At 68.0% G+C, this 44,126-nt stretch carries 40 protein-coding genes and 1 tRNA gene (1 of these 41 cut by a window edge); 31 read left to right on the top strand and 10 right to left on the bottom strand.

Annotation, left to right across the window (positions count from 1 at the left end; translation table 11 throughout):
• From AC1DBL_RS13345 to AC1DBL_RS13300, 10 genes are all read left to right on the top strand, one after another.
• The coding region (locus AC1DBL_RS13345) for a hypothetical protein (protein WP_476926298.1) at positions 1-1,495 on the top strand (1,495 nt) is incomplete at its 5' end.
• Between the two features lie 6 nt (positions 1,496-1,501).
• On the top strand, positions 1,502-2,494 hold the full coding sequence (locus AC1DBL_RS13340; RefSeq protein ID WP_476926297.1) for an HAD-IIA family hydrolase: 993 nt from the start codon (positions 1,502-1,504) through the stop codon (positions 2,492-2,494).
• 10 nt (positions 2,495-2,504) lie between these two features.
• A complete protein-coding gene (locus AC1DBL_RS13335) occupies positions 2,505-2,753 on the top strand; it encodes a hypothetical protein (protein WP_476926296.1) in 249 nt (82 codons plus the stop codon).
• Complete coding sequence (locus AC1DBL_RS13330; RefSeq protein WP_476926295.1) at positions 2,750-3,574, top strand: TlyA family RNA methyltransferase; 825 nt, start codon at positions 2,750-2,752, stop codon at positions 3,572-3,574. The genes AC1DBL_RS13335 and AC1DBL_RS13330 overlap by 4 nt, the downstream gene beginning before the upstream one ends.
• 13 nt (positions 3,575-3,587) lie before the next feature.
• The gene (locus AC1DBL_RS13325) at positions 3,588-4,625 is read left to right on the top strand and encodes an NAD kinase (RefSeq protein ID WP_441418926.1); all 1,038 of its coding nucleotides are present in this window, start codon (positions 3,588-3,590) and stop codon (positions 4,623-4,625) included.
• Between the two features lie 3 nt (positions 4,626-4,628).
• A complete protein-coding gene (gene recN / locus AC1DBL_RS13320) occupies positions 4,629-6,365 on the top strand; it encodes a DNA repair protein RecN (RefSeq protein WP_441418925.1) in 1,737 nt (578 codons plus the stop codon).
• Between the two features lie 73 nt (positions 6,366-6,438).
• Positions 6,439-8,205, top strand: a complete 1,767-nt coding sequence (locus AC1DBL_RS13315; protein WP_476926294.1) for a CTP synthase — start codon at positions 6,439-6,441, stop codon at positions 8,203-8,205.
• 27 nt (positions 8,206-8,232) lie between these two features.
• Entirely contained in the window at positions 8,233-8,895 is a 663-nt protein-coding gene (locus AC1DBL_RS13310; protein WP_476926293.1) for an NUDIX domain-containing protein, read from the top strand.
• On the top strand, positions 8,895-9,920 hold the full coding sequence (gene xerD / locus AC1DBL_RS13305) for a site-specific tyrosine recombinase XerD (protein WP_476926292.1): 1,026 nt from the start codon (positions 8,895-8,897) through the stop codon (positions 9,918-9,920). The genes AC1DBL_RS13310 and xerD overlap by 1 nt, the downstream gene beginning before the upstream one ends.
• Positions 9,921-10,089: 169 nt before the next feature.
• Positions 10,090-11,727, top strand: a complete 1,638-nt coding sequence (locus AC1DBL_RS13300) for an HNH endonuclease signature motif containing protein (RefSeq protein WP_476926291.1) — start codon at positions 10,090-10,092, stop codon at positions 11,725-11,727.
• Positions 11,728-11,749: 22 nt separating this feature from the next.
• On the opposite strand, the gene AC1DBL_RS13295 is transcribed toward AC1DBL_RS13300, so the two are convergent.
• A complete protein-coding gene (locus AC1DBL_RS13295; protein ID WP_476917787.1) occupies positions 11,750-12,244 on the bottom strand; it encodes an N-acetyltransferase family protein in 495 nt (164 codons plus the stop codon).
• A gap of 118 nt (positions 12,245-12,362) precedes the next feature.
• Between AC1DBL_RS13295 and AC1DBL_RS13290 the strand changes: the two genes are divergently transcribed.
• The 4 genes from AC1DBL_RS13290 (at position 12,363) to AC1DBL_RS13275 (ending at position 15,222) form a co-directional block, all read left to right on the top strand.
• Positions 12,363-12,866: an RNA polymerase sigma factor gene (locus AC1DBL_RS13290; RefSeq protein ID WP_476926290.1), complete on the top strand. Its 504-nt coding sequence runs from the start codon at positions 12,363-12,365 to the stop codon at positions 12,864-12,866.
• A gap of 2 nt (positions 12,867-12,868) precedes the next feature.
• Positions 12,869-13,660, top strand: a complete 792-nt coding sequence (locus AC1DBL_RS13285) for a hypothetical protein (RefSeq protein ID WP_476917786.1) — start codon at positions 12,869-12,871, stop codon at positions 13,658-13,660.
• Between the two features lie 32 nt (positions 13,661-13,692).
• On the top strand, positions 13,693-14,193 hold the full coding sequence (locus AC1DBL_RS13280) for an NUDIX domain-containing protein (protein WP_441418917.1): 501 nt from the start codon (positions 13,693-13,695) through the stop codon (positions 14,191-14,193).
• A gap of 159 nt (positions 14,194-14,352) precedes the next feature.
• Positions 14,353-15,222, top strand: a complete 870-nt coding sequence (locus tag AC1DBL_RS13275) for a hypothetical protein (protein WP_441418916.1) — start codon at positions 14,353-14,355, stop codon at positions 15,220-15,222.
• A gap of 82 nt (positions 15,223-15,304) precedes the next feature.
• On the opposite strand, the gene AC1DBL_RS13270 is transcribed toward AC1DBL_RS13275, so the two are convergent.
• The 4 genes from AC1DBL_RS13270 to AC1DBL_RS13255 all read right to left on the bottom strand — a co-directional run bounded on the left by AC1DBL_RS13270 (position 15,305) and on the right by AC1DBL_RS13255 (position 19,581).
• Positions 15,305-16,444 (bottom strand): bifunctional 2-methylcitrate synthase/citrate synthase, encoded by a 1,140-nt coding sequence (locus tag AC1DBL_RS13270; RefSeq protein ID WP_441418915.1) that lies wholly within the window; start codon positions 16,442-16,444, stop codon positions 15,305-15,307.
• Between the two features lie 62 nt (positions 16,445-16,506).
• Entirely contained in the window at positions 16,507-17,409 is a 903-nt protein-coding gene (prpB, locus tag AC1DBL_RS13265; protein ID WP_441418914.1) for a methylisocitrate lyase, read from the bottom strand.
• Entirely contained in the window at positions 17,409-18,929 is a 1,521-nt protein-coding gene (locus AC1DBL_RS13260) for an MmgE/PrpD family protein (RefSeq protein ID WP_476892770.1), read from the bottom strand. The genes prpB and AC1DBL_RS13260 overlap by 1 nt, the downstream gene beginning before the upstream one ends.
• Positions 18,930-18,939: 10 nt before the next feature.
• On the bottom strand, positions 18,940-19,581 hold the full coding sequence (locus AC1DBL_RS13255; protein ID WP_441418912.1) for a GntR family transcriptional regulator: 642 nt from the start codon (positions 19,579-19,581) through the stop codon (positions 18,940-18,942).
• Positions 19,582-19,764: 183 nt separating this feature from the next.
• On the opposite strand from AC1DBL_RS13255, the gene AC1DBL_RS13250 reads away from it, so the two are divergent.
• Positions 19,765-21,684 (top strand): propionyl-CoA synthetase, encoded by a 1,920-nt coding sequence (locus tag AC1DBL_RS13250; protein ID WP_476926289.1) that lies wholly within the window; start codon positions 19,765-19,767, stop codon positions 21,682-21,684.
• Between the two features lie 56 nt (positions 21,685-21,740).
• On the opposite strand, the gene AC1DBL_RS13245 is transcribed toward AC1DBL_RS13250, so the two are convergent.
• Positions 21,741-22,460, bottom strand: coding sequence for a response regulator (locus AC1DBL_RS13245; RefSeq protein WP_476926288.1), 720 nt, complete (start codon positions 22,458-22,460; stop codon positions 21,741-21,743).
• A complete protein-coding gene (locus AC1DBL_RS13240; RefSeq protein ID WP_476926300.1) occupies positions 22,457-24,178 on the bottom strand; it encodes a sensor histidine kinase in 1,722 nt (573 codons plus the stop codon). Before AC1DBL_RS13240 ends, AC1DBL_RS13245 begins: the two co-directional genes overlap by 4 nt.
• Before the next feature lie 134 nt (positions 24,179-24,312).
• Between AC1DBL_RS13240 and AC1DBL_RS13235 the strand changes: the two genes are divergently transcribed.
• From AC1DBL_RS13235 to AC1DBL_RS13190, 10 genes are all read left to right on the top strand, one after another.
• Positions 24,313-25,680, top strand: a complete 1,368-nt coding sequence (locus AC1DBL_RS13235) for a cation:dicarboxylate symporter family transporter (protein WP_441418908.1) — start codon at positions 24,313-24,315, stop codon at positions 25,678-25,680.
• A 299-nt stretch (positions 25,681-25,979) separates the two neighbouring features.
• Positions 25,980-26,879 (top strand): ParA family protein, encoded by a 900-nt coding sequence (locus AC1DBL_RS13230; RefSeq protein ID WP_441418907.1) that lies wholly within the window; start codon positions 25,980-25,982, stop codon positions 26,877-26,879.
• Positions 26,880-26,893: 14 nt separating this feature from the next.
• Positions 26,894-27,736, top strand: coding sequence for a segregation and condensation protein A (locus AC1DBL_RS13225; protein ID WP_476926287.1), 843 nt, complete (start codon positions 26,894-26,896; stop codon positions 27,734-27,736).
• A gap of 92 nt (positions 27,737-27,828) precedes the next feature.
• Complete coding sequence (scpB, locus tag AC1DBL_RS13220; protein WP_441418937.1) at positions 27,829-28,449, top strand: SMC-Scp complex subunit ScpB; 621 nt, start codon at positions 27,829-27,831, stop codon at positions 28,447-28,449.
• A gap of 109 nt (positions 28,450-28,558) precedes the next feature.
• A complete protein-coding gene (locus AC1DBL_RS13215; protein ID WP_441418905.1) occupies positions 28,559-29,761 on the top strand; it encodes a pseudouridine synthase in 1,203 nt (400 codons plus the stop codon).
• 3 nt (positions 29,762-29,764) lie between these two features.
• Positions 29,765-30,874: a prephenate dehydrogenase gene (locus tag AC1DBL_RS13210; protein WP_441418904.1), complete on the top strand. Its 1,110-nt coding sequence runs from the start codon at positions 29,765-29,767 to the stop codon at positions 30,872-30,874.
• Complete coding sequence (gene cmk, locus AC1DBL_RS13205; RefSeq protein ID WP_476892765.1) at positions 30,874-31,632, top strand: (d)CMP kinase; 759 nt, start codon at positions 30,874-30,876, stop codon at positions 31,630-31,632. Before AC1DBL_RS13210 ends, cmk begins: the two co-directional genes overlap by 1 nt.
• 49 nt (positions 31,633-31,681) lie before the next feature.
• Complete coding sequence (locus tag AC1DBL_RS13200) at positions 31,682-32,380, top strand: lysophospholipid acyltransferase family protein (protein ID WP_476893026.1); 699 nt, start codon at positions 31,682-31,684, stop codon at positions 32,378-32,380.
• On the top strand, positions 32,377-33,927 hold the full coding sequence (gene der, locus AC1DBL_RS13195) for a ribosome biogenesis GTPase Der (RefSeq protein ID WP_476926286.1): 1,551 nt from the start codon (positions 32,377-32,379) through the stop codon (positions 33,925-33,927). Before AC1DBL_RS13200 ends, der begins: the two co-directional genes overlap by 4 nt.
• Before the next feature lie 167 nt (positions 33,928-34,094).
• Positions 34,095-34,171, top strand: a tRNA-Pro gene (locus AC1DBL_RS13190).
• Between the two features lie 91 nt (positions 34,172-34,262).
• Here AC1DBL_RS13190 and AC1DBL_RS13185 read toward each other — a convergent pair.
• Entirely contained in the window at positions 34,263-35,132 is an 870-nt protein-coding gene (locus tag AC1DBL_RS13185; RefSeq protein ID WP_476926285.1) for an Fpg/Nei family DNA glycosylase, read from the bottom strand.
• Positions 35,133-35,285: 153 nt separating this feature from the next.
• Here AC1DBL_RS13185 and gcvH point away from each other — a divergent pair, with 153 nt between their 5' ends.
• From gcvH to AC1DBL_RS13160, 5 genes are all read left to right on the top strand, one after another.
• Entirely contained in the window at positions 35,286-35,672 is a 387-nt protein-coding gene (gene gcvH / locus AC1DBL_RS13180; RefSeq protein WP_138769663.1) for a glycine cleavage system protein GcvH, read from the top strand.
• A 164-nt stretch (positions 35,673-35,836) separates the two neighbouring features.
• The gene (locus AC1DBL_RS13175; protein WP_175321575.1) at positions 35,837-36,310 is read left to right on the top strand and encodes an FHA domain-containing protein; all 474 of its coding nucleotides are present in this window, start codon (positions 35,837-35,839) and stop codon (positions 36,308-36,310) included.
• 23 nt (positions 36,311-36,333) lie between these two features.
• A complete protein-coding gene (gene ftsR / locus AC1DBL_RS13170) occupies positions 36,334-37,050 on the top strand; it encodes a transcriptional regulator FtsR (protein WP_175321576.1) in 717 nt (238 codons plus the stop codon).
• On the top strand, positions 37,050-37,553 hold the full coding sequence (locus tag AC1DBL_RS13165; protein WP_175321577.1) for a bifunctional nuclease family protein: 504 nt from the start codon (positions 37,050-37,052) through the stop codon (positions 37,551-37,553). Before ftsR ends, AC1DBL_RS13165 begins: the two co-directional genes overlap by 1 nt.
• A gap of 264 nt (positions 37,554-37,817) precedes the next feature.
• Positions 37,818-38,426: a MerR family transcriptional regulator gene (locus AC1DBL_RS13160; protein WP_476926284.1), complete on the top strand. Its 609-nt coding sequence runs from the start codon at positions 37,818-37,820 to the stop codon at positions 38,424-38,426.
• On the opposite strand, the gene AC1DBL_RS13155 is transcribed toward AC1DBL_RS13160, so the two are convergent.
• A complete protein-coding gene (locus tag AC1DBL_RS13155) occupies positions 38,349-39,197 on the bottom strand; it encodes a ParA family protein (RefSeq protein ID WP_441418900.1) in 849 nt (282 codons plus the stop codon). The two genes, AC1DBL_RS13160 and AC1DBL_RS13155, sit on opposite strands and share 78 nt — an antisense overlap.
• 320 nt (positions 39,198-39,517) lie before the next feature.
• On the opposite strand from AC1DBL_RS13155, the gene AC1DBL_RS13150 reads away from it, so the two are divergent.
• Positions 39,518-42,913, top strand: coding sequence for a pyruvate carboxylase (locus AC1DBL_RS13150; RefSeq protein WP_476892762.1), 3,396 nt, complete (start codon positions 39,518-39,520; stop codon positions 42,911-42,913).
• Between the two features lie 92 nt (positions 42,914-43,005).
• Here the strand turns inward: AC1DBL_RS13150 and AC1DBL_RS13145 are convergent, their stop codons facing one another.
• A protein-coding gene (locus AC1DBL_RS13145) for an AMP-dependent synthetase/ligase (RefSeq protein WP_476926283.1) crosses the window boundary here: on the bottom strand, positions 43,006-44,126 show its 3' portion. The gene runs 700 nt beyond the window's last position; only the last 1,121 of its 1,821 coding nucleotides appear in the window; its start codon lies beyond the right edge, outside the window; it ends in the stop codon at positions 43,006-43,008.

Raw genomic sequence — 44,126 nt, 5'->3', positions numbered from 1 at the left:
GCCGTTCAGTGGTGGTGGCGATCGTGATCGTAAGCCGTTCAGTGGTGGTGGCGATCGTGATCGTAAGCCGTTCAGTGGTGGTGGCGATCGTGATCGTAAGCCGTTCAGTGGTGGTGGCGATCGTGATCGTAAGCCGTTCGGTGATCGTCCGTCGCGTGAGGGTGGGGAGCGTCGCAGCTTCGGTGGCGACCGGGACCGTAAGCCGTTCACCGGTGCCGGTGCTGATCGTGATCGTAAGCCGTTTGGTGACCGTCCCTCGCGTGAGGGTGGGGAACGTCGCAGCTTCGGCGGCGACCGGGACCGTAAGCCGTTCAGTGGCGGGGATAATCGCAAGCCCTTCGGCAACCGCGAGGACCGTCCGGCTCGCAGCTTTGACCGCGCCGAGTCCGGTCCGCGCCAGTTCGGCCGTGACCGCGCCGAGGACCGCCCCGTGCGCGAGCCGAACGCCCGGGACCTGCGCAGCGCTAACCGCCCGGACCGTGAGCGTTCACCGCAGATCGACGAGGACGTCACCGGCAAAGAACTCGACCGGGCCACGCAGCACCAGATCAAGACCCTTGAAGACAACAGCGCCGAATGGGTGGCACGCCACCTCGTGATGGCCGGCCGCCTTCTTGATGAGGAGCCTGAGCTCGCCTTCCAGCACGCCCTGGCGGCGAGCCGCCGCGGCGGCCGCCTCGCAGCGGTCCGCGAAGCCGTTGGCCTGACTGCGTACGCTGCAGGACACTACGGTGAGGCGCTGCGGGAATTCCGCACCTACCGCCGGATCAGCGGATCCAACATGCACCTGCCGGTGATGGCCGACTGCGAGCGTGGCCTCGGCCGCCCGGATCGTGCCTTGGACATGGCCCGCTCCGAAGAGGCCAAGGACCTCGACGCTCCGGGCAAGGTGGAACTGGCGATCGTCGCGGCCGGCGCCCGTACCGACCTCGGCCAGCTCGACGCTGCGGTCTCCGAGCTCGAAATCGCGCAGCTGGACATCAACCGTGCGTTCTCCTACAGCCCGCGGCTCTTCCGCGCCTACGCCGATGCCTTGACGGCGGCCGGCCGCGACGCCGAAGCGGGGAAGTGGCAGCGCCAGGCCGTCGTCGCCGAGAAGGCCCTGGGCATGGGCGTTGACGAGGAGCCGGACATCATCGACCTCGGTTGGGACGAGGAAGAGGAAGCCCGCGAGGAAAAGGAGCGCCGCCGGATCCTGCAGCAGCAGTCCGAGCAGCAGGCCGCCGCTGCCGCCGGCGAGGCCGCACCCCGTGCCGCCGGTGCCGGAGCGGTGGCCGGCCTCCCGGAGACCGACGCGCCGCACTCTGCTGTTCGCGATCTTGAAGCCGGCTCCGACGACGAAGAGCCCGACTTCTTCGAATCCGACGACGCCGAATCCGACGAGGATTCCGTGGAAGCCGACGAACTGGAAGCCGACGAACTGGAACCTGTGGAGTCGGAGTCCAGTGACGCCGACGCCGGGGAGTCCCACTACTCGGAACGCGTCGAGGACTAGTCCGCAATGGCCGAAGCTGAGCTGATTTCCCGGTTCGACGCGCTCCTCGCCGATTTGGACGGCGTCGTCTATGCGGGCCCGCACGCCATTCCCGGCGCCGTGGAGTCGCTCCGCCGCCTCTCGGAAATCGGCGTCGGGCTGGGTTACGTAACGAACAACGCCTCCCGTTCGCCCGCGGAGGTTGCACAGCACCTGCGCGAGCTCGGCGCCCCTGCGGAGGAGCAGCAGGTGGTGAGTTCGCCACAGGCGGCCGGCGAACTGCTGGCCTCGCTGCTGCCTGCCGGTGCCCGCGTCCTGATCACCGGTGGCGAGGCGCTGGCCCGCGAAATCGAACTCGCAGGGCTGGTGCCGGTCCGCAGTGAGGCCGAGGATCCCGTCGCCGTCGTGCAGGGCTTTCACCCGGATCTGGGCTGGAAGGACCTCGCGGAGGCATCTTACGTCGTTGCGGCCGGCGCCCTTTGGGTGGCCACCAATACGGACATGTCCATTCCGCAGGCCCGCGGTATGGCGCCCGGCAACGGCACACTGGTTGCCGCCGTCGCCGCCGCCACCGGCCGGCAACCGCTCGTCGCGGGCAAGCCCGAAGCGCCGCTGTTCCACGCTGCCGCCAAGCGGCTGGCGGCCGACCGCCCGCTGGTGGTCGGAGACCGGCTGGACACGGACATCCTCGGCGGCAACAACGCCGGCTTCGCGACGGTGGCCGTGCTGACCGGTGTGGACACGAGGGAATCCATCCTCGCCGCGCGCACCATGGAACGCCCCACTTTCGTGATCAATGACCTCACCGACCTCTACCGCCCCTACCCGGCGGTGGAGCGCGACGCCGAGGGACGCTACCGTTGCGGAGCGGCTTCGGCGCTCGTCGAGGGGACCACGGTGCGCGTCAGCGGGGATCCCGCGGACCTCGACTCGTGGCGTGCAGCCTGTGCCGCCTGGTGGGCTGCGAACCCCGAAACTGCAACCGCCCTGGCGCCCGGCCTCGAGTGGCTGGATCACTAGACTGGAGAGCATGACCGAGCAAAGTTCTTCCACCGATGCCGATTTGGAAAGCGCTGACGCCCGGATCGACTGGCCTGCGCCCGCCGACGCCGCTGCTGTAGACGATCCGGCCGTAGATGCCTTGCTGGTGCGCCTGAACGCGCTGCCGGAGCTGCCGGTCGCGGACCACGGCGAGGTCTACGCCGGCCTGCACGACGAGCTGGCGGCAGCCCTCAACGCGGACGTGACCGGACAGCGTGCGGGGGACTCCCCGCAATGACCAGGCTTGATCAGGCCCTCGTCAGCCGCGGGCTGGCAAGGTCCCGCACCCATGCCGCGCGCCTGATCGGCGAGGGCAAGGTCAGCTCTGGAGGCGAAGTGCTCGCCAAGGCCTCCTTCCAGGTCCAGGACGGCATGGCCCTTGATGTCGCCGCCACCAGCGAGGACGACTACGTCAGCCGCGCGGCCCACAAACTGGCCGGCGCCCTGGATGCCTTTCCCGACGTCGAGGTTTCCGGCAAGCGCTGCCTCGACGCCGGAGCCTCCACCGGCGGCTTCACCGAGGTGCTGCTGCGGCGCGGCGCCGCGCATGTCGTCGCCGTCGACGTCGGGCATGACCAGCTGGTACCGCAAATCCGCAACGACGCGCGGGTCTCGGTCCACGAAGGGCTCAACGTCCGCTACATGACCCCGGAAATGATCGGCGGCCCGGCGGCGCTGACCGTGGCGGACCTGTCGTTCATCTCGCTGACCCTCGTGGTGGCGCCCCTCGCGGCGTGCACCGAGCCCGGCGGGGACCTGGTCCTGATGGTCAAGCCGCAATTCGAGATCGGCAAGGACCGGCTGGGCCGCACCGGCGTGGTCACCTCCGTGCGGGAACGCCGCATGGCCGTCGCCAAGGTGGCGTCCGCGGCGATGGACGCAGGCCTGGACCTGGCGGGCCTCGCGCAGAGTCCGCTGCCCGGCCAGGACGGAAACGTGGAGTACTTCCTGTGGATAAAACGCGGGATCCGGACAGACCTGCCTAAGATCGAGGAGCGGGACGCAGCCGTTGCTGCGTTACTCGGATCGATCTGGCCAGAGCAGCACGAGAAGCACTAGAAGGCGGAACCCGATGAGCAGGCGTGTCCTCATCCTTGCCCACACCGGCCGCGAGGAATCCCTCAAGGCCGCTTGGGAAGCGTGCGCCCAGCTGCATGCCTCCGGCCTCGTCGCGGTGATGCAGAAATCCGAGCTCGCCGACATGGTCAGGTTCTTCGGCCGGCTGGACCAGCCCGTCGAGGTCCTGCACGACCACGTCAAACTGCCCGACGTCGAACTCGTCATGGTGCTCGGCGGTGACGGCACTATCCTGCGCGCCGCGGAGCTGGTCCGCGAAGTGGACGTGCCGCTGCTCGGCGTCAACCTCGGCCACGTCGGCTTCCTCGCTGAGAGCGAGCGGGCGGACCTGGCCCAGACCGTGGAGTGGATCGCCAGCCGCCAGTACACGGTGGAGGAGCGGATGACCATCGATGTGCAGGTGTGGGTCCGAGGGCAGAAGATCTGGCACACCTGGGCGCTGAACGAGGCCGCCATCGAAAAAGGCAACCGTGAACGGATGCTCGAGGTGGTCACCGAGGTAGACGAACGCCCGCTCACCTCCTTCGGCTGCGACGGCGTCGTCCTTGCCACCCCCACCGGCTCCACCGCTTACGCGTTCTCCGCCGGCGGCCCCGTGGTGTGGCCCGAGGTCGAGGCGCTGCTGATCGTGCCGATCAGTGCCCACGCCCTCTTCGCCAAGCCGCTCGTGGTCTCGCCCAGGTCCCGGCTGGCCGTCGAAATCCTGAACCGCACCGACGCCCAGGGCGTGCTGTGGTGCGACGGCCGGCGCTCCGTGGACCTGCCGCCGGGAGCCCGCGTGGAAGTGACCCGCTCGGCCACGCCGGTAAGGCTGGCCCGCACCCACCAGACCCCGTTCTCCGGACGCCTGGTCCGCAAGTTCGAGCTCCCCATCCAGGGCTGGCGCGGTCCGGTGCCGCAGACCGACACCATCCACACCGGGCCCCTGCCGGTGGTGCGCACCCCGCGGCCCAGCCGCGCGCTGCCCACGCCCCGTCATGCGGGCCCCGGCGCGGATCCGGAAGCACCAACTGATCCCTCGACTGTGAAGTGACCCATGCTTGAAGAACTGAGAATCCGCGACCTCGGCGTCATCACCGACGCGACGCTGCCGCTGGGCCCCGGCCTGAGCGTGGTGACCGGCGAGACCGGCGCCGGTAAGACGATGGTGGTCACCGCCGTCGGCCTCCTGCTCGGCGCAAGGTCCGACGCCGGCGCCGTCCGCAGCGGGGCGAAAAGCGCCTCCGCGGAAGCCGTGCTGAAGCTCGACGCCGGGCACGCTGCGATCAGCCGGGCACGCGAGGCCGGAGCCGAGGTCGAGGAGTTCGACGGCGGCGCCGAACTGCTGCTCGCCCGAAGCGTGGGTGCCGACGGGCGTAGCCGCGCCTACCTCGGCGGCCGCGCCGCGCCGGTCGGAGTCCTCGCCGAGATCGGCGGGACGCTGGTGGTGGTCCACGGTCAGTCGGACCAGATCAGGCTCAAGAGCCCGGTGGCGCAGCGCGAAGCCCTGGATAAGTTTGCGGGGGAGGGCCTGGCCGGTTCCCTGGCCGCCTACCAGGAGCTGCACGGGCACTGGAAGGCCAGCCAGGCCGAGCTGGACGAACTCCGCAGTGCCGCCCGCGAACGGCTGCGCGAGGCGGAATCCCTCGAGGCAGCCCTTGCCGAGATCGACGCCGTCGACCCGCAGCCCGGCGAGGACGAATCGCTGAAAGCGGAGGCCGTCAAGCTCGCCAACGTCGAAGAGCTCCGAATCGCAGCCAGCACCGCCCATCAGGCCCTCATCTCCGAAGACTTCGGCGAGGACGCCGATGCCACCACGCTGGTGGACGCCGCAAAGCGCACCCTGGAGCACGTCGCGGAACACGACGGCGAACTGGGCTCTGCCGCCGCCCGGCTGGCGGAGGTGGGCTTCCTGCTCAACGACATCGCCGGCGACCTGGCCAGCTACCAGGCCTCCCTCGACACCGAGGGGCCGGAACGCCTGGCCGAGATCGAGGACCGGCGCGCCGCGCTGGCCAAGCTGGTGCGTAAGTACGCCCCCAGCATCGACGAGGTGTTGCTCTGGGCGGAGCAGGCCCGGGCCCGTTTCGAAGAGCTCCAGGACGACTCCACCCGGATCGAGGCGCTGGACGCCGAGGTCGCCCGCTCCGAGGCCGACCTCCGCAAGCAGGCCGCGGCCATCAGCAAGACCCGGAAGAAGGCCGCCAAGGACCTCTCAGCCCGGGTCAGCGCCGAGCTGACCGCGCTGGCCATGGCCGACGCCACCCTGGTCATCAATGTGGACCCCGGTGAGCAGCTGGGCCCGTTCGGCACCGACGAGATTTCCTTCCTGCTGCAGCCCCACTCCGGCGCGCCGGCCCGGCCGCTGGGCAAGGGTGCGTCCGGCGGTGAGCTCTCCCGCGTGATGCTCGCCATCGAAGTGGTGCTGGCCGCCGTCGACCCGGTGCCGACGTTCGTCTTCGACGAGGTCGACGCCGGCGTCGGCGGCCGCGCCGCCGTCGAGATCGGCCGCCGGCTGGCCATGCTCGCCCGGCATGTCCAGGTCCTCGTGGTCACCCACCTGCCGCAGGTGGCGGCGTTCGCCGACCAGCACATCCGGGTCACCAAGACCTCGGTGCGCGGGGCCGACGGCGCGACGGCGACCGGCTTCACCTCCAGCGATGTCCAGTTGCTGGACGAGGCGGAACGGGTCCGCGAGCTGGCCCGCATGCTCGCCGGGCAGGAAGACTCCGAATCGGCCCGGGCACACGCGCAGGAACTGCTGGACGACGCGAAGCTGCTGCCGCAGGCCTGATCGATCTTCCGGCGCGCCGGGACTGGGATGACCATCACAGCGGTGATTTATCGACCCTAGGACGGCCGAATTGATGATAGGCTCAAATTCCGTGGTGCAGCGATCAAATTCCCGTGTAAATTCCCGGTTCTCGGGCTCGTCCAAGACGACCAAACACATCTTCGTAACCGGTGGTGTGGCGTCCTCGCTCGGTAAGGGACTGACGGCTTCGAGCCTCGGTCACCTCCTGCGGGCACGCGGCCTGTCTGTAACAATGCAAAAGCTCGATCCCTATCTGAACGTGGATCCGGGCACGATGAATCCCTTCCAGCACGGCGAGGTCTTCGTGACCGACGACGGCGCCGAGACGGACCTCGACATCGGCCACTACGAGCGCTTCCTCGATGAAAACCTTGAGGGCTCGGCCAACGTCACGACCGGCCAGGTGTACTCCACGGTCATTGCCAAGGAGCGCCGCGGCGAGTACCTCGGCGACACCGTCCAGGTCATCCCGCACATCACCGATGAGATCAAGCGCCGCATGCGGCTCCCCGCCGAGGGCAAGAACGCTCCGGACGTCATCATCACCGAAATCGGCGGCACCGTTGGCGACATCGAATCCCAGCCGTTCCTCGAGTCCGCACGCCAGGTCCGCCAGGACGTCGGCCGGAACAACGTGTTCTTCCTGCACGTCTCCCTCGTGCCCTACATCGGGCCCTCGCAGGAACTGAAGACCAAGCCGACGCAGCACTCCGTCGCTGCGCTGCGCTCCATCGGTATCCAGCCCGAGGCGATCGTGATCCGCTCCGACCGCGAGGTCCCGCAGGCCATGCGCGACAAGATCGGCCGGATGTGCGACGTCGACATCGACGCCGTGATCGGCTGCCCGGACGCACCGAGCATCTACGACATCCCCAAGACCCTGCACTCCCAGGGCCTGGACTCCTACATCGTCCGCGCCCTGGACCTGCCGTTCAAGGACGTCGACTGGACCAGCTGGGACAAGCTCCTCGAAGCCGTCCACAACCCCAAGCATGAGGTTGAGATTGCCCTCGTGGGCAAGTACATCGACCTGCCGGACGCCTACCTGTCCGTGACCGAAGCGCTGCGTGCCGGCGGCTTCGCAAACGACACCAAGGTCAAGATCCGCTGGGTCCCCTCGGACGAGTGCGAAACCCACGACGGTGCCGTCAAGTCCCTGGCCGGCGTGGACGCGATTTGCGTCCCTGGCGGCTTCGGCATCCGCGGCCTTGAGGGCAAGCTCGGCGCCCTGAAGTACGCCCGCGAAACCAAGCTCCCGGTGCTGGGCCTGTGCCTGGGCCTGCAGTGCATGGTGATCGAGTACGCCCGCAACGTGGTCGGCCTGGAGGGCGCCTCCTCGTCCGAGTTCGAACCGGACTCCAAGTACCCGGTCATCGCCACGATGGAAGAGCAGCTCGACATCGTCGACGGCAAGGGCGACCTGGGCGGCACCATGCGCCTGGGCCTGTATGAGGCGAAGCTGGACGAGGGGTCGGTCATCGCCGAGACCTACGGCACCACTACGGTCAGCGAACGCCACCGGCACCGCTACGAGGTCAACAACAAGTACCGCGAGCAGATCGCTGCCCAGGGCCTCGTCTTCTCCGGAACTTCGCCGGACGGCAAGCTGGTCGAGTACGTCGAGCTTCCCCGTGAAGTCCACCCGTACTACGTGGCCACGCAGGCGCACCCCGAGCTGAGCTCGCGGCCCACCCGCCCGCACCCGCTGTTCGCCGGGCTGGTCAAGGCCGCCCTGGACCGCCAGCACGGCGCGGGCCAGCCTGCCGCTGCCACTGGCAAGGCTGCGGCCGCCAAGTCGACTCCGGCAGAGTCAAAGTAACTCCCAACTGAATCAAAGGACGGCGCGATGCCCGGTAAGTCTGAGACCCCCAATGCTGCACGGCAGGTTTCGGATGAGCCGAGCCCGCGCCGTCTTTTGTCTTCCGAGAAGGTCTACGAAGGCCGGATCTGGGACGTTGTCAGCGACAGTTTCCAGCTGAGCGACGACGGCGAGCCACTGGTCCGTGATTACATCGACCACCCCGGTGCGGTGGCCGTGTTGCCGATGAACGACGACGGCGAGATCCTGCTGATCAAGCAGTACCGGCACCCGGTGGGCATGGCCCTTTGGGAAATCCCCGCCGGGCTGCTCGACGTCGAGGGCGAGGACTTCGTGGCCGGGGCAGCCCGGGAGCTCGCCGAGGAATCGGACCTGGTGGCCGGGACGTGGAACGTGCTGGCGGACTTCTTCAACTCACCCGGTTCCTCCAGCGAAGCCATCCGAATCTACCTGGCCCGGGACCTGAGCGACGTCCCCGGCCACGAACTGCACGTCCGCACCGACGAGGAAGCGGAAATCGAGCTGCACTGGATCCCGCTCGACGCGGCTGTCTCGGCGGTGCTGGACGGACGGCTGCACAACCCCTCCGCCGTCGTCGGAATCCTCGCCGCCGCCGCGGCCCGCGCCGACGGGTTTGGGGGACTCCGCCCGGCCGACGCGCCGTGGCCGGCCCACCCCAGCCAGCGCTGATGACCGGACTGCTGGCGGCCGAACCTCCCGCCGCTGAACCTCCTGCCGAGGCCTTGCCCGCGGCGAAGCCGGCGCCCGCCCGTCCGCTGACCGCCGTCGACCGCGCCATCACCGACTACCTGCAGCACATGGGGGTTGAGCGCGGACTGGCCGCGAACACCCTCTCCGCTTACCGACGCGACCTGGCGCGCTACGCCCGGCACCTCGCCAGGGCCGGCCGCCAGCGCCCGGAGGAGATCACCCGGCGCGACGTGACCGGCTTCGTGCAGGCGCTCTCCGACGGGTCCGATGGCGGTTCCGCCCTCGGGGTGCGCTCGGCCGCCCGCACGGTTGTGGCGGTTCGCGGGCTGCACAAGTTCTGGGCGCTGGAAGGTGTCACGCCCGCCGACCCGGCCAGCGATGTGCACCCGCCGATGCCCGGAAAGCGGCTGCCCAAGGCCATCACGGTCGATGAGGTGACCCGCATCCTGGAAGCGGCCGGAACCGACACTGCGACCGGACTGCGCGACCGCGCCCTGCTCGAGTTCCTGTATTCCACCGGGGCGCGCATCAGCGAGGCCGTGGGCCTCGACGTCGACGACATCTCGCTCCAAGGGGACGACGGGCCCGGCCCGGCGATTGTCCGGCTGTTCGGCAAGGGCTCCAAGGAGCGCTTGGTGCCGCTGGGATCCTACGGAGCACGCGCCCTGGACGCCTACCTGGTCCGCGGCCGGCCGCTGCTGGCCGCCAAGGGCAAAGGCACCCCGGCCCTCTTCCTTAACGCCCGGGGCGGCCGGATCAGCCGCCAAAGCGCCTGGACCATCCTCAAAGCCGCGGCCGAGAAGGCCAACATCACCAAGGACGTTTCGCCCCACACCCTGCGGCACTCCTTCGCCACGCACCTGCTCGAGGGCGGGGCCGATGTCCGCGTTGTGCAAGAGCTGCTGGGCCACGCGTCCGTAACCACCACACAGGTCTACACCCTGGTCACCGCTGACACGCTGCGCGAGATCTACGCCGCCGCGCATCCGAGAGCGCTGGGGTAGGCAACCGCCTCGACTGCCCGACCTGACCGTCTACCCTGCCTGATCCGCCTGGCCTGCCTGATCCGCCTGGCCTGCTTGGTCTGCCGGGCGTGCGGCCGGCAGCTTGCCGGCCGGCAGGATGCGACGCACCGCCATCAATAATGTCGGTGCTCGTTCGTAGGCTGGGGGTATGAAAAGCGGAGTGGCTTTCAACGCGCAGACTGGTGAGGCCCTGGCAGCCGTTGCCGACTCTGTCGCTGCGCTGGCTGCCGTCATAAGTGACGGCGAAGAGCATACCGATCCGCTGCGGGCCGTGGTCGATGGTTGCCTGGACGGTCTGGCCGAGGTGGCCCGGCTGGAGGCCCGGACAGAGGCACTGAAGGTCAGGCTCGCAGCGGCATACCTGCAGGCCGCAGAAGCCCTGGCACAGCCCGCGGCGACGCCGCGGGATTCGACGGCGCAGGAGATGGCCGTGGTAGCCGAGGTCGCGTGTGTGCTTTCCGTGAGCGAACGGAGCGCCGGAGCCCTCCTGCACGAAAGCCGGGCACTCACGACGTCGTTGCCTCTAACCCTGGCAGCCTTGCAGGCTGGAACGATCTCGTGGCAGCACGCCCGGATCATGGTCGACGAAGCCGAGGGCCTGGATCCGGCCGGGGCGGCGGCGCTGGAGACCCACTTCCTGGACCCGGGGGCACCAGATCCGGCGCGTGGATGCCCAGCCGGGGAGTTGGCGCCGGGCCGGTTTCGGGCCAGGGCCCGTAGCTGGCGCGAACGCCACCACCCGGTCAGCGTAGAGTCGCGCCACACCAAGAGTTCGGGGGACCGGCGGGTCGAATACTGCCCGGACCGGGACGGGATGGCCTGGCTTTCGGCGTATCTTCCGGCCGACACGGCGGCCGGTATCTGGGAGCGGATCACCAGCGCGGCCCGGACCCTGCAAAACCCTTCGGAGGTCCGGACCCTGAGCCAGCTCCGCGCGGACGTTGCCGCCACCTGGCTGCTGAGCAACGGGGGCGGCGAAGCGGGCTGCGGCGGGGGCGAGGCTGTGGCCGGGGATGTCCCGGCGCCGCGGGCACAGGTCCTGATCACGGTCCCGGCCCTCTCCCTGCTTGGAGCCACCGACGAACCTGCCATGCTGGACGGGCACGGACCGATCCCGCCGTCGATGGCCCGCCGCCTGGTCGCGGGCGGCGCCGATTCGTTCTACCGGGTCCTGACCGACCCGCGCGACGGCGCCCCGCTAGAAATCGGCCGCACCAGCTACCGCGTCCCGAAGGCCCTGCGGCAGTGGCTGCGCCTGCGTGACGGCAAATGCCCGTTCCCGGGCTGCAACAACCTGTCCCTGGACAACGACGCTGACCACCTCCTGGCCTGGGCCGACGGCGGCACCACCGGGATCGACAACCTCGGCCAGCCCTGCCGCAAACACCACCGCCTCAAACACACCACCGCCTGGGCACCCACCCAAGCCAGCCAAGACCACCCGCCTGGCTGGACCTCACCAACCGGCCGGCACTACGCCAGCGAACACCAGGATTGGGAACCACCCCACTTGCCGACGCTCATTGCGGAGTCGGACATCCAGTCCCACCAAGGACTGCCCGGGCATACGGGATACGGGAGTGTACCCGCGCCGTTTCCAGAGGATCGTGCAGGCGAACATCTTGGACTGGAACTGCCGGAGGATCCCCTCCCGGACTGGTATGAATTTCCGGACTGGCATGAATTTAGGGTCGGGCACGAAATCCCTGCCGTTGAAGCAACCGACCCGGACTGGTCCTCGGCGATGGGAACCACGCTGGTAGGGCGCCTTCTCCAACCGGCCTGATCGACTAATCAACTAACGGTCCCTACCTCACCATGCGTGCGTCGACGATCTTTGGAGCCCCGGGGTCCCTCTGTTCCGTACCGTCGAAATCGAAGCCGTTGCGGCGATAGAACGCCACCGCACGGGGATTGTCCTTCGCGACCCACAGCATGGCCCCACCATCGCCCACGGTCGCATCCATCAAGGCCTGTCCCACCCCGGTGCCGTGGTGCTCCGCCAACACGTAAAGGCTGTACAGCTGCCGGTCGCGGGGGAGTTCCTGGCCCTTCGCGTCGAGGCTGGGACCAGCGAACGCGAAGCCGATGATCTGTCCTCTGCTCTCCGCGATTCTGATAGTCCATTCCACGCGGGGGTTCCCCAGGACCCTGTTCCACATCTGGTGTCGGCTCCGGACATGCTCCTCGGTGAAGAAGTCCTCAGGAAGTAAGCGTGAGTAGGTCTCCCGCCACGTGGCCACGTGCAGATCAGCGATCTCAAGTGCCTCGGGCAGCGCGGGTTCGCGCAAAGTGAAGGGCATCACGACATCCTGCCAGAATTTCCGCTCCTGAATGTTTTTAGTGGCCGATGTAAGAAAAAACCCGTCGCAGGACACTTAGTCTTCAGGAAGAAGTCATCCGATGTCCGGGGGAAGCACCATGTTGGCTGCCAAAGAGCAAGCGTTCATTGACCTGCACACGCAACATTCAGTGCGGGTCTACCGCTACATTGCCTGCCGGATCAGCGACCGGCACCGCGCCGAGGAACTGGCTGCGGATGTCTTCAGGATTGCCTGGGAAAAGCAGCTGCCGGAACCACCCGGTATTGGCTGGCTGCTGGCGACCGCCCGGAACGTGATCGGCAACGAATACAAGGGCCGCCGTCGCCGCCAGGAACTGGTCGATCGGCTGGAAGATGAGGCCCGCAGCCAGGTTCCAGGGCCGGACACTGTACAACGCGCCGCCGTAGCGGACGTTCTAGCGCGGTTGAGGGAGCGGGATCGCGAGGTCCTCATGCTCAGCTACTGGGACGAACTGAGCACCGCTGAACTGTCCCAGGCGCTGGGATGTTCTCCGTCCGCCGCTGCAGTCCGACTGCACCGGGCACGCCGGGCCTTCGCGAAGGCCGCGCCCACCCATCTCATGACCGAACGGAAGGACTAGCCATGGACCGCATCGAACAGCTCATGAAGGACGCCAAGCCGCGTGTCGGTGCACCGGGCGTGGCGCCGGGGAGCGATGCTGCCCGCTCTGCCGTCTTTTCTACGGATCCCAACATTGTCCAACTGGCCGGGCGCACACCCGCAGGGCGGACACCGGCACGACGCAAAACCGTCCGGGCCGCGGCGGCAACCGTGCTGGCCGCTGCTGCTGTCGTTGCCGCAGTGGTGATCGGCGGGAACCTGATGCCGCAATCGGCGCCCGGCCCTGCCCAGACCGGGGTCCCAACGGTGACCGCCTCCGCAAGCCCCGCATCGAGTCCTGCCGGCCCCTCACCAAGTTCGGCCACCTCGACGGCGCCCACGTCCACAGCCGCTCCCGCTCCAACGAGCGCCGCAGCTTTGAGCACCGGCGGCGTCGCGTGCACGCTGTCCAATATCGACCAGCAGCGCAATGACCAGACGCGTGCCATCAAGGCGATCCCCGCCGCCGAGCAGGCTTATTACACCGTGCTGGGCTGTGCTGACGGTTGGCTCGCCTACTCCATTTCCGATGATGGCGTCCGGGCGCTCAAGCTCGACGGCGGCAACGCGTGGTACAAGATTGCCAAGCTGCAAAACGGCCGTTTCCTCTGTGACGTTCGGCAGGAGTGGGCCTACGTCTTCAACTGGGAGTTCCAGGCGACGAACAACCAGGGACTCACCGCGCAGCAGGCCATGGACAAGGAATTCGCGGCCAAGGGAATTCCGGTCAAACTGCGGCCGAAGCTGGTCGGCGAGGGCCCGGCGGCCGGGTAACTTCGGTGCCGGCGGCTATTAGGCTGGAATACATGAACCTCACACCTGTGACCCTCTGCTTCCTGCTCCGCGACACGGCGGGCGGCGCGGAGGTGCTGCTGGGCCTGAAAAGGACCGGGTTCGGCGTCGGCAAGATCGTCGGCGTCGGCGGCCACGTCGAACCGGGGGAGAGCGACGCCGAGGCCGTGGTCCGCGAGGTCTGGGAAGAGGTCGGTGTCGTGGTGCTCCAGGAGGACCTGGTCCACGCCGGCAACGTCGAGTTCATCTTTCCCGCCCGGCCGGCATGGAACATGGCCTGCCGGCTCTTCACCACCCGGCGCTGGAACGGCGAACCCGCCGAAAGCGCGGAAATAACGCCCGAATGGTTCGGCGTCGGGGAGCTTCCGTTGCACCGCATGTGGCAGGATGCCGGGCACTGGCTACCACCGGCGCTGGCCGGCGAAACCATCGACGTCGTCGTGGTCCTCAACGAGGACAACGAAACGGTGGCGTCGATCCGCTACCCCTCCACGCAGAGGACCGCGCAGGGCTGAGGCCCGGCGCCCGCGACGAATATTTCCGCGACTCGAAACTCGGTGCGGGGAATGCCGCGGCTGGGCCGGTAGCCTAGGCTTCGAACATTGCTCAGCGGCGATCCAGGCACTTCCTTCGCTCGCCGGCAAGCGGCACACGGACCACATTGGGGGCAAGGCATGGATTCAAGCAAGCACGACCTTACGGGCGGGGAGTCCTACGACGACGAACAGCCGGCCGTAAACGGTACACGCCGCCGCTGGCCGCTGGCGGCTGCCGTCGTTATCGTCGCGCTGGCGGCCGTTGCCGGGGGCGTCGCCGTCGCCGGCAATATGCGGCCCGCCGACCCGGCCCCCGCTGCGGCCTCGACGGCGGCAGTATCCACGCCGACCGAATCCGCTACCGTCACGACGGAACCGTCGCCCACCGCCACGGCGTCGGAATCCGCGACGCCGTCGGCAACCACAGCGCCCGCAACGGACGGGACGGTCAGCGGAGTCACCAACGGGCGTTACGTCAGCGCTTCGGCCGGGGTCTCGTTCACCTTGCCTGACCGTTGGACGGTAGAGGAATCCACGGACCGGCCCGCCGAGTTCCCGGGGACCAAAATCATCGTCTTCAACGAAGCCAGGATGCAGGTGGCCGAGCTTTACCACGGCGCCACTGGTGCAGTCGGCGGCGCCTGCGGTCCGGGTCCGTACAAAATGACGGAACTCGACACAGCGCCGGCCCTGGACACGCCGTGGGCCCAGGCCAGTGGAGTGCGGTTTTCCTACCGCGTCCTGGATATGCGGGCGGACGGCGGCGCCTTCGACTACCAGGTTGGACTGGTCGACAATGTGACCGGGCAAGTGAAGGACAGCTGCAAGATGTTCTCCTTCGTGTCCGGTGCGCCCAAGGGCACCCTGTCCTTTGCCGACCGCACCTTCCAAAGCCAGAGGAACGATGACCCCATCTTCAACTCGCTGGCGGAGGCCAAGGACTTTATGCGGAGCCCGGAGTACAAGAAGCTCAAGGCCATGATCCTCAGCCTGAGGATGCAGGGCTAGCCACAAAAAGCGCGGGCCGTCCACCTCCAGGAGGTGGGCGGCCCGCGCTTTTTTGTTGCTCGCACTGGCTAAGTCATGCTGTCTACGGCACGTGCCGTTCCTCGACACCGTTGTATTCGCTCAGCGGGCGGATCAGCGAGTTCGAGTCCAGCTGCTCCATGATGTGCGCGGTCCAGCCGGTGATCCGGCTGGCGACGAACAGCGGAGTGAAGGTGGGGGTGTCGAATCCCATCAGGTGGTACGTCGGTCCGGCCGGGTAGTCGAGGTTCGGCTTGATCGCCTTCGCCTCGTCCATCGCGGCCTCGAGTCCGTTGTAGAGCCCCAGCAGCTCCGGACGGCCGTAGTGCGCGATCATCTTGTCCAGGGCCGCCTTCATGGTGGGAACCCGGGAGTCGCCGTGCTTGTACACACGGTGGCCGAAGCCCATGACCTTCTTCTTGTGCGCCAGGGCATCTTCCATCCAGGCCTTCGCCCGGACCGCAGCCTCGTCGAGCGACTCCTCCTGCCGGATGCCGATCTCGTCGAAGGTGTGCATGACCGCCTCGTTCGCGCCGCCGTGCAGCGGCCCCTTCAGCGCCCCGATGGCGCCGGTCACGGCCGAGTGCAGGTCCGAGAGCGTGGAGGTGATTACCCGCGCCGTGAAGGTCGAGGCGTTGAAGGAGTGCTCGGCGTACAGGATCATCGAGACATTGAAGGCCTCCACTACTTCCTGGACCGGCTCCTCGCCGAAGGACATCCATAGGAAGTTGGCGGAATAGCCCAGGTCGTCACGGGGCTCCACCGCTGCCTGCCCGTGGCGACGGCGCTGGTCGTAGGCCACCACCGCCGGCATGGCGGCGAAGAGGTCCACGGCCTTGGCCATGTTGGCCTCCCGCGAGGAGTCCTCGGCGAGCGGGTGCCGGGCGCCCATCACCGACGCCGCGGTGCGGCAGACGTCCATGGGGTGCGAGGTGATCGGCAGCGCGTCGATGACCTGCTTGACGACCGGATCCAGGGCACGTCCCGCGCGCTCGGCGGCGGTGAACTCCGCCAGCTGCTCCGGCGTCGGCAGCTCGCCGTTCCAGAGCAGGTAGGCCACTTCCTCGAAACTGCACTTGGCGGCCAGCTCCTGGACGGGGTAGCCGCGGTAGAGCAGGGAATTGGTGTCCGGGTTGACCTTGGACACCGCGGTGTAGTCCACCACGACGCCGGCAAGGCCCTTTTTGATCTCATTTTCAGCCATGCTGAAACTCCTTTGTTCCTAACGCCTGTTGACCGGCCGGGGCCGGCAGTCCGGTGGGGGTGTCAGATGCCGGGGATCTGGAAATTGAAGACCCCGGTGTCAAAGCGGTTGTACGCCTCGTAGTCGACGAGGTCGTAGAGACGCGCACGGGTCAGCATGCTCGAAACCTGTGCCTCCTGGGTGCCGTCGGATTTGATCGATTCCAGAGTACGCTCAGCAGCGCCCATGGCACTACGGAGCAGCGTTACCGGGTAGATGACCATGTTGACGCCGACGCCGGCCAGCTCGTCGACCGTGAACAGCGCGCTCTTGCCGAACTCGGTCATGTTGGCCAGAATCGGCACGTCGACGGCGTCGCGGATGGCCTGGAACTCGCTGAGGTCCTTCATGGCTTCCGGGAAGATCGCGTCAGCGCCGGCTTCCACGAGGGCCTTGGCCCGCTGCTGCGCCGCCTCGAGCCCATCGGTGGCCCGGATGTCGGTCCGGGCCATGATCAGGAAGTTGGGATCCCGCCGGGCGTCGGCCGCGGCCCGGATCCGCTTGGTCGCGGTGTCGAGGTCCACAACGTTCTTGCCGTCGAGGTGGCCGCAGCGCTTCGGGTTGAACTGGTCCTCGATGTGGCAGCCGGCCAGGCCCGCGTTCTCGAGCTCCTGGATGGTGCGTGCGACGTTCATCGGCTCGCCGAAACCGGTATCGGCGTCGACGATCGAGGGCAGGTCCGTCATCCGGGCGATCTGCCCGGCCCGGGTGGCCACCTCGGTGAGCGTGGTCAAGCCGATGTCCGGCAGGCCGAGGTCATTGGCGAGGACGGCGCCGGAGATGTACACCCCGGCGAATCCCTTTTCCTCGATCAGCCGGGCCGAGAGCGGGTTGAACGCACCCGGGAACTGCTGGATTGTCCCGGAAGCAAGCAGCTCCCGGAACCGGATCCGCTTCTGCTCCGGCGTGGTCTTCGAATACAGCATTAGAAGAGTCCCTTCGGGGCGGCTGCCAGGTCGATCACGCCGTCGGCTGCCTTGATGTTGAGCTGGTCGAGCTCGCCGGCGGCGAGTTCGGGAAGCCGCGCGGCGGCGGCCAGGAAGCGCTCGATCTCGTCCTCGGCCACGAGGCCGGCGGCGAGGGTGCGGAACTTGTTGACGTACTGCTCGCGGGCGAACGGCCGGGCGCCCAGCGGGTGCGCGTCGGCGACGGCGATCTGGTCGGTGATGACGGTGCCGTCCTTGAGCGTGATCTCCACGGAGCCGCCGAAGGCCTTCTCCGCGATGTCCAGCGAGTGGTAGCGGCGGGTCCATTCCGGATCCTCGACCGTGGTCACCTTGTGCCACAGCTCCACCGTGTCCGGGCGGCCTGCGCGCTCCGGGGCGTAGGAATCGACGTGGTGCCAGGCCCCGTCCTGCAGGGCCACCGTGAAGATGTACGGAATGGAGTGGTCCAGGGTTTCCCGGCTTGCCGTGGGGCTGTACTTCTGCGGGTCGTTGGCGCCGGAACCGATCACGTAGTGCGTGTGGTGGCTGGTCTTGATCAGCACGGACTCGACGTTGGCCGGGTCGGTGACCTCGGGGTGCTCGCCGTGCAGCTTGCGGGCCAGGTCAATCCACGCCTGTGCCTGGTACTCGGCGGAGTGTTCCTTGGTGTAGGTGTCCATGATGGCGCGCTTGGCTTCGCCGTCCTCGGGCAGCGGCACCGTGTAGTTGGCGTCGGGGCCATCGAGCATCCAGGCGATGACGCCGTCTTCACCTTCGTAGATCGGCACCGGGGAGGTCTGGCCGCGCATGGCACGGTCGGCGGATTCAACAGCCATCTTGCCGGCAAACGCGGGGGCGTGGGCCTTCCAGGTGGAGATCTCGCCCTTGCGGGACTGGCGGGTGGCGGTGGTGGTGTGCAGCGCCTGGCCGATGGACTGGAAGATGGTCTCGACGTCGAGGCCCAGCAGGGTGCCGATGCCGGCGGCGGCGGAGGGGCCCAGGTGCGCTACGTGGTCGATCTTGTGCTTGTGCAGGCAGATGGCCTTGACCAGGTTGACCTGGATCTCGTAGCCGGTGGCGATGCCGCGGATCAGGTCCTTGCCGCTGGAACCGACGTGCTGGGCGACGGCGAGGATCGGCGGGATGTTGTCGCCCGGGTGGGAGTAGTCCGCGGCCAGGAACGTGTCGTGGTAGTCGAGTTCGCGGACGGCGACGCCGTTGGCCCAGGCCGCCCATTCCGGAGCCACGCGCTCCTCGATGCCGAACACCTTCGAGCCCTTGCCGCCGGTGCTGGGACCGTGGGTGAGTGCCTGGGCGCGGGCGGCGACGATCGGGGCGCGGTTCAGGGAAGCGATGGCCACCGAAGCATTGTCGATGACGCGGTTGATCACCATGTCGGTGACCTCGTCGGAGACGGCGACGGGATCCGCGGCGACCTTGGCGATCTTGTAGGCGAGCTGGTCCTCGCGGGCCAGGTTTTCCTCGCTCTTGTAAACGCGGACGTGGTGTTCCTTAACCATGGTGCTCCTTCTAGTGAGGTACGTGGGTGGCTTTGACGTGGGAAAGGCTTCGGTGCAGATGCAGCGTGGTGGCGGCCTCGGCGAGCCGCGGGTTGCCGGCGGCGATGGCTTCGGCAATGGTGGCGTGCTCGGCGGCCGCTGCGGTGAGGCGCTCGGCGTCGTCGGCCGCCAGCCGGCGCACCCGGACCAGGTGAACGCGCAGGCTGCGCATGGCCTGGACCAGGTAGGAGTTGGAAATAGCGGCGTCGATGGCCGCGTCGAGCCGCCCGACCAGGCTGTAGTAGTCATGGCGTGCGGGGTCTGTGCCATTGATCAGCTCCGGCGCTCGCAGGAGCTCGCGACGCAGTTGCTCGAATGTCGCCGCATCGCCGCGCTCGGCGGCCAGCGCCGCGGCCCTGCCCTCGAGGGTTTCGCGCAGTTCGAAGAGTTCGTCAATGTCCTCGAGGGAAATGTCGGTAACGACGACGCCGCGGCCGCCCGCCGTCGTCGTCAGCCCTTCCGCGCTGAGCCGGCTGAGGGCCTCGCGCAGCGGGGTCCGCGAGATGCCGAGCCGCTCGGACTGTTCGACTTCGGCGAGGACTGTTCCCGGCAGGAGACGCCACTCGATGATGTCGTCGCGCAGGGCGGCGTAGGCCTTGTCACTGGCGCGCATGATGGTCTCCTTCCTCGGCTGACCCGTTCAGTGTATACACAATCGGCAGAATAGCCCACACTTTCCGGCCCTAATCAGCAAAAAGAGCCAGATCCAAGTGTCCGCTGTATACACAGCCCTTGTGGAAGGACCCCAGCAGGGCTACCATGAGCTGCATCACAACGTCGTGGACGGGATTACTTCATGGTCACCAAGAGCTACCGGGACAGTTACCAGCGCAGCGTTGAGCAGCCGGAGGACTTCTGGCTTGAGGCCGCCGGGAAGATCGACTGGAGCACGCCGCCGGGCCGGGCCCTCGACTCCAGCCGCGCGCCGCTTTACAGCTGGTTTCCCGACGGCGTGCTGAACACCTGCTACAACGCCCTGGACCGCCACGTGGCGGAGGGCCGCGGCGGCCAGGACGCCCTGATCTACGACTCCGCCATGCTGGGCACGCAGCAGCGCTTCAGCTACGCCGAGCTCACCGACCTCGTCGCCCGCTTCGCCGGGGTGCTGCGCAGCCACGGCGTCGGCAAGGGCGACCGTGTGGTGATCTACATGCCGATGATCCCGGAGGCCGCCATCGCCATGCTGGCAACCGCCCGGCTCGGCGCGATCCACTCGGTGGTCTTCGGCGGTTTCGCGCCTAAGGAACTCGCCGCCCGCATCCGGGACGCCGACCCCGCCGCCGTGGTCACCGCCTCCGGCGGAATCGAGCCCTCGCGGCGGATCGAGTACCTCCCGGCCGTCGCCGAAGCGCTGGAACTGGCCGGCGCGCCGGAGACCCCCGTGCTGGTCAAGGCACGGGAAGGCTTCACCGCGTCCGCTGCAGACCACGCCGGTTGGCTGGACTGGGACACGGCGATGGCGTCCGCCGAGCCCGCCGCCCCGGTCGACGTCGCAGCCACGGACCCCCTCTACATCCTCTACACCTCGGGCACCACCGGGTCACCCAAGGGCGTGGTGCGGGACAACGGGGGCCACGCCGTCGCCCTGAGCTGGACGCTGGAGAATATCTACGACGTCGGCCCCGGCGACGTCATGTGGACTGCCTCCGACGTCGGCTGGGTGGTGGGGCACTCGTATATTGTTTACGGGCCGCTGCTGGCCGGCGCCACCACCGTGATCTATGAAGGCAAGCCGGTGGGCACCCCGGACGCGGGCGCGTTCTGGCGGGTCATCCAGGACCACAAGGTCAACGTGCTGTTTACCGCCCCTACCGCGTTGCGGGCCATCCGGAAGGCCGACCCCGAGGCGAAGCTGCTCGAAGAATACGACATCTCCAGCCTGCGCACCCTGTTTGCGGCGGGCGAGCGGCTGGACACGGACACGTTCCACTGGGCGTCCCGCGTCCTCGGCGTGCCCGTGGTGGACCACTGGTGGCAGACCGAGACCGGCTGGGCCATCTGCGCCAACCCTCGCGGCCTGGACGGGCTGCCGATCAAGGCCGGTTCGCCCAGCGTTCCGATGCCCGGCTTCAGGCTGCGGATCCTGGACGGCGCGGGCGACGAGGTGGAACCCGGCACCGAGGGGAACATCGTCCTGGGACTGCCCCTGCCGCCGGGCACGCTGACCACGCTCTGGCGCAACGACGAACGCTACATCTCCTCCTACCTGCAGGCCTTCGAGGGCTGCTACGCCACCGGCGACTCCGGTTACCAGGACGAGGACGGCTACCTCTTCGTGATGGGCCGGACCGACGACATCATCAACGTCGCCGGGCACAGGCTCTCCACCGGCGCCATGGAACAGGTGATCGGCCAGCACCCGGCCGTCGCCGAATGCGCTGTGATCGGACTCGCGGACCCCCTCAAGGGCCAACGCCCCAGCGGCTACGTGGTCCTCAAATCGGGGGTGGACGTGCCGGAGGAGATCCTGGTCAAGGACCTGATCGCCCTGGTCCGGCGCGACATTGGCGCCGTGGCGGATTTCAAGCACGTCACGGTCGTGGAGGCCCTGCCGAAGACCCGCTCCGGAAAGATCCTGCGCAAGACCATGCGCCAAATCGCCGACGGCGACGACTATGTGGTGCCCTCCACGATCGAGGACGCCGGCGTGATCGACCAGCTCCTGGAGACGCTGCGGCCCGGCGCCGTGGGCACCCGCCCGTCAACGGCGTCCTAGTCCGCCAGTTGGGTGAGCTGGCGCCGCGGGGGAGAGGCATGGGGCCAGGTGTAGGGCTACGACGCCGGCCGGCTCCAGCGGTACTCGTTCTCCGGCCGGCCGGGGGCGCCGTAGCGTGCGGTGCGTGACACCGTACCGGCGTCCGCGAGGTACTCGAGGTAGCGGCGGGCCGTGACGCGGGACATGCCCAGTGCTTCCATCACCTCGCTGGCCGACACCGCACCGGCCTGCAGCTTCATGAAGTCCTGCACGGAATCCAGTGTCGAGGCGGACAGGCCCTTGGGCAGCGGCAGTTCGGAGGGCGCCCGCAGGCTGGCGAAGGCCTGGTCCACTTCACTCTGGGACGCCCCGGCGCCGGTACCGCCCGGGCCGGGGGAGGCCAGCTGTTCACGGAACTGCCGGTAGCTGCTCAGCTTGTCCGCGAACGTGGCGTAGGTGAACGGCTTGATCAGGTACTGCACGACGCCGGTTGCCACGGCGCTGCGGACGATGTTCAGCTCCCGCACCGCCGTGATCGCGATGATGTCCGCAAAGAGGCCGGCGGCACGCATCCGGCGGGCGATGTCCAGCCCGTGCAGGTCCGGCAGGTTCATGTCCAGCAAGACCAGTTCCACGGGCTGCCCGGCGGCTGACAGGTCCGTCATCAGGCGCAGGGCGGACTGCCCGTCCGGGGCAGACCCGGCCAGGGTGAAGCCCTCGAGCCGGCCGATGTACGCGGCGTGGGCGGCCGCGGCGATCGGCTCGTCCTCGACGACGAGTACGCGGATATCGCTCATTGCTGTTCCTCTGCTGTCCCGGCTGGTTCTTCCCTGGCGCCGTCCGTGGCGCCTCTCGCCGCGCCTGCCGCTGCAGCCGGTGCCGTCGGCAGGGTGACACGGAACAGTGCCCCGGCCGGGCTGGTGATTGTCATGCTACCGCCCAGGCGCTGCACGGCCTGGCGGACCAGGGCCAGCCCGAGGCCGCGCCCGAAGGGACCCGGAGCCTTGGTGCTGAAGCCGTGCCGGAAAACATCCTCCACGGCGTCCGGATCGATGCCGGGGCCGCTGTCCTCCACCGTGATCTCCAGGGCTCCGCCCGCCGAGGAGACACTCAGCTCCACGAGGCGCGGCGGTGGCGCATCGGCCGCGGCGTCGATCGCGTTGTCGAGCAGGTTGCCGAGGATGGCAACGAGATCCTGGACGGCCAGTCCGGTGACCGCCGTGGAGCCGTCGGTGGTGAGGATGAGTTCGACGCCGCGTTCGTGCGCCTCGGCGGCCTTGCCCATGACCAGGGCGCCGAGCACCGGCTCCTCGAGGGAGCTGACCAGGTCATCGGTCAGCCGCTGGCTCAGCTCCAGGTCGTTGGTGGCGAAATCCAGTGCCTCGTTGCCGCGGCCCAGTTCCATCAGGGACACGATGGTGTGCAGCCGGTTGGCGTGTTCGTGGGTCTGGGCGCGGAGGGCGTCGGAGAGCGTCCGCATGGTCTCCAACTCGCTGCCGAGCGACTCGATTTCGGTGCGGTCCCGGATGGTGGCCACCGTGCCGTAGATGGGGGTACCGGAGGCCGCCGGCCGCTGCCGGGCCGCGGCGGAGCGGGGCCCGACCGCGGGGCCCTGGTTCACCACCAGGACACGCGGGCCGGTCAGGTGGATTTCGTCCTGGGCGGTCCGGCCGGATTCGAAGAGTTCCTTGAGGCTGGGGGCCAGCGGCAGTTCCGCCAGCGACGGCGCGTCCGGTCCGCGGCCGCCGGAGGACCCGCCGTCGACGGCGCGGGGCGGCACCCCGAGCAGCGCGGCCGCCTGGTCGTTGTACATCACCACCTTGCCCTTCGGGTCAATCAGGATCACCCCCTCGCGGACCGAGTGGAGCACCGACTCGTAATAGGCGAACAGCTGCGCCAGCTGCTCCGGGCCCCAGCCGCGGGTAACCCGGCGGAGGTAGCGGCCCAGCAGCCAGGAGGCCACCGAACCGCCGGCCAGCAGGGCCACTGCGATCGCGAGCAGCGCCGGCAGGCGGCCGGAAAACGCGACATCCACCGTCCCCACCGTCACGCCCGCCGCCACCAGGGCCCGGACCTTGCCGTCGGCGTCCTTGACCGGGGCGATCGTCCGCACGGACGGTCCGAGTGTGCCGGCCATGATCTCGGTGAAGACCTCGCCGCGCAGGGCCGCGTCGATCGAGCCGATGTAGGGCTTGCCCAGCTCCTCGTTGCGGGGATGGGTCCACCGGGTCCGGTCCGGCGCCATGATCGTGATGAAGTCCGCGCGGGCGTCCCGCATCACCTCCAGGGCGTAGGGCTGGAGCCTCGCCGAGGGATTGGGGGCGCTCGCCGCCTGCAGCACCAGGGGGTTGTCTGCCACCGCGGTGGCGATCCCGGCCATCCGCCGGCCGGCTTCCTCGTAGGCGTGGTCGCGGGCGTCGACGAAGGTGGCCGTGCCGACGACGGCGGTCAGGGCCAGCATGAACAGCAAGTGGGCCACAAACAGCCTGCGGGCGATGCTCCAGTGATGGATCAACTGCACCTTCCATGACCAATATGAACGCAACGGTGATGCGCGTCACTTCATCCCCAATGATGGAGAAACACGCAGAACGGACGTGATGCGCACCCCAAGCCGCATCGAAGTCCAGCCTATCCAAGGAGAACACCATGGCCTCTCAACGAGGAGAGTCAGCGGCAACCGCCGCGGCGCCGGTCAAAAAGCGCAAGGGGCTGGACAAGTCCCACTACCTGTACATCGCAGTCATTGTCGCCGTGGTCCTCGGCGCCCTGGTCGGCCTGATCTTCCCCGAGGTCGGCAAGTCCCTCAAGCCGCTCGGCGACGGCTTCATCAAGCTCATCAAGATGATGATCGCCCCCGTCATCTTCTGCACCATCGTGCTGGGCATCGGCTCGATCGCCAAGGCCGCCACGGTCGGCAAGGTCGGCGGCCTGGCCCTCGGCTACTTCATCGTCATGTCGACCTTCGCGCTGGCCATCGGCCTCGTCGTCGGCAACCTGATCCACCCGGGTGAGGGCCTCAAGCTCGCCCCGTACGATCCCAACAAGAAGGCCGCCACGGACAGCACCGTCGACTTCCTGCTCGGCATCATCCCGGGCGACATCCCCGTGCTGCCCACCCTGCTCGCCGCCATCCTGGTCGGCTTCGCGCTACAGAAGATGGGCCCGCAGGGCACCCCGATCCTGAAGGCCATCGGCCACGGCCAGGCCCTCGTGTTCCGCATCCTGATCATGGTCATGTGGCTCGCCCCGGTCGGCGCATTCGGTGCGATCGCCGCCGTCGTCGGCGCCACCGGCGTGCAGGCCATCATCAGCATGGCCACCCTCATGGTCGCCTTCTACATCACCTGCGCGGTGTTCATCGTCGTGATCCTGGGCGGCCTGCTCCAGGTCGTCTCGGGTGTCAACATCTTCCGCCTGATGCGTTACCTCGGCCGCGAATACCTGCTGATCTTCTCCACGTCCTCCTCCGAAGCGGCCCTGCCCCGCCTGATCGCGAAGATGGAACACCTCGGTGTCTCCAAGCCCGTCGTCGGCGTCACGGTCCCCACCGGCTACTCCTTCAACCTCGACGGCACGGCCATCTACCTGACCATGGCCTCCCTGTTCGTCGCCAACGCGATGGGCACCCCGCTGGACCTGGGCGCCCAGATCTCGCTGCTGATCTTCATGATCATCGCCTCCAAGGGCGCCGCCGGCGTCACCGGCGCCGGCCTCGCCACCCTGGCAGCGGGCCTGCAGGCCCACCGTCCGGAACTGCTTGGCGGCGTGGGCATGATTGTCGGCATCGACCGCTTCATGTCCGAGGCCCGCGCGCTGACCAACTTCACCGGCAACGCCGTGGCGACCGTCCTGATCGGCACCTGGGTCAAGGAGATCGACGGCGGACAGGTCGAGCGTGTCCTCTCCGGCGCCGAGCCCTTCGACGAGCAGACCATGATCGCCGGCCACACCGGGCACGTGGCCGCCGACCAGCCAGCCGGCCAGGCCGCGCAGCCGGTGCCGGTCAACGCCTGAGCACCAGCCCGAACGCACTGAAATCGCCCGGACGCGCACCCCGCGTCCGGGCGGTTTCGTTTGCGGCGGGGCCCCGGCGCCAGGCAACCCTCGACCTCTACCAGAGGGTCAAGGCGCGCGGAACGGCGGTTGTCAAGGTCCGTCGAATACCGTGTCGGGGGCTGTAACCTTGGGAGGAATAACGATCCTTGCCGGGCGGCCGCAAGCAAGATGAGGCCGCAACATGAGCCAGTCAGCACAACAAGCAGCCGGCAGGGTCAGGCACGAAAATCACCGTCATCGAAAGTGTGGATAGATACGTGAGCAGCGAACAGGGTTCAGCCACTCTGGAAGGCACCGGACTCGACCTGGAAGACGCCATCATGGGCCCCACCGGGCGCCCCCAACGCGACTTTCCGGAGCCCGCGCCGCTGTCATCCCACGGCCCGGCCCGGGTCATCGCCATGGTCAACCAGAAGGGCGGCGTGGGCAAAACCACGTCCACCATCAACCTGGCCGCTGCCCTGGCCGAATACGGCCGCCGCGTGCTGCTGGTCGACTTCGACCCGCAGGGCGCCCTCTCTGCCGGCCTCGGCACCAATCCGCACGAGCTGGACCTCACGGTCTACAACGTGCTGATGGACCGCAAGGTCGACATCCGCGACGCCATCCAGAAGACCGGCGTCGAAAATGTGGACCTGCTGCCGGCCAACATCGACCTCTCCGCTGCGGAAGTCCAGCTCGTGAACGAGGTCGCCCGTGAACAGGTCCTGGACCGGGCCCTGAAAAAGGTCGAAGACGACTACGACGTTGTCCTGATCGACTGCCAGCCCTCGCTCGGGCTGCTCACGGTCAACGCGCTGACCGCGGCGCACGGCGTCATCATCCCGCTGATCTGTGAATTCTTCGCCCTGCGCGCCGTGGCGCTGCTGGTCGAGACGATCGACAAGGTCCAGGACCGGCTGAACCCCCGCCTGCAGGTCGACGGCGTCCTCGCCACCATGTACGACTCCCGCACCCTGCACGGCCGCGAGGTCATCGCCCGGCTGGTGGAGGCCTTCGGGGACAAGGTCTTCGAGACCGTGATCAAGCGCTCCATCAAGTTCGCCGACGCCACCGTGGCTGCCGAGCCGATTACCAGCTACGCCGGCAACCACGCCGGTGCCGACGCCTACCGCCGCCTGGCCAAAGAGCTGATTTCGCGCGGCGGCGCGCCCTAACCAGGGCTATGGCGGTGACGGGAACCGCGACGGCAGAGCTGTCGCCGCCCGGGAAGAAGCCCGGATTCGAGGTCCGGCTGGCCAACTTCACCGGCCCTTTCGACCTGCTGCTGGGCCTGATCTCCAAGCACCAGCTGGACATCACCGAGGTGGCGCTGGCCACGGTCACCGACGAGTTCATCAAATACATCAAGGGGCTGCAACGGCTGGGGGAGGACTGGGCCCTGGACGAGGCCAGCGAATTCCTGGTCATCGCCGCCACCTTGCTGGACCTCAAGGCGGCCAGGCTGCTGCCCGCCGGCGAGGTCGAGGACGACGAGGACATCGCGCTGCTCGAAGCCCGCGACCTGCTCTTCGCCCGGTTGCTCCAGTACAAGGCCTTCAAGCAGGTTGCCGGACTGATCGGCTCGACGCTGGAGCTGGAGGGCCGGCGCTACCCGCGGCAGGTCGCCCTGGAGGGCCAGTTCGCCGCCCTCCTGCCCGAGCTGGTCTGGAAGCACACCCCGCAGCAGTTCGCGGCTCTGGCCGAAGCGGCCCTGAAGCCCAAGGAAGCAGCCCCCACCGAAGTGGGCCTCGAACACCTGCATGGCACGCCGGTAAGCGTGAAGGAGCAGGCCGAAATCATCGGCCACCGCCTGCGTCTTGGCAAGGCACTCACCTTCCGGGCCCTGATCGCCGACGCCGAGTCCACCCTCGTAGTGGTGGCCCGGTTCCTCGCGCTGCTGGAAATGTTCCGGGACAAGGCAGTGGGCTTCGACCAACTGCTTCCCCTCGGCGAGCTGTCCGTGCACTGGACCGCCGACGACCCGGACTGGAGCAGCGACAAGCTGAGCGAAGAATACGAGGAGCAGCCGTGACCGAAGCACCCACCTCTGCCACAGCCGGCGGGGCCCCATCAGGCGCGGCCGGATCCGACGCTGGCGACTCCCGGGTTCCGGACGTTTCCGGACTGCCCGGCGGCGCCCGTGCCGCGCTGGAGGCCGTGCTCATGGTGGTCGACGAACCGGCCACGGCCACGGAGCTGGCCGCCGGCCTGAACCTGACGGTCGACGTCGTCGAGGGCCTGCTCGGGGAACTGCAACGGGAGTATAACGGCTATACTGGTAATGCCCCGGATGCGGACGACGCCAGCACTGCGATTAATCGTGCTGGTTTCGGTGCCGCCCCCCGGGGTTTTGAATTGCGGAATATCGCCGGAGGCTGGCGGATCTATTCCCGCGCTGAGTTCGCCGACGTCGTAGGCGGATTCGTGCTGGAAGGACAGACAGCCAGGCTGACGCAGGCGGCGCTCGAAACGCTCGCCGTCATCGCCTACCGCCAGCCCGTTTCCAGGGCGCGGGTGTCTGCAATTCGAGGGGTCAATGTTGACTCCGTCGTGCGGACGCTGACCCAGCGCGGACTGATCGAGGATTCGGGAACCGATCCTGAGTCCGGGGCCATCCTGTACCGCACGACGTCGTATTTCCTCGAACGTATGGGAATCGGCTCGGTGGCTGAGTTGCCTCAGCTTTCGCCCCATCTTCCAGGGCTTGAAGGCATAGCAGAGTTTTACGACGCAGGAAGAATGTAGGCAGGAATGCTGCCTACGTAACGAGTATCCACCAGGGCAGAACCATTTGCCCGGCCGGTGGGGGCTGCCGTGAGGCAGCCGCCGCGGGCCAACAAACGAAGGACGGGTCATGACACAGGCGGGACGCCAGGGTTCACCACGTAACGGTTCGGGACGCACCAGCGCCGGACATCAATCAGCACGCACCCAGGGTGCGGGCGGCGCCGGCCGAGGCCAGCGCGACTTCTCCAAGGGCGGCGGCGACCGCCCGTTCAAGCGGCCCAAGCCGCGCGAAGAGGCTTTCATCGATCCGGACCTGAACCCCGCGGGTTCAGCTCCGGAATCCGGGGACCGCAACGGCGCCAAGCCGGCAGCGCGTAAGCCGGCCGCCCGCAAGCCTGCGGCACGCAAGCCCGGTGCCGGCAAGGTCCCCGGTACGCCGGGCGCGCTCAAGCCCAAGCCGCGCATCGGCGCCGGAGCGGCCAAGGCCACCGGTTCCAGCGCGTTCGGCGGCGAACGCTTCGGCCAGAACCTCGGCCCGGTCCGGAAGCCGGCCCGCAAACGCGGCCCGCGCGGACCCGTGCCGCAGTCCGAACTGCACGATGCCGACGGTGTCCGTCTGCAAAAGGTCATGGCCTCCGCCGGCGTCGCCTCCCGGCGCGTCTGCGAGGAAATGATCGCCGAAGGCCGCGTCGAGGTCGACGGCCAGGTCGTCACCGAGCTCGGCATGCGCGTCGACCCCAAGGCGTCCGTGATCCACGTGGACGGCCTGCGCATCCAGCTGGACGAAAACATGGTCTACATGGTGTTCAACAAGCCCAAGGGCGTTGTCTCCACGATGGAAGACCCGGACGGCCGTCCGTGCGTCAGCGATTTCGTCCGCAACCACCACGGCGAACGCCTTTTCCACGTCGGCCGGCTCGATGTCGCCACCGAGGGGCTCCTGCTCCTGACGAACGACGGCGAACTCGCCAACCGCCTGACGCACCCCTCCTACGAGGTGCCCAAGACGTACCTCGTCCAGGTCCGCGGGCCGTTCCCGCAGGGCGTCGGCGCGCAGCTCAAGGCCGGCGTCGAACTCGAGGACGGCATTGCCTCGGTCGACTCCTTCAAGCTCGTCGACTCGACCCCGGGCCACGTGCTGATCGAGGTCGTGCTGCACTCGGGCAAGAACCGCATTGTGCGGCGCCTCTTCGACGCCGTCGGTTTCCCGGTACTGCGCCTGGTCCGCGTCAAGGTCGGTCCCATCGGCCTGGGCGACCAGCGCCAGGGCAGCATCCGCAACCTCGGCAAGCAGGAAGTCGGCCACCTGCTGGCATCCGTGGGGCTGTAAGGCATGTCCGCTTTTCGCACCCACGGCCGCGGCCACCTGAACGGGCCGGTCGTGGTCGTGGGCACCGGACTGCTGGGCACCAGCATCGGGCTGGGGCTCCGGGGCCGCGGCGTCGCCGTGTTCCTCTCCGACCCGTCGCCTACCAACCAGGCCGTCGCCGTCGACATCGGCGCAGGCCTGCCCTTGGCGCGCCTTGACGGCGAAACGCCGGAACTCGTCGTGGTCGCCGCGCCGCCGGACGTGACCTCCGACGTCGTCGCCCGCGCCCTCGCGGACTACCCGCAGGCCGTTGTGGTGGACATTGCGAGCGTCAAGGCGTCCATCCAGGCGGAGCTGCGCGAGCGCGGCGCCGACCTGGGCCGCTACGTCGGCACCCACCCGATGGCGGGCCGGGAAAAGTCCGGCCCCGTCGCCGCCCGCGGGGAACTGTTCACCTCGATGCCGTGGGTGCTCTGCCCCACGCCGGAAACCCGGCCCGAGGCCCTGCAGGCGGCGCGTGCGCTGGCCGGGGACCTGGGCGCCGTCGTCTCCGAATTCGGTGCCGAGGAACACGACGAGGCCGTGGCGCTGGTCTCGCACCTGCCCCAGGTCATGTCCTCCCTCGTAGCCAGCCGGCTGCAGGGAACCCCGCTGCACGCGCTCTCGCTGGCCGGCAACGGGCTGCGGGACGTGACCAGGATCGCCGCGAGCGACCCCACGCTCTGGGTGCAGATCCTCGGCGCCAACGCGGGCAAGGTCGTGGAGATCCTTTACGGCGTCCGCGAGGACCTGAACCGGCTGATCGGAACCCTCGAAGATCCGACCGCGCCCGGTGCCAGGCTGGACCTTGCCCAGCTGATCAGCGAAGGCAACGCCGGCCAGGCCCGGATCCCGGGCAAGCACGGCGGACCGCCGCAGGCCTACTCCTGGCTGACCGTCCTGGTGGACGACACGCCCGGCCAGATCGCCAGGCTCCTGACCGAGATCGGCGAGATCGGCGTCAACCTCGAGGACCTCCGGCTGGACCACTCCTCAGGACAGAATGTCGGCATGGTGGAACTCTCCGTGCTGCCCAACAAGCACGAGCTGCTCATCGAAGCCCTCAACGACCGTGGATGGCGGGTACTCCAGTAATGACCCAGGAACTCATTGAAACGGTGGACGTCGTCCGCCCCGGCAAGAGCCTCGTCGTCGCAATCGACGGCCCCTCCGGCTCCGGCAAATCCAGCGTCAGCAAAGAGGTGGCGCGCCGGCTCAGGCTGGCCTACCTCGACACCGGCGCCATGTACCGGGCCCTGACCTGGTTCTGCCTTGACACCGGCCTGGACCTCGCCGACGCCGAAGCCATCGAAGCCGCTGCCGAGACGCTCCAACTGGAGATCAGCACCAGCCCGCAGGAAGAGTACGTCCGGGTCGCGGGTGCCGACATCACCGAGGCCATCCGTGAACCGGGCATCTCCGCTGCGGTCAGCGCGGTCGCCACCACGCTCGGGGCACGGACCGAACTGATCCGCCGGCAGCGCGCGCTGATCGAAAAGCACCACCGCCGCATGGTGGTGGAGGGCCGGGACATCACCACCGTCGTCGCTCCCAATGCCGAGGTGCGCATGCTGCTCACCGCCAGCGAAGAGGCCCGGCTTCGCCGCCGCGGCATCCAGCTCGGCGGCAGCCAGAACGCCGAACAGCTTGCCGCGCAGGTCACTGCGCGGGACGCCAAGGACTCCACCGTGGTGAACTTCACGCAGGCCGCCGACGGCGTGGTCACGCTGGACTCCTCGGACCTGGACTTTGCCCAGACCGTTGACGCGGCCCTCGGGATCGTGCACCGGGTCGTCACCCACACGGCCATCAACCACACGGCCATCAACCACACGGCCATCAACCGTGACTGAGGGCTCAGCCGGGGCGCAGCTTCCCGGCCGCTGGTTCAAGCACGGGACCATGGCCTGGAGCCGGCCGGTCGGCTGGCTGCTGGACCATCTGGTGTACCGGACCTCCGTCCAGGGCCGCGCCAACGTCCCGGCGGCGGGGCCGGTCATCTTCGCCGGAAACCACATCAGTTTCCTGGACGGCCCGGTCATGTTCGGTGCGGCGCCGCGGCCGATGCACATCTTCGTCAAGAAGGAGATGTTCAAGGGCTTCCTGGGCCTGGTCCTGAAGGCCTCCGGCCAGTTGGCGGTGGACCGTTCGGGTGACCGGGCGGCGCTGGAACGGGCCAAGAGCGTCCTCGACGCCGGACGGTGCGTCGGGATCCTGCCCGAAGGCACGCGGGGGAGCGGAGAGGCCGCCGCCATCAACAACGGGGTGGCCTGGCTCGCGCTGAACTCGGGGGCCACCGTGATCCCGGTAGCCATCCTCGGGACCAGGATCAGCGGCGAGCACCTCAACGCGGTTCCCCGTCCCGGCCGGCGGCTGCACGTCAGCTTCGGCGGGGCCCTCACCGTCAGCCGCAGGCCCGGGGAGACCGGGCGTGCTTCAATGGACAGGGTGGGAACCGAGATCCGCGCCGCACTGGCACGGCACGTCCAGGACACAATTCAGAGCAGCGGGCAGCGCCTGCCCGACGCGGATTCACCGCAAGAACCACAGACAGCAGTAGCCGCGACGCCGGCAGATCACCACCTAAGGAAAGTGCAATGAGCGATACGACTCAAACCCCCGGCCATTTTGGCGCCGGCGAAGACGAATACACGCCCACCGGCACGGACCAGGTGGCGGAGAATCTTGCCGCCCTGGACGACGAGGAAGCCGAGCTCCGCGCGGCCTCGCTCCGCGCCGGCCTGGACGACTACGAACTGGACGAGAAAGACGCCGCCCTGCTGAGCGGGCGCTACGAGGACGAGGACTTCGACGGCCCGGTCAAGCTTGACCCCGTCCTGGCCATCATCGGCCGGCCGAACGTCGGCAAGTCCACCCTGGTCAACCGCATCCTGGGCCGCCGCGAAGCCGTCGTGGAGGACACCCCCGGCGTCACCCGTGACCGCGTTATGTACTCGGCGCACTGGAACGGCCGGAACTTCACCGTGGTTGACACCGGCGGCTGGGAGCACGACGCCCGGGGCATTCACGCCCGCGTCGCCGAGCAGGCCGAGATGGCCGTGGAGCTCGCCGACGCCGTGCTGTTCGTGGTGGACTCCGCCGTCGGCGCGACCGCCACGGACGAAGGCGTCATGAAGATGCTGCGCAAGTCGAAGAAGCCGGTCATCATGGTGGCCAACAAGGTCGACGACTTCGCCCAGGAAGCCGACTCGGCCGCGCTCTGGGGCCTCGGCTTCGGCGAGCCGTACCCGGTCTCCGCCCTGCACGGCCGCGGCGTCGCCGACCTGCTCGACCATGTCATGGACACGCTGCCGGAGTTCTCCACGATCGAAGGACTCGAGCGCAGCGGCGGCCCGCGCCGGATCGCCCTGATCGGCCGGCCGAACGTCGGCAAGTCCTCGCTGCTGAACAAGCTCGCCGGCTCCGAACGCGTCGTCGTCGACAACACCGCCGGCACCACCCGTGACCCGGTCGACGAGTTCATCGAACTCGGCGGCCGCACCTGGCGCTTCGTCGACACGGCCGGCATCCGCCGCCGCCAGCACATGGCCCAGGGCGCCGACTTCTACGCCTCGCTGCGCACCCAGAGCGCGCTCGAAAAGGCCGAGGTCGCCGTCGTGCTCCTCGCCGTGGACGAGGTGCTCAGCGAGCAGGACGTACGCATCCTGCAACTCGCGATAGAGTCCGGCCGCGCGCTGGTGCTCGCGTTCAACAAGTGGGACCTGCTCGACGACGAACGCCGCACCTACCTGGAACGCGAAATCGAACAGGACCTCGCCCACGTGGCGTGGGCGCCGCGCGTCAACATCTCGGCCAAGACCGGCTGGCACAAGGACCGGCTGGTTCCTGCCCTGGACACCGCGCTGGAGAGCTGGGACAAGCGCATCCCCACCGGACGGCTCAACGCCTTCCTCGGCGAACTGGTGGCGGCACACCCGCACCCGGTCCGCGGCGGCAAGCAGCCCCGCATTCTCTTCGGCACCCAGGCCTCCAGCCGGCCGCCGAAGTTCGTGCTCTTCACCACCGGCTTCCTGGATCCCGGCTACCGCCGCTTCATCACCCGCCGGCTCCGCGAAACCTTCGGCTTCGAGGGCACGCCGATCGAGGTAAACATGAGGGTCCGGGAAAAGCGCGGCAAGAAGCGCTAATTCCGAACGCGCCCGCCGAGGGAAAAAGTTCCCGTGACACAAGTGAAAGTGTCACGGGCACCCTCCGGAATCGTGTAAGCTTTTGGAGGTGGTTCGGCCGGACTGCTCGGATGAAATCCATTGGATAACAACAGGACATCATCAAGAGCGGAGAACGGCGGAACCAACGGGCTGTAGCGCAGCTTGGTAGCGCACTTGACTGGGGGTCAAGGGGTCGCAGGTTCAAATCCTGTCAGCCCGACCAACAGAAAGTACCCCGCCATTCCGGCAACGGAATGGCGGGGTTTTCTGTTTCCCGGACCGGTCGACTTCGTAAAGCGGCTCCTGGAAAAGTCCTACTTCAAAAAGCGCGACGTCCGGCGGTCCGCCAGGGTCTTTCCCTTCGTCTGGCAGTGCGGGCAGTACTGCAGCGCGGTGTCGGCAAAGGAGACCTCTCGCACGGTGTCTCCGCAGACCGGGCATGCTTCGCCGGCCCGGCCGTGCACCCGCATGTGGCTCCGCTTGGCGTCCTTGAGTTCGGCCGGCGGTTTCCCGCGGGCCTCGGCCAGTGCCGTGCCCAGGATTTCGTGGACGGCGTCGTACAGGCGCTCTACCGCCGCCCGGTCCAGGGCGCCGGCGATGGCGAACGGGGAGATCCTGGCCGCGTGCAGAATCTCATCGCTGTAGGCGTTCCCGATGCCGGCGATGACGCCCTGGCTGCGCAGCAGCCCCTTGATCTGCTGCTTGCCGGCCGCGAGGATCCCGGCCAGGGTCTCGACGTCGAACCCCGGGCTGAACGGATCCGGTCCGAGCGCCGCGATCCCCGGCACATCCGTCGGGCTGCGGACCAGGTAGACCGCCAGGCTCTTCTTGGTGCCGGCCTCGGTCAGGTCCAGGTCAAGTGGTCCGCCCCCGCTGGAAAATGACAGCCGCGCCGCGATATGCCCGCTGCCCATTTTCAGCACCGCGCCGGTGGGCGCGTCGGTGAACCGCACCCAGCCGGCGCGGGCAAGGTGAAAGACAAGATGCAGCCCGTCGGCCTCCAGGTCCACGAACTTGCCATGGCGGCGCACCCCCGTCACGGTCCTGCCTTCCAACGCCGAGATGGGAGGATCCGCCGTCTTCAGTACCGCAAACGAGACGATCTGGATTTTCGTGAGGACCGCACCGCGCAGGCGCGTGTCCAGGAAATCCGCGAGGGCTGCCACTTCCGGTAGCTCAGGCATGGGCAAATCCGACCGGAACGGGTGCAGGTGCTGCCATGGCCCCATCATGCCAGAGTCCTCCCGGGGTCCGGCCGGATATGCCTATACTTTCAGCGGCGGCCCGTTCGATCGGCCGCCGTCGACCTTGGTGATTGACCAGACGAAAGGCCCGCCATGAGCATCATTCCCGAAGAGCTGTCCTACACCGCGGAACACGAATGGGTCTCCGCCCCGAATGCCGACGGAGTCGTGCGTGTGGGGATCACGGATTTTGCCCAGGACGCGCTCGGGGACGTCGTCTACGCCCAGATGCCGGAGGTCGGCACTGACATCAAGGCCAACGACGTCGTGGGGGAGGTCGAGTCCACCAAGAGTGTCAGCGACATCTACGCCCCGGTCAGTGGCGAGGTAGTGGCCCGCAACGAGGCCCTGGACACCGATTCCGCCCTGATCAATTCGGATCCCTACGGCGAGGGCTGGCTGATCGAAATCAAGCTCGCAGAAGCCGACGCCGTGGAGTCGTTGCTCAGTGCATCGGAGTACGAACAACAGGTAGGCTAATGGGAAGGTCTCCGGGCCGTGTTACTGGACACAGCAGTTGTTGGAGACAGCAATTACTGGACACAGTGGCCGGCCGGGGGGACTGACTACCGGATCTGCCAGGCTTTTCCGGACGGCATGCGTTGTTTGCAGGGGGGACACCTGCAACGAATGAGGAGGACTCAATGGTTGGGCACGGACAGAACGACACCGGTGAATACGGCACGGGTGGAGTGAAAGCCTCGGAGACCACATCGATCCATCTCACTCCCGTGCGCGACGAGCCCACCCTCACCCCGAAGGTTTCGGTCGAGGAACGCACGGCCATCGAGTCGTTGCCCGCAGGGTCCGCCCTGCTGGTGGCACACAGCGGCCCCAACGCCGGCGCCCGCTTCCTGCTCGACTCGGACGTCACGACGGCGGGCCGCCACCCGGACGCCGATATCTTCCTCGACGACGTCACGGTCTCGCGCCGCCACGTTGAATTCCGCCGCACGGCGCGCAGCTTCGAGGTCGTGGACACCGGGAGCCTGAACGGCACCTACGTCAACCACGACCGTGTCGACAGTGTGGAGCTGAAGTCCGGTAACGAGGTGCAGATCGGCAAGTTCCGGCTCACCTTCTACCTCAGCCCTGCCCGTACCGCAGGCAACGTCTGATATCGGGGTAGTTGCCTGTGGCCATGGCACAAGCCGAACGGCGCGGACCCCAGGTCCTGAACATCGGGGAGGTCCTGGCTCAACTGAGCGACGACTTCCCCAACATGACCGCGTCGAAAATCCGGTTCCTTGAAGAAAAGGGACTCATCAACCCGCAGCGGACTCCCGCCGGGTACCGGCAGTACTCCGAGGGCGACGTCGAGCGTCTCCGTTTTGTGCTGGCCCTGCAGCGGGACCAGTACCTGCCACTGAAGGTGATCAAGGACTACCTCGACGCGATTGACCGCGGCGAACGCCCGGACAACCTCCCTCCCGGGGTCACGGTCTCGCCGCGGATCGTCTCGGACCAACTCGCCGCCGAACTGAACCACCGGGTACGCCTGCTCAGCGAAGAGCAGCTCCGCACCGAGTCCGGGGCCAGCGTGCCGTTGCTCGAATCCCTGCTCAGCTTCGGCCTGATCGGCCACGTCAACGGCAAATTCGATGAACATGCCCTGCAGGTTGCCCGGGCCTGCGTGCAACTGGAGGGCCACGGCCTGGAACCGCGGCACCTGCGCCCGTTCCAGGCCGCCGCCGAACGCGAATTCGGGCTGGTGGAACGGGCGGTGGCGACCCTGACCTCGCGGAAGGACGCCGCCTCTCACGCCCGCGCCGCCGAGGCCGCCCGCGAAATCAGCGAACTCTGCCTGACGCTGCACCGGGCCCTGGTCCAGGACCGCATCTCGAGGATGGACATCTGATGATTGAGGTGGAAATCGTAGGCGTACGGATTGAATTGCCGTCCAACCAACCGCTTGTGCTGCTCAAGGAGATGCACGGGGAGCGCCACGTCCCCATCTGGATCGGCACCCCGGAGGCCAGCGCCATCGCCCTGGCCCAGCAGGGTGTGGTCCCGCCGCGGCCGATGACGCACGACCTGCTGGTGGACGTTGTCGAGGCATTGGGCCACACGATCGTCAGCGTCAATATCGTGGCGGTCGAGGACAACATCTTCTACGGCCAGCTCCAGTTCGAAGACGGCACCACCGTCAGCTCGAGGGCCTCGGATGCCCTGGCCCTGGCCCTGCGGGCCAAATGCCGGATCTGGTGCGCGGACGCCGTGATGGAAGAAGCCGGTGTGCGGATCACCGAGCACGACGACGGCGAGGAGGCCCAGCCGGGGCCCGCCGTCGACGAAGAGGGCGAGCTGCGCCGCTTCCGCGAGTTCCTGGACGACGTCGAACCCGAGGATTTCGCCGGCTGAAACGGCCCTAAGCTTAAAGTCGAGGTCGAAAGTTTCGACACGCCCCGGCAATACCCCCAACGTCTTTGACCTTGGGCCCCGGCAGGCCTAACGTCGGAGGTACAAGTTCCCATTGCATACAACAGCCGCGCAAGTCACACTGGACAGAGCAGCCGGAGCCGAAACTACACGGATGATTTTCGTGCCTACTCGGTCCGACGCAGGTCCCGGACAGCGCGTCGTTGCTGCAAGTTCCCGCGGGAACTCATGACAAGGAGGATCCACGTGAGTCCGAAAGGCGAAGCAGGCGAGCTCAAGCAGACCTCGACGGCAGGCGTTGCTGTGCCCGCGAGCGGTGCCCAGGGCCTGCTCTTCACCGAGGATCTTCCCGTCCTGGACGAAGACGCGGGTTACCGCGGCCCCACCGCGTGCAAGGCGGCCGGGATCACCTACCGCCAGCTGGACTACTGGGCACGCACCGGGCTCGTCGAACCCGCCGTGCGCGGCGCCGCCGGCTCCGGGTCGCAGCGCCTCTACGGCTTCCGCGACATCCTCGTCCTCAAGGTCGTCAAGCGGCTCCTCGACACCGGCGTCTCCCTGCAGCAGATCCGCACCGCCGTCGAGCACCTCCGGGAGCGCGGGGTCGAAGACCTCGCCCAGATCACGCTGATGAGTGACGGCGCGAGCGTCTACGAGTGCACCTCGGCGGATGAAGTCATCGACCTGGTCCAGGGCGGACAGGGTGTCTTTGGCATCGCCGTCCGCTTCTTGTTGTCCTCCATCCGGGAGGCCGGACTTCGAGCCGGAACAGTACAGCTAACGCTGGCTGCGGTTGCGGACCATGCCCGCAGCCGCCAGCTCCCCGGTACCGCCGGCCCCCATCAGGTTGCCTAGCAGCGTGTCGAACAACGCCGCGGCGTTCTTGGCGGAGTCCCCGGGCCAGTGATGGACCGAGTGGGCCGCGCCCTGGATCTGCTGCCAGTTCGCCTGCTCCGGGATGTGCGGGGTGAGCAGCAGTTCGCCGAACATGGACTGCATCTCGGCCAGACGGAAGGTGTGCTCCGAGGAGCCGGTCCGCACCCGGTTGGCGACAATGCCTGCGGGGGAGAGGCCTGGCGCGAATTCCTGCCGGAACAGCTGGATGGCGCGCATGGTGCGCTCGGTGCCCGCGACGGAGAACAGTCCCGGCTCGGCGACCAGGGCGACTTTGTCGCTGGCGGACCAGGCCATCCGGGTCAGGCCGTTCAGCGAGGGCGGGCAGTCGATCAGCACTAGTTCGTACTGCCCGGCACCTGCCAGCACGGCGGAGAGTCGGCGCAGGTCGCGGCGGCCGAGGTCGGGCCGGTCGTAGATTCCGGTATAGGCCGAGCCGATGGCGACATCCAGTACGGACGCTGCTGTTCCCTTGGAAGAAGCGCTGTGCTCCACCCATCCGCTGGGGACAACGTTGTCGGCGAGGCGGGCCCGGCGCGGGGACTTGAGCATCCGGCCGATGTCGAGTTGTTCATCGGGCCGGACGCCGAGGGCGGTGCTGGCATCCGCATGCGGGTCAAGGTCGACCACGAGGGTGGGGATGCCGGCTGCGAGTGCGGCCGACGCCAGTCCGGTTGTCACGGAGGTCTTGCCGACACCGCCTTTGAGGCTGCTGATGCTGACTACTTGCACTTGAAAAACCAATACCTAACGCCGGTTGCCGAGACTGGGTCATGCCGGCCCGTGCGTTCCTTCGGACCGGGGCGTGCATGCGCCACCCACCAACTCATCATATGTTGACCCGGCACCGAAACCTTTCTCATCCGGCCCGACTTATCCGGGCCGGCGGGTGCCCGGACCGCTGTGGAGCCCCCCGCGCGAGAGCGATCTGCCCAATGCCGCCGAAATGACGCATAATGCTGTGATGGGCGCCACAATGATTTGTGTTTGCGCACACCAGTCTTAGAAACTGTGACGACTTACCGAACCACCCGCGATGATGCAGGAGAAGTATGTTTTCCAAGATTCTGGTGGCTAACCGCGGCGAAATCGCCATCCGCGCCTTCCGCGCCAGCTATGAGCTGGGTGCCAAGACCGTTGCAGTGTTCCCGACCGAGGACCGTAACTCGATCCACCGCCAGAAGGCGGATGAGGCGTATCTGATCGGCGAGGAGGGGCACCCGGTCCGGGCGTACCTCGATGTCGACGAGGTGGTGCGCGTGGCGAAGGAGGCCGGGGCCGACGCGATCTACCCCGGCTACGGATTCCTCTCGGAGAACCCCAACCTGGCGCGCGCCGCGGCTGCCGCCGGCATCACCTTCGTTGGACCGCCGGCAGAAGTCCTTGAACTGGCCGGCAACAAGGTCGCCGCACTGGAGGCCGCCCGCAAGGCCGGCGTCCCGGTGCTCAAGTCGAGCCAACCGTCCAAGGACGTCGACGAACTCATCGCCGCCGCGGACGAAATCGGCTTCCCCATCTTTGCGAAGGCCGTCGCCGGCGGCGGCGGCCGCGGCATGCGCCGGGTGGACACCCGGGACGCGTTGCCCGAGGCCCTGCAGGCCGCCATGCGCGAGGCCGACGCCGCCTTTGGTGACCCCACCATGTTCCTGGAACAGGCGGTGCTGCGCCCGCGGCACATCGAAGTGCAGATCCTCGCCGACGCCGAGGGCAACGTCATGCACCTCTTCGAGCGCGACTGCTCCATCCAGCGCCGCCACCAGAAGGTGATCGAGATTGCCCCCGCGCCGAACCTCGATGAGGGCATCCGGCAGGCGCTCTACCGGGACGCCGTGAAGTTCGCCAAGGCCCTGAACTACGTCAACGCCGGCACCGTGGAGTTCCTCGTCGACACCGTCGGCGAGCGGGCCGGCCAGCACGTCTTCATCGAGATGAACCCGCGCATCCAGGTCGAGCACACCGTCACCGAGGAAGTCACCGACGTCGACCTCGTCCAGGCCCAGCTGCGGATCGCCTCCGGCGAGACCCTCGCCGACCTCGGCCTCTCGCAGGAGACCGTCAAGCTCAACGGCGCCGCACTGCAGTCCCGCATCACCACCGAGGACCCGGCAAACGGCTTCCGCCCCGACGTCGGAAAGATCACCGGCTACCGTTCGGCCGGCGGCGCCGGTGTGCGGCTCGACGGCGGCACCGTCTACTCCGGCGCCGAGATCAGCCCGCACTTCGACTCGATGCTGGTCAAGCTGACCTGCCGCGGCCGCGACTACAAGACCGCCGTCGCCCGCGCCCGGCGCGCCCTGGCCGAGTTCCGGATCCGCGGCGTCTCCACCAACATTTCCTTCCTGCAGGCCGTTTTGGACGACCCGGACTTCGTCGCCGGTGACGTCGCCACCTCGTTCATCGACGAACGCCCCGAACTGCTCAAGGCCCGCGTCTCCGCGGACCGCGGCACCAAGCTGCTGACCTGGCTCGCCGAGGTCACCGTCAACAAGCCCAACGGCGAGCTCACGGCACACACCGACCCGGCCGACAAGCTGCCCGCCCTGACGGACAGTGACGCCCCCTTGGGGTCCCGGCAGCGGCTGCTCGAACTCGGCCCGGAGGGCTTCGCGAAGGCCCTGCGCGAGCAGGACGCCGTCGCCGTCACCGACACCACCTTCCGCGACGCGCACCAGTCCCTGCTGGCCACCCGCGTCCGGACCCGGGACCTCGTGGCGGCCGGACCGGCAGTATCCAAGCTGCTGCCCGAACTGCTCTCCGTCGAGGCCTGGGGCGGCGCGACCTACGACGTCGCCCTCCGCTTCCTGGGCGAGGACCCCTGGGACCGCCTGGCCGCGCTGCGCAAGGCGCTGCCGAACATCTGCCTGCAGATGCTGCTCCGCGGCCGGAACACCGTCGGCTACACCCCATACCCGGAAGAGGTGACGGTGGCCTTCGTCAACGAGGCCGCCGCGACCGGCATCGACATCTTCCGCATCTTCGACGCCCTCAACGACGTCAACCAGATGGCCCCCGCCATCCGCGCCGTCCGCGCCACCGGCACCGCCGTGGCCGAGGTCGCCCTCTGCTACACCGCGGACATGCTCGATCCGGACGAGAAGCTGTACACCCTCGACTACTACCTGGACCTGGCCCAGAAGATCGTCGACGCCGGCGCGCACATCCTCGCGATCAAGGACATGGCCGGACTGCTGCGCCCGGCGGCGGCAGCCCGCCTCGTGACGGCCCTGCGGGAGAAGTTCGACCTCCCGGTACACCTGCACACCCACGACACGGCGGGCGGCCAGCTGGCTACCCTGCTGGCTGCCGTGGACGCCGGCGTGGACGCCGTCGACGTCGCCTCGGCCTCGCTCGCCGGCACCACCAGCCAGCCCTCCGCCTCGGCCCTCGTCGCGGCGCTGGCCCACACGCCGAGGGACACCGGCCTGAGCCTGGCCAATGTGTGCGCCCTGGAACCGTACTGGGAGGCCGTGCGCCGCGTTTACGCCCCGTTCGAGTCGGGACTGCCGGGCCCCACCGGCCGGGTCTACCAGCACGAGATCCCCGGCGGCCAGCTCTCCAACCTGCGCCAGCAGGCGATCGCGCTGGGGCTGGGCGAACGCTTCGAAGCGATCGAGGACATGTACACCGCAGCGGACCGGATCCTGGGCCGGCTCGTGAAGGTCACGCCCTCGTCCAAGGTGGTGGGCGACCTCGCCCTGCACCTGGTCGGCCTCAACGCGGACCCGGCGGACTTCAACGAGAACCCGCAGAAGTACGACATCCCGGACTCCGTGATCGGCTTCCTCTCCGGCGAACTGGGAGACCCTCCCGGCGGCTGGCCCGAGCCGTTCCGGACCAAGGCCCTGCAGGGCCGCAGCGTCAAGGTCCGCGACGTCGAACTCAGCGCCGAAGATAGTGCCGCGCTTAAGGGCGACTCCAGGACGGTGCAGCAGACCCTCAACCGGCTGCTCTTTGCCGGTCCCACCAAGGACTACCAGAAGAGTGTCGAGGCCTACGGAAACCTTTCCGTCCTGGACACCCGCGACTACCTCTTCGGCCTGCAGCGCGGCGCCGAGCACGAGATCGAGCTGGAGAAGGGCGTGCGTCTGATCGCCTCGCTCGAGGCCGTCTCCGAGCCGGACGAGAAGGGCATGCGGACCGTGATGTGCACGCTCAACGGACAGTCCCGGCCCGTGGTGGTCCGTGACCGCTCCGTGGTCAGCAACGTCAAGGCCGCCGAGCGGGCCGACGCCTCGCAGCCGGGCCAGGTCGCCGCGCCGTTCGCCGGCGCCGTCACCCTGACCGTCAAGGCCGGCGACGCGGTCAAGGCCGGGGACACAGTCGCGACCATCGAGGCCATGAAGATGGAAGCCTCGATCACGACGCCGGTGGCCGGGACCGTGTCGCGGCTCGCCGTCGGCCCCGTCGAGCAGGTCCAGGGCGGCGACCTGCTGCTGGTCGTGGAGTAACGCGGCCGGACACGGCAGCACAGCAGAAAGGGCTCCTCCGGCTACGGCCGGAGGAGCCCTTCCTGGTTTATGCCAACGCGTTGAAGCGGGTCTTAGGCGTGCGTGGTGCGCTTCGCGGAGTACATCTCCTCGATCACGTTCTCGAAGTCCTTCATCACCTGGGCGCGCTTGACCTTCATGGACGGCGTCAGGTGGCCGGAGGCCTCGGTGAAATCGGAGGGAACAATCCGGAACGACTTGATGGCCTCGGCCTGCGAGACGGACTGGTTCGCACGGTTGATCAGCTCCTGGACCGCCGCCGTGACGGCGGGGTTTACGGTCGCCTCGGCCACCGTGGTCGACGCCGGCAGGCCGTGGCGCTGCAGCCAGCCCGGGAGCGCCTCCTCGTCGAGCGTCACGAGAGCGCCGATGAACGGACGGTTGTCTCCGACCACAAGGACCTGCGAAACCAGCGCGTCGGCGCGGATCTGGTCCTCGAGCAGGGCCGGCACCACGTTCTTGCCGCCGGCGGTGACGATGATTTCCTTCTTCCGCCCGGTGATGGTCAGGAAGCCCTGCCCGTCAAGCTGGCCGATGTCGCCGGTGCGGAACCAGCCGTCCACGAAGGCTTCGGCCGTGAGGTCCTCCCGGTTGAAGTAGCCCCGCATCACGCAGACGCCCTTGGCGAGAATCTCGCCGTCGTCGGCGATCTTCACGGCGTTGCCGGGAATCGGCGCGCCGACGGTGCCGATCTTGATCAGGCCGGGCGTGTTGACCGTGACCGGGGCGGTGGTTTCGGTCAGGCCGTAGCCTTCGAGGATCTGCAGGCCGATGCCTTGGAAGAAGTGGCCGAGGCGTTCGCCGAGCGGGCCGCCGCCGGACACCGCGTGCGCGACCTGGCCGCCCATGGCGTCGCGGAGCTTGCCGTAGACGAGCTTGTCAAACAGGGAGTGCTTGAGCCGCAGGCCCAGGCCCAGCTTGCCCGCCTGGCGAGCCCGCGAATAGGCGATGGCGGTTTCCGCGGCGCGATGGAAGATCGCCCCCTTACCGCCGTCCTCGGCCTTGGTCAGAGCGGAGTTGTAGACCTTTTCGAAGACCCGCGGCACCGCGAGGATGAAGGTCGGCTTGTAGCTCTGCAGGTCCGGCAGCAGGTTCTTGATGTCCGGAGTGTGCGCCACGGTAACGCCGGCCGCCACCGCCAGCACAGAAATGAAGCGGGCGAAGACGTGCGCGA

It is taken from the genome of Arthrobacter sp. 10T44 (assembly GCF_056393885.1).
This window is presented reverse-complemented; position numbering and strand designations above follow the sequence as displayed.

Excerpts from the sequence above, each read along its gene's own strand:
- AC1DBL_RS13340 (WP_476926297.1), top strand. The coding sequence starts at position 1,502 with ATGGCCGAAGCTGAGCTGATTTCCCGGTTCGACGCGCTCCTCGCCGAT.
- AC1DBL_RS13335 (WP_476926296.1), top strand. The coding sequence starts at position 2,505 with ATGACCGAGCAAAGTTCTTCCACCGATGCCGATTTGGAAAGCGCTGAC.
- AC1DBL_RS13330 (WP_476926295.1), top strand. The coding sequence starts at position 2,750 with ATGACCAGGCTTGATCAGGCCCTCGTCAGCCGCGGGCTGGCAAGGTCC.
- AC1DBL_RS13325 (WP_441418926.1), top strand. The coding sequence starts at position 3,588 with ATGAGCAGGCGTGTCCTCATCCTTGCCCACACCGGCCGCGAGGAATCC.
- recN (WP_441418925.1), top strand. The coding sequence starts at position 4,629 with ATGCTTGAAGAACTGAGAATCCGCGACCTCGGCGTCATCACCGACGCG.
- AC1DBL_RS13315 (WP_476926294.1), top strand. The coding sequence starts at position 6,439 with ATGATAGGCTCAAATTCCGTGGTGCAGCGATCAAATTCCCGTGTAAAT.
- AC1DBL_RS13310 (WP_476926293.1), top strand. The coding sequence starts at position 8,233 with ATGCCCGGTAAGTCTGAGACCCCCAATGCTGCACGGCAGGTTTCGGAT.
- xerD (WP_476926292.1), top strand. The coding sequence starts at position 8,895 with ATGACCGGACTGCTGGCGGCCGAACCTCCCGCCGCTGAACCTCCTGCC.
- AC1DBL_RS13300 (WP_476926291.1), top strand. The coding sequence starts at position 10,090 with ATGAAAAGCGGAGTGGCTTTCAACGCGCAGACTGGTGAGGCCCTGGCA.
- AC1DBL_RS13295 (WP_476917787.1), bottom strand. The coding sequence starts at position 12,244 with ATGCCCTTCACTTTGCGCGAACCCGCGCTGCCCGAGGCACTTGAGATC.
- AC1DBL_RS13290 (WP_476926290.1), top strand. The coding sequence starts at position 12,363 with ATGTTGGCTGCCAAAGAGCAAGCGTTCATTGACCTGCACACGCAACAT.
- AC1DBL_RS13285 (WP_476917786.1), top strand. The coding sequence starts at position 12,869 with ATGGACCGCATCGAACAGCTCATGAAGGACGCCAAGCCGCGTGTCGGT.
- AC1DBL_RS13280 (WP_441418917.1), top strand. The coding sequence starts at position 13,693 with ATGAACCTCACACCTGTGACCCTCTGCTTCCTGCTCCGCGACACGGCG.
- AC1DBL_RS13275 (WP_441418916.1), top strand. The coding sequence starts at position 14,353 with ATGGATTCAAGCAAGCACGACCTTACGGGCGGGGAGTCCTACGACGAC.
- AC1DBL_RS13270 (WP_441418915.1), bottom strand. The coding sequence starts at position 16,444 with ATGGCTGAAAATGAGATCAAAAAGGGCCTTGCCGGCGTCGTGGTGGAC.
- prpB (WP_441418914.1), bottom strand. The coding sequence starts at position 17,409 with ATGCTGTATTCGAAGACCACGCCGGAGCAGAAGCGGATCCGGTTCCGG.
- AC1DBL_RS13260 (WP_476892770.1), bottom strand. The coding sequence starts at position 18,929 with ATGGTTAAGGAACACCACGTCCGCGTTTACAAGAGCGAGGAAAACCTG.
- AC1DBL_RS13255 (WP_441418912.1), bottom strand. The coding sequence starts at position 19,581 with ATGCGCGCCAGTGACAAGGCCTACGCCGCCCTGCGCGACGACATCATC.
- AC1DBL_RS13250 (WP_476926289.1), top strand. The coding sequence starts at position 19,765 with ATGGTCACCAAGAGCTACCGGGACAGTTACCAGCGCAGCGTTGAGCAG.
- AC1DBL_RS13245 (WP_476926288.1), bottom strand. The coding sequence starts at position 22,460 with ATGAGCGATATCCGCGTACTCGTCGTCGAGGACGAGCCGATCGCCGCG.
- AC1DBL_RS13235 (WP_441418908.1), top strand. The coding sequence starts at position 24,313 with ATGGCCTCTCAACGAGGAGAGTCAGCGGCAACCGCCGCGGCGCCGGTC.
- AC1DBL_RS13215 (WP_441418905.1), top strand. The coding sequence starts at position 28,559 with ATGACACAGGCGGGACGCCAGGGTTCACCACGTAACGGTTCGGGACGC.
- AC1DBL_RS13210 (WP_441418904.1), top strand. The coding sequence starts at position 29,765 with ATGTCCGCTTTTCGCACCCACGGCCGCGGCCACCTGAACGGGCCGGTC.
- cmk (WP_476892765.1), top strand. The coding sequence starts at position 30,874 with ATGACCCAGGAACTCATTGAAACGGTGGACGTCGTCCGCCCCGGCAAG.
- AC1DBL_RS13200 (WP_476893026.1), top strand. The coding sequence starts at position 31,682 with ATGGCCTGGAGCCGGCCGGTCGGCTGGCTGCTGGACCATCTGGTGTAC.
- der (WP_476926286.1), top strand. The coding sequence starts at position 32,377 with ATGAGCGATACGACTCAAACCCCCGGCCATTTTGGCGCCGGCGAAGAC.
- AC1DBL_RS13185 (WP_476926285.1), bottom strand. The coding sequence starts at position 35,132 with ATGCCTGAGCTACCGGAAGTGGCAGCCCTCGCGGATTTCCTGGACACG.
- gcvH (WP_138769663.1), top strand. The coding sequence starts at position 35,286 with ATGAGCATCATTCCCGAAGAGCTGTCCTACACCGCGGAACACGAATGG.
- AC1DBL_RS13175 (WP_175321575.1), top strand. The coding sequence starts at position 35,837 with ATGGTTGGGCACGGACAGAACGACACCGGTGAATACGGCACGGGTGGA.
- ftsR (WP_175321576.1), top strand. The coding sequence starts at position 36,334 with ATGGCACAAGCCGAACGGCGCGGACCCCAGGTCCTGAACATCGGGGAG.
- AC1DBL_RS13165 (WP_175321577.1), top strand. The coding sequence starts at position 37,050 with ATGATTGAGGTGGAAATCGTAGGCGTACGGATTGAATTGCCGTCCAAC.
- AC1DBL_RS13150 (WP_476892762.1), top strand. The coding sequence starts at position 39,518 with ATGTTTTCCAAGATTCTGGTGGCTAACCGCGGCGAAATCGCCATCCGC.